We start from the raw sequence: 55,868 nt of genomic DNA on the forward strand, positions 1-55,868 counted from the left end.
CCGGCGCCACTCGTAGCCGCCGGAAGGGAGGGGCAAAGTAAATGGGACAGAAAATCAACCCCCATGGCTTCCGCCTCGGTATCACCACCGACTGGAAGTCGCGTTGGTACGCGGACAAGCAGTACGCGGAATACGTGAAGGAAGACGTTCAGATCCGCAAGCTCCTCGCCACCGGCATGGAGCGGGCAGGCATCTCGAAGGTCGAGATCGAGCGCACCCGTGATCGCGTCCGTGTGGATATCCACACCGCGCGTCCCGGCATCGTGATCGGTCGCCGTGGCGCGGAGGCCGACCGCATCCGCGCCGAGCTGGAGAAGCTCACCAAGAAGCAGGTTCAGCTGAACATCCTCGAGGTCAAGAACCCCGAGTCGGATGCGCAGCTGGTTGCTCAGGGTGTGGCCGAGCAGCTGTCCAACCGTGTGGCGTTCCGTCGCGCGATGCGTAAGGCCATCCAGTCGGCCATGCGTTCGCCGAACGTCAAGGGCATCCGCGTGCAGTGCTCGGGCCGCCTCGGTGGCGCCGAAATGTCGCGCTCGGAGTTCTACCGTGAGGGTCGCGTCCCGCTGCACACGCTGCGCGCGGACATCGACTACGGCCTCTACGAGGCCAAGACCACCTTCGGTCGCATCGGCGTGAAGGTCTGGATCTACAAGGGTGACATCGTCGGTGGTCGTCGTGAGCTGACCGCTGCCGCTGCTGCTCCGGAGCGCCCGCGTCGCGAGCGTCCGAGCCGCCCTCGTCGGTCCGGCGCCACCGGCACCACCGCGACCAGCACCGAGGTCGGGCGTGCCGCCACTGCAGTGGCGGAGGCTCCGGCAGAGAGTCAGGAGGGCTGACGCATGCTGATGCCCCGTAGGGTCAAGCACCGCAAGCAGCACCACCCGAGTCGCTCCGGCATGTCCAAGGGCGGCACCGCGGTGGCGTTCGGTGAGTACGGCATCCAGGCTCTCGAGCCCGCCTACGTCACCAACCGTCAGATCGAGTCGGCGCGTATCGCGATGACCCGCCACATCAAGCGTGGCGGCAAGATCTGGATCAACATCTACCCCGACCGCCCGCTCACCAAGAAGCCTGCCGAGACCCGCATGGGTTCCGGTAAGGGTTCGCCGGAGTGGTGGGTCGCGAACGTGAAGCCCGGTCGGGTCATGTTCGAGATGTCTTACCCGAATGAGGAGATCGCTCGCGAGGCCCTGCGCCGCGCGATGCACAAGCTCCCGATGAAGTGCAGGATCGTGACCAGGGAGGAGCAGTTCTGATGGCTACCGGAACACCGGCCGCAGAGCTCCGCGAGCTCAACGAAGAAGAGCTCGTGGCCAAACTGCGCGAGAGCAAGGAAGAGCTCTTCAACCTGCGCTTCCAGATGGCGACGGGTCAGCTCGACAACAACCGACGTCTGCGCGTCGTCCGCCACGAGATCGCGCGGATCTACACGGTCATGCGTGAGCGCGAGCTCGGCCTGGCCACGGCACCCGCTGGCAAGGGAGATGCGGCATGAGCGAGAACCAGGAAGAGCGCAACAGCCGCAAGGTACGCAGCGGCTACGTCGTCTCGGACAAGATGAACAAGACGATCGTCGTCGAGCTGGAAGACCGTCACCGGCACAAGCTCTACGGCAAGATCATTCGCACCACCTCCAAGGTGAAGGCGCATGACGAGAACGAGATCGCCGGCGTCGGCGACCGCGTTCAGCTGATGGAGACCCGTCCGCTGTCGGCCACCAAGCGCTGGCGTCTGGTCGAGGTCCTGGAGAAGGCCAAGTAAGGTCCCTCCTCGATCCATCGAGATCGTTGCACGAAGGCCCGTTTCCCACTGGGAAGCGGGCCTTCGTCGTTTCCCAGCGATCTCGAAGTGGTGTCACCTTTGATACCATCGAGTCATGGCATGGACGATGCGGCTGACCGACGAGGAAGAGGCGGCGCTGGCGGCGCAAGCTGATGGCGAAGGCCGGTCCAAGAACGAGATCATGCGCGATGCCCTGCGGGCCTATCTCCTGCGGAATCGGCAGTGGGAAACGCCGCTGCTCGGCGACGACGAGACCTTCGACCTCGGCGGGCCGATCGGCAAGGACGACATTCGTGACGCGATGAATCGATCCGCATGATCGTCGTCGCCGACACTTCGGGACTGCTCGCGATGTTCAACCGCTCGGACCCGGAGCACTTCGCGGTGCGGCGTGCCGCCGATTCGGCCAGCGCCCTGGTGGTCAGCCCGATGGCGTTGACCGAAGTTCATCATGTTGCGAGTGTCCGGGCAGGGCGAAAGGTGGCAGATCGGATCCTCGGTTTGCTGGCCGACCGCATCGCCTCCACGCGCGTGGTCCTCGCTCAGGTCGACGCCGCCCAGCTCGAGACGGCGATCTCGGTGCGTGCGACCTACGACGGTCTCGATCTCGACTTGGTCGACGCGGTCTGTGTCGCCCTGGCAGCCGAATTCGATACCGACGCGATTCTCACTCTCGATCGCCGAGACTTCCGCGTGCTTCGGCCGCTGAATGGATACCCGGCATTCCGGCTGTTCCCCGACGACTGTGAATGATGACGTGCGCTGACTGATCCGTGCTGAATCTGACCGTTACCAGGCTGCTGATGCGGTAGCGGCGTGCCGGGGAAATTCGGTGGCGGTTCAGGTCGGTGGGCTGTCACGCTTCGACGATGCGGGCCTATCGAGATGTGCTGGCGATCGGGGCGGTGCGCAATATCGTGTTGCTCGGGGCGTTGGTGCGGATTCCGCACTTCGCCGGGGCGGTGCTGCTCGCGGTTCATGTCGTGGAGACGTTGCACGGGTCGTTCCTGCAGGCGGGGACGCTCGCGATGGTGGTGACCGTCTGTGTCGCGGCGAGTGGGCCATGGCGCGGTCGGCTGGTGGATCGGTTCGGGTTGCGGGCGACCATCGCGCCCGCGATCGTGCTCGGGGCCGTGTGCTGGTCGGTGGCGCCGTTCGTCGGGTATCTGCCGCTGCTGGTGCTCGCGGGGATCTCGGGGCTGTACGACATCCCGGTGTTCAGTGTGGTGCGGCTGGCGATCATCGCCGCGACGACGGAGCAGCAGCGTCAGCCCGCGCTCGCGTTGGAGGCGGTCTCGGTCGAGGCGGCGTTCATGGTCGGGCCGGTGCTCGGGGTGGCGGCGGCGCTGCACTGGTCGACGACGGCGGCGCTGCTCGGCAATCAGATGTGCATGGTGCTCGCCGGGATCCTGCTGTGGGTGTGGAACCCCAAGCTGCGCTCCGAGGAATCCGCGGACGGCGCCGGACTGGTGGCCCGGCGCGCCTGGTTCCGTGTCGATTTCGTCGCCCTGTGTGGCATCGCGGCGGCGGCGGTCTGCGTGGTGTCGGCCTCCGAACTCACCTTCGTCTCGGCGGTGCGCGGTTTCGGCGCCGACCGCTGGCTCGGCGTGATCCTGGCGGTGTGGGGGCTGGGCTCGCTGCTCGGCGGTCTGCTCTACGGTGCGCTGCGGCGGCCGATTCCGGCCGATGTGTTGCTGATCGCGCTCGGCGTGGTGACGGTGCCGATGGCGATCGCCGTCGGGCCGCTGACGCTCGGCATCACCGGATTCGTCGCCGGATTGCTGTGCGCCCCTGCGCTCACCGCGGCGATCGATCAGCTGAGCCGGATCGTTCCCGAGGGCGGTCGCGGCGAGGCGATCGGCTGGCATGGCGCTGCGATGACTCTGGGCGGCGCCTTCGGCAGTGTGCTGGGCGGATCGATGATCGAGATCGGCGGTGCGCGAGCCGGTTTCGGGGTCGCCGGCATCTTCGGGATCGCGGCGGGCGTCGGGCTCGCCCTGCTGGTCGGCATGCGGTCCGCGCCGAAAGCGGTCGCCGGTCCGACGCTGGGGTGAAGCGTCCCCGGCCCCGATCGAGTCGGGGCCGGGGCGCGGTAGGTGGTCAGCCGGTGAAGGCGTACGGCTGGCGGATCTTGCGGGCGAATTCGACGATATTGGTGACGGTGCTCCCGGAGACGCCGACCTCGGCGCCGATGCTGCGGGCCGACCACGACTGATCGGTGAGCTCGAGGATTTCCTCGATCTGATCGAGCGTCAGACGCAGGGGACTGCGGTGGGCGATCTGGCGGGCCAGTGCGCGGACCTCGGTGTCGTCGTCGAAGTCGTAGGCGTCGTCGGCGAGGTCGTCTTCGTCGTCGAGGTCCGGTTCGATCGGTTCGGGGGACTCCACCGGCACCCGCTCGCTCGCGTGGCTCATGCCCTCGGCACTCGCCGCCCCGACCTCCGTGCGCTGCTTCTTCGGGGCAGCGGTCGGTCCGGGCTCGGTGAGCCGCTGTTCCGGGGCAGCCGCAGACTCGGGGTCTGTGAAGTGCTGTTTCGCGTCGGGCGTCGGCTCAGAACCCGGGACCTGCTGCTTCGCGGCGCGTGTCGGCTCGAGGTCCGGGCTGTGCCGTTTCGGAGCAGGTGCCGGAGTGGTGCGCAGCTGCTCGGGAGCGGGCTCGAGTTCGGCGGTGAGGGTGAGCTGTTCGGGCTCGTCGGCCGGGGGCTGTGGATCGTTGTGCACCACTACCGAACCGGTGGGTGCCGCGGTGTCGCCGTTGCGGTCACGGGCGACGGTGCCGGCGTGCGCCGTCGCCTCGGGAACCGGGTCGGTACCGGTGGCTTCGCCGGCAGTCGCCTGCGCGGCGGCGGTGACCGGTATTCGCCGCAGGGTCGGGGTGGCACCGTTGACGCGGGCGTGGTCGCTGCCGTTGCGACGATGATCGGCTGCGGCCTTGTGGATCAGCTCGAGAGTGCCGGGCGCGGCCGACTTGTCGGTGGACGGGCGGCGGACGCCGTGGGTCGGCTGGCTCCATCCGGTCGCAGTCTCCGGCTGGGAAGACGGCGAGCTGACCTGTGCTGCAAGGGGTTCCGGGGACGCGGTCTGCGACTCGGAGCTGTTTCCGACTGCTTCGGGAGCGGACGGTGCGGGCACGTGTGTCGGCATCGCGGTGGCGATGTGCTCAGCTGCCGGGCGGACGGGTGTCTTCGCTGCGAGATCAGCGGATCGAGCATCGAATTCACCTGCAGGCGCGGCCGTCGGAGCATCGAATTCATTTGCGGGCGAGCCGACTTCACGCGACGTAACCCGTTCGCTGCTTGCGGCGACCTCGGTGCGCGCATCGGTGAACTCGGTGCGCACATCGCCGATCTCCGACTGTCCCGTATGACGCGGCGCCGCGACGGGTACCGCTGCCCCGGTCTCCGCTGTTGCCGGGTCGGCCTGCGCCACAGGCTGTTCCTGGGCAGCTGCCTCCACAGGCCGTTCCGGGGTGGCGGCCTGCACAGCGATGGTCTGCATAGTTGGGGCTGTCGGCTGCATGCTCGACGACCCACCCAAGCCCGCAATGCTGTTCGTGCCGACAAGCCGACCAGCTTCGATCTCGGCTCCGGCAAGCCCCGTGACCGAAGCCCGCGCCTCCGACACGACCCGCTCGACAGGGGAGTAGCTCGCATCCCCGGGCAATTCCACCGAGGCACTCTCGATCAACAGCGCATACCGCGCCGACACCCACGCATGCAACCAGATCACCACCCCCACCATCACTGGCGCGATCGAGTATTCGGCTGCGCGGCCGAAGGACCCGGCGGCCAGGTGCGGACCGGCGTTCAATGCCACGGTGGTACCGAGCAAGGCCAGCTCGAACACCAGCACCTTGCCACGCTCGAGCTCGCGTCCCCACCGGGCGGCGGTGGTGGCGGCGACCATGATGGTGATGATCGGGATCGAGATCATCGCCTCGATGCCGAAGCTGAGCCAGTACAGCGGATCGCTCATGTCACCACTGGGCACGAGGTTGTGCTGCACATTGACCCCGGCCCACACCATCCCGAGGACGACGACACCGATCAGCGCCCGCGAGGACCACTCCGCCCGCCGGTACAGCTGGGCGAGCCGGGCATCGGCGCTCGACACCCGCCGCCGCGCGGCCAATGCCTTGCGATGCCAGCGCGCGTCGGCTTCGTCGGTCCGGCGGATCAGTCTGCCGGTACGCCGGTCACGCTGTTCGGCGGCGAGTTCGTCGGCGACGGCGCGGCGCCGCTGTTTGCGTCGTTGCGCGCGAATCCATTCGGCGAGCTCCCGTTCGGCCCGGATCTCGGAGTCGGAGAGTGCGTCGTAGAGCGCCGTGTCGTGCTGGAGCGGGAGCTTGCCGCGCGCGGTCGCGACCTGCTGTGCGAGTGCCGTGATCTCGGTGTTCGGCGAGCTGACGGCATCCTCCATCGACCGATCGTCGGACATCTGGCGCCTTCCGGTCACTCGAACATATGGACTATCGAACATATGTGTGATTGCCAGAGAGCGTAAACGCCGTCCGCGCCGCGGTCAACGACAAGCGGGCCTCGGCGGTGGAATCAGGACAGGGTGCGCTTCTCGTACTTGCCGCGCACGGAGGATCCGGCGACCGCGGCGACCTGGTCGGGTACGGCGCGGCGCAGCACGATATCGCGGAGCCGTTGCGGCAGTAGCCCGGCGAGATGAGTCAGCGGGCCGACATAGCCGGGAATGGACACCTCGAAACGCGGTCGTTCGACTACGGCGAGCACCGCCCGCGCGACATCGGCGGGTTGCAGGAGTTTCGCAGCGCCCGTTGCCGTTCCGGCGGCGAGCTCGGTATCGACAACGCCGGGCATGATCACCGAGAGGTCGACACCGGTGCCCCGAAGTTCTTCCCGCACGCCGGTCAGATAGCCGAGCACGCCGTGTTTTGTTGCGGCATAAGTGGATTCACCGGGAGGGGAGAGTCGCGACGCCGCGGACGCGATGGTGACGATATGCCCGCGCCCACGCGTGCGCATCCCCGGCGCGGTCAGCCGCACCCCGCGGATCACCCCGTGCAGATTCACCGCGATCATCCTGGCCGTCGCGGTATCGGGTTCGGTGTCGAACGCGCCGACCCACATCACGCCCGCATTGTTGACGAGCACATCGATAGGCCCGAGTAATGCCTCGGTCGCGGCGAGGAAATTGTGGAACGACCGCTCATCGGTGACATCGAGTTCGCAACCGTGCACGGTGCCGGGAAGCTCCATCGCCGTCGTGCGCGCCGACGTGCCGGACAGATCGCCGATGCAGACGCGAGCACCCGCGACGGCGAACTGCCGGGCGATCTCGCGCCCGATGCCCGCGGCGCCGCCGGTCACCGCGACGACCAGTCCGGCGTGGATGCGTTTCATCGGCGAAGCCCTTCGTTCCAGCGGGAATGTCGCTTCTGACATGGCATCATGTCAGAAATTGTGGCCTAGTATTCCACGCAGTCGCACAGAAGGACAGACTTCGATGACAGACCAGTCCGCCGATCGCCCGGCGGGTCGGCGGTACTCGGGACGTACCCCCGCGGAGCGAATCCGACACCGCCGTACCGCACTGCTGGACGCGGCGCTCGAACTGTTCGGCACCCAGGGCTACGCGGCAGGCTCGGTGAAACAGCTGTGCGGCATCGCCGGCCTCACCGAACGCTATTTCTACGAATCGTTCCGCGACCGCGAGGCCTGCCTGGCCGCCCTCTACGACGAGACGACCGCGGGCCTGCGCGACCGCACCCAGACCGCGCTGCGCACCGCAGGCCCCGACCTCGACGACGTGATCACCGCGGGCCTTGCCGCGTTCATCGGCTATCTCACCGAAGACCCGCGCCGAGCCAGGGTCGTGCTGATCGAGGTGGTCGGCGTCTCCGCACGCATGGAGCAGCGCCGACACGGCGAGCTTCGCGACTACGCCGAACTGGTGGCGGGCCTGTGGGCCACCGCCCGCGCCCAGCCGCTCCCCGAACGCAGCCGCCTGACCTGCGTCACCATCGTCGGCGGCGTCAACCACCTACTCGTCGACTGGCTGATGGACAACCGCAACACCCACCCCGACGACCTGGTCTCGGTCTGCGCGGGCGTCTTCGCCGCCGTCCGCGCCACCGACCCGGCCCTGGCGACCGACCGCTGACTCAGCGCAGCGCCGTGTGCCAGACGATGGCCGCGGCGAGTGCGCCCGCGCCGTTGAGCGACCAGTGCAGGGCGATCGGGGCGAGCAGGCTGCCGCTGCGTCTGCGCAGCCAGGTGAAGACGACGCCCGCGGCGGCGGTCGCGGCGACGGCGAGGGTGATGCCGATGATCTGGCCGACGAGTCCGCCGCCGACGATGCCGGTCAGGCCCTTGTTGCCGCTGGTCAGGCCGAGCGAGGACGCGATGTGCCAGAAACCGAACAGCAGCGATCCGGCCGCGAAGAGCCCGCGGACGCCGAGCACCCGGTCGAGGGTGCCGTGCAGGACGCCGCGGAAGGCGAGTTCTTCGGGGATCACGGTCTGCAGCGGGATGACGATCATCGACGCGATCAGCGCGCCGGAGATCGTGGCGTAGCGGTCGGCGAGGAAGAAGGGCCGGGTGATCGGCAGGATCGCGCCGATCGCGACGGCGGTGAGCACGATGCCGACAGCGCCGAGCGCGTAGACCGTTCCGCGTCGCCAGTGCCGTGGGGAGAGCCCGAGTTCGGCCCAGCCGAGACCGCGCTTGCGCATCAGCGCCAGCAGCGCGAACGCCGCGACCGGCACGATGACGATATTGGCCCACGCGGTGGTGAAATGCGCGATCAGATTGGTTCCGGCCAGCACGACCACGACCACGGCGATATCGACATAGGCGTGCAGCTTGGGCCGGGGATCGGCGACAGTGGTGGGTTCGGGCACCCGACCGAGTGTACGGAAGTATTACGGAATGGAAACGGTCCGGTGCGTGCAGGTCAGCGGCCGATTCAGGGGGAAACCCACGCCGACCGGCGCTGTGGAACACCGACCAAGATCACCGCGCTGTGAGCTACTCGACAGCCGATCCGGACCATCCGGACAGATCCGTCCATGCCTGCAGACTGCGCCGCGTCTCGAATCGCCGCGGCTGCCCGCTGATCGGGTCGGTGAATTCCAGCGAGGCGGCCAGCAGTTGCAGCGGCCGGGTGTAATCGTCGACGGATTTGTCGGTGATCGCCGGATAGAAATCGTCGCCAAGAATCGGCACGCCGAGGCTGTTCATATGCAGGCGCAGCTGATGGGTCCGGCCGGTGTGCGGCCGCAGCCGGTAGCGGCCGAGTCCGTCGCGGTGCTCGACGAGTTCCACCTCGGTCTCGGCATTGGGCTCGCCGTCCACCTCCTGCGCGGCGAGCACCTGCTTCTCCTTGATGATCCGGCTGCGCACGGTCCGCGGCAGCTCCAGCGCCGGATCGTAGGGCGCGACGGCCTCGTACTCCTTGCGCACGGTCCGGCGATGGAACATCGTCTGATACGCCCCACGCGCCGCCGGGTTCACCACGAACAGCACCAGCCCGGCGGTCACCCGATCCAGCCGATGCGCCGGGATCAGATCCGGCAGGTCGAGTTCACGGCGAAGGCGCACCAGGGCGGTCTGCAGAATGTGCCGGCCGCGCGGGATCGTCGCCAGGAAGTGCGGTTTGTCGACGACCAGGATGTCGTCGTCGCGATGGACGATCCCGATCTCGAACGGCACCTCCTTCTCGACCGGCAGGTCCCGGTGGAACCACACCGCCCCGCCCGGCACGAACGGCGCGTCCGGCGCCAGCGGCCCCACCAGATCGACGATCTCGCCCGCCCGCAACATCTCGTCGATGCGCGCCGGATCGACCCGCGGCAGCCGCTCGACGAGGTGGTCACGCACCGTCGTCCAGTGCCCGTCCTCCGGGAGCCGGAGCCGGGCTGGATCTAGGCCGTGCCGCTTGGGCAGCGGCGGCTGCTGCCTGCGTCGCATGGAAACAGTGTCTATCGGCGGGTGACGGCGCGAGTTCGCGGCCCCATCCGAGGTGCGAATCAGGCCGTGCGCTCGGCCAGCCCCGGGTAGTCGACGATCAGACCGGCCTCGTCGTAGCCCAGCCTGGCGCGGTAGTCGAAGGCGGGCGCGCTGTAGTCGTAGCGCTGACCCGCCTCGGCGGTGATCCGGCGATAGTGCTGTGGCAGCCGGGTCACCGCGAGGTCGGCGGCGCGCACGTACACGGCCGGTGCGTCCGCCGCGTCGCCGACCGCCAGGCCCAGCCGGTGTACCGGCAGCGCGTTGGTGAACGCCGACGCCTCCAGATCGACATCGAGACACCCGTCGAGTTCGGGGGAGTGCACCCCGTCGACCTGCCAGCGCCCGAGCCCGTCGGACTGCAGCGTGAGCGAGCGCCGGGAGTCGGGATAGCGACCGGTGATCCGCGCCGACCGCGTATGCCAGCTGCCGTCGACCCGGAGCCGATAGTCGATCGCCCAGGCGAGGCCGTCCTCGACCGCGGTCGCGCACCCTTCGACGAAAAGCCCGCGATCATCGTCGCGGAAATAGGTCACTTCGAATCCGATGCGCGCCTCGCGATGGAGCCAGGCGGCCGAGGATGGCAGCGGAGTGAACACGAGAAAACGTTAACCGGCCCGCTGATCGAGCACCATCAATTTCGCTTCGACAAGGGTATGCCGAGCCCGCCTGCGCACCCGGCACAGATCGACGCTGCATTCGAGATGAATCTGCATGGCCCGGTGCGCTTGATCGGGTGTCAGGTTTCCCGGATCGGCCTGGCAGTCCGCAATCGCCGAAATTATTGACGTGACAAACATTTTCGCTCTCCCGCCGCGCTCAAAGATTTAGAGGTAGGGAGGAAATTACGCCCGGAATGTCGAATTGCCGAGGGGGTTGACTGGCAGTTCACACAAGCTTCCCCGGTCGGCCACGACCGCTCAACTTAGGCTAACCTACCCTTGGCATGATTGCCGTGGACAGGTCGAGAGGGCGAGAAGTGATGACGGTGCAGGTAGCGCCGCCGCCGGGGGCGGAGTCGGGCAACCGGCCACCCAAGGCGGCCGCGAAAGCGCAGAAACAACAGGAAGCGCAGGCGCGCAAGGAGATTCTGGCACCGGTGTCGGGGATGCTGACGATGGCGAGCCTGCTCGTCGCCGTCGCCTCGGTCTGCACCGTCGTGCCGTTCCTGCTGATCGTGGCCGCCTGCAGGGAACTGCTGGAAACCCCGGTGGACACCGATCGGGTGTGGTGGCTGTTCGGCGCGGCGGTGGTGGTGCTGATCGTGCGCGCCCTGCTGCAGGCGGTGGCGCTGACCTGGTCGCACGCCGTCGACGCCGGCTACCAGCTGACCCTGCGCAGGCTGCTCGCGGACAAACTGACCCGGGTGCCGCTCGGCTGGTTCGGTGAACGCAGCTCCGGCGAGGTCAAGACGTATCTGCGCGACGACGTGGAGGCACTGCACTACCTCGTGGCCCATGCCCGGCTGGAGTTCGTCGGCGCGCTGGTGGTTCCGCTGGTCACCCTCGGCTACCTGTTCACCGTCGACTGGCGGCTCACCCTGGTGCTGCTGATCCCGCTGATCGCCTACTTCATCCTGTTCGGCAAGATCATGGATCGCGACGGCCGCGATCGCCTCGCCGTCTACACCCGCTGGGAACGGCGTACCTCCGAGGCCACCATCGAATTCGTCGACGGCATCCAGGTCGTGCGGGCGTTCGGTCAGGCGGGCAAGGCGCACACCGAGTTCCAGAACGCGGTCGACGGTCAGGTGCAGGCGGCGCATCGGATGAAGATGCCGATCATCCGCGTGCAGTCGGCCTCCGACATCGTGGTCATGCCGGTCTTCGTCATGCTGATCATGGTCGTCGGCGGGCTGGCTTTCGTCGGCCTCGACTGGCTGAACCCCCTGGATCTGCTGCCGTTCCTGCTGGTCGGCCTTGGTATCGGTAGTTCGCTGCTCGGCCTCGGCTACGGTTCGCAGGCGCTGCGGGCCGGTGGCGCCGCGGCGCTGCGCCTGCACGAACTGCAGCAGACCCCGGAGCTGGATACCGCGCCGACGACGAGCACCGGCCCGGCGAGCCAAGCCGGTGTCGTCCGCTTCGACGGCGTCGAATTCGCCTACCGCACCGGCCATGACGTACTGCGCGGGGTCGATCTCGAACTGCACCCCGGCACCATCACCGCACTGGTCGGCCCGAGCGGCTCCGGCAAGTCGACCCTGGCCAAACTGCTGCCCCGCTTCTACGACGTCGGCGCGGGCCGGATCACCATCGACGGCCGCGATATTCGCGAGTTCACCAGCGAGGATCTCTACCGCACCGTCGGATTCGTGTTCCAGGATGTGCGCCTGATCCGCGGCTCGATCCGGGAGAACCTGGTGCTCGCGCGCCCGGACGCCGACGACGCCGCCATCGAACGGGCGAGCAGGGCCGCCCAGATCCACGACCGGATCATGGCGCTGCCGCGCGGCTACGACTCCGAGATCGGCGTCGACGCCTCGCTGTCCGGCGGTGAGGCGCAGCGATTGTCGATCGCTCGCGCGCTGCTGGCCGATACCCCGGTGCTCGTCCTCGACGAGGCCACCGCCTTCGCCGACCCCGAATCCGAGGCGGCGGTCCAGGACGCGCTGGCCGCGCTCGTCGCGGGCCGCACCGTGCTGGTGATCGCGCACCGGCTGCACACCATCACCGGCGTCGACCGAATCCTGGTGCTGGAGAACGGAACGCTCGTCGAGCAGGGCACGCATGCCGAGTTGCATACCGCCGGTGGGCTGTATCAGCGGCTGTGGGAGATCAACGAGGCCGCGCTCGGCACGCTCGCCCTGGTGGAGGAAACACGATGATTCGCAAGGTTTTCCGCCTCGTTCCCGCGGAGTTCGCTCCGCTGATCCCGCGCTTGCTCGCCGCCATCGTGGTGCAGGCGCTGTGCCAGGCCATCGCGTATCTGCTGCTGGTTCCGGTGCTGGAAGCGCTGTTCGGTGACGACCTGAGCGGCGCCTGGCTGTGGGCGCTCGGCATGGCCGCGGCCGTGGCCGGTGTGGTCGTCTTCGGTTACCTGCAGGCCGTCATCGGCCTGCGGATCGGTCTCGGCATGCAGCGTGGTCTGCAGACCCGGCTCGGCGATCAGCTCAACGCGTTGCCGCTCGGCTGGTTCGAGGACCGCGACGCGGGCCCGCTCTCGCGGGTCATGGTCGAGCAGGTCCGCGAGATGCAGGGCCTGATCGCCTACCTGCTCACCAAGGTGCTCACCGGCATCATCGTGCCGCTGGTCGTCGCGATCGGGATGCTGTTCATCGACTGGCGGATCGGGCTGGCCATGCTGCTCGCCGCGCCGGTGCTCTACCTGGTCAACAATCTCGCCAACCGCGCCTACACCGGCGCCGACGCGCGCCTGCACACCGCCGCGGCCGAAGCCGATTCGCGGGTGGTGGAATTCGCGCAGGCACAGCCGGTGCTGCGCGCGTTCGGCGCGGTCGGCGCCGGCAACAAGGCACTCGACGCCGCGCTGGTCGGTCAGCGCTCGGCGGTGCGGAAGATGATGGTCGCGACCGTGCCAGGTCTGATCGTCTTCGCGCTGTTCGTGCAGGCGGTGTTCCTGGTGCTGGCCTACATCGCGGTGGTCCAGGTGACCGACGGCTCGATCTCCGCCGCCGCGGCGATCGCGCTGATCGCGGTGAGCTCGCGCTTCATCGAGCCGGTGAACCAGGCCGCTCAGCTGGGCGCCGCCCTGCGTTCGGCCGCCGCGGCCGCCGACCGGATCACCGATCTGCTGGCCGAGAAGCCGCTGCCGACGCCCACCGAACCGGTGACCCCCGGTGCGCCCGCCGTGGTCTTCGACGAGGTCAGCTTCGGCTATCGCGCCGGCGAACCCGTGCTGTCGGACCTGACCTTCACCGTCCCCGCGGGCACCACCACCGCCATCGTCGGACCCAGCGGCGCCGGCAAGACCACCCTGCTGCGGCTGGCCGCCCGCTTCTACGACGTGGACTCCGGCGCGGTCTCGGTCGGCGAACACGATGTGCGCGAACAGCCTTCGGACACCCTGCTCGACCAGCTCTCGCTGGTCTTCCAGAACGTCTACCTGTTCAACCGCTCGGTCGCCGACAACATCCGCATCGGCAAGCCCGACGCCACCGACGCCGAACTCGAGCGCGCTGCCGTCGCCGCCAGGGTCGACGAGATCGTCGACCGGCTGCCCGACGGTTTCGACACCGCGGTCGGTGAGGGCGGCGCGTCGCTGTCCGGCGGTGAACGCCAGCGCGTGTCGATCGCGCGTGCCCTGCTCAAGGACGCCCCGATCGTCCTGCTCGACGAGGCGACCAGCGCGCTGGACCCGCACAGCGAGGCCGTCGTTGTCCGTGGCATCCACGAACTGACCAGGGACAAGACGGTTCTCGTCGTGGCGCACCGGCTCTCGACCATCGCCCACGCCGACCAGATCCTGTTCCTGGACCAGGGCCGCATCGCTGAACGCGGCACCCATCAGGAACTGCTGGATCTGGACGGCCGCTACGCCGCGTTCTGGAACGAACGCGAGCGCGCGACCGGCTGGCGACTCGAGACCGTCTCCGCCTGACCCGCAACGAATGGTCCGGCTCGCCAGCACGGCGAGGCGGACCTTTCGTGTTTCAGAAGCCGCGCAGGCGATCCGGGGTGATGTGGATAGTGACCGAGTAGGTCTGGTAGAACTCGGCCTCCGACATCTTGATCTCGGCGAAGCCCTGGGTGTACTTGCGCGAATAGTCGGCGACCACGTCCTCGCTCACCGCCTCGCCGATCCGGGCGGTGCCGGTGAACACGACCACCTCGCCACCGGAGGCGGTGCTGTTGAAGTTCAGCGAGACCCGCGGGTTACGCGCGAGATGCCGCAGGCGCTTCGCCGTCGACTCGGTATAGATCAGGAAGGTTCCCTCCTGCCACAGGAACCACACGGGGTTCGGCTGCGGGGTATCGCCCGCGCCGATCGTGGTCAGCCAGATGACGTGCTCGTCGGCCAGCCGCTTGGCGACCGTGGCACCGAAGGGTGTGCTTTCATCGAGAACGGACACGGGCGTACTCCTCGCGAGTGGTGGTTTCCGTACTGCGTTCCGCCGTCCACCTTGACCGAAATCGCTCCCGTGCGCCACCCGCCTCGCTACCGGCGCACCGGGCCGCCCGTCACCCCGGCATGGCCGGTCGCGGCGGCGTCGACCTCGCCGTGTCTGCCCAGCAGGAACGGCGTCAGAATGTCGTTGGTGGCGCGTTGGGTATTCGCCGCGCCCCTGGACCCGCCGATCATCCTGGTGACCACGAAACGCACCGGGGCGGCGAGGAATTGGGGGACATCGGTGAAGCTGTAGTGGTCGGCCTCGCTGAACTCGTACCGGAAACCGTTCGCCTGCAACCGTTCCAGGAGACCGCGGTTACCGTCGAGGTAGCGCTGGGAGTGGCCGGTCTCGGCATGATCGCTCTCCAGCAACAGGACCGGCCGGTTCAGCGCGCGCTCGGGAAGGTCGCCGTAGAGGGTGCCGTCGAGATTCGCCGCGGCGGTGAACCGTTGGTCGGCCGACAGGGCAGCCAGTGCGGCGGCGCCGCCGAGGGAATGGCCGATCACCGTGAGATGCGCGGGGTCGACCCTGTTCTCGATGGGGCCGAGGATTTCCGGGCGAGCCAGCTGGTCGAGGACGAATCGCAGGTCGGCAGTGCGGGTTTCGACGCGTTCGGTCATGAATCGGATGGCGTCGGGGTCGTCGGCGGCGATGTTCTCGACGGTCGTGGCGATGGTGCCGTCGGCGAGCTCGGTCACGGCCGATTCGTAGGGATGGTCGACGGCGAGGACGATGAAACCGCGGCTGGCGAGGTCGGCGATCAGTCCGGAGTAGAAGGCGCGCGGCGCACCATAGCCGGGGGAGAACAGCACCACTGGCCAGCGGTCCCTGGCCGGTGACACCGGAACATCGGCCGTCGCGTTGGTGTCGATGCTGACATCCGACAGCAAGAACCCCGGAATCCCGGATACTCGCGACGGCAGCTGGTCGCGCCCGTCGAGATACACCCACTGCCGTCCGGACTCGATCTCGGTCGGATACCACGCCTGGACAACGACATTGCGCCGATCGTCGGCCGCGGTCGCCGGTTCGGGCCGCTGCTCGTCGACCCACCGGAAGATCTCCGACCCGACCGCGTAGGGGCCGGTGGGTTCAGGCAGTTCCGGGGAGGGCGGAACCGCCCACGGCAGGATCGACACCACGGCGAGCACGCCGATCCCGGCGCGGAACCACACCCGGCGGCGGGTCCCGGCCGCATCGGTCACCACGAACGCGAACATCGCCACGATCAGCAGGTACAGCGGCCACCAGTGCCGATAGCCTTCGAGTACCCACAGCAGCAGACTGCCGATGATCAGCACCGGCAGGGCGAACGGCGCCACCCGCCTGCCGATCCGGGGCGCCGCGACCAGCGCGATCGCGAGCGCCACGGTGGAAACCAGCAATACGGCATCGATGACAGACACGGGCGCTCGATTCGACCTGATCGGCTCGGGAGTTCCCGACTTGCCCGATCAGCTTGCCGCAGTATCGACTACGCCCGCATCAGCCGTGAGGACCGATCGCCGTCAGCCTGGGGGATGACTCCCGGCCTTACTTCCAGTAAGCCTGCGACTTGACCGCGGTCTTGGGCAGCGCGTGCTGGCCCTTGAGGGTCTTCACGATCGAGCGGGTGGTCTGCCCGCAGCAGGCGACCCACGCGAACGCGTCCGCGGCGCAGTTCATCTCCTGCGCGGCCTCGCGCATCAGGCGGCCGTCATCGACGCGCTGCAGCCAGGTGAGCTGGTGGTGCGGCTTGTTGCGCACCGGGATGGTCTGGTCGGACTCGTACTGCCATTCCAGCCACACCCGGGCCGGGGTATCGCCGATGGCGTCGAGCAGCGAGTTGATGGCGGGCAGCGAGGCGGTGTCGCCGAAGACGACGTACTCGCTGGGATTCTGTTCCGGCAGCTGGAAGTCCGAGCCGAGCACGGTGACGTCGAGGAGGTCGCCCGGCTCGGCGCGCAGCGCCCAGTCGGCGGCCGGGCCGTTGTGCAGCGCGAAGTCGATGCTGGCTGTGTCGGCCTCCGGGTTCGGGTCGACGAGGGTGTAGCCGCGGTGGTGCAGCTTGTCGCTCTCGGCGTCCGGAATCCACAGGCGGACCCACTGGGTGGGGTGCACCGGGTGGTCGGCGAGCAGACCACCCATGGTGAAGCCGATCCGCACGAACTTGTCGGTGATCTGCTCGTTGGATGTCACCGTCAGCTTGTAGTCGGCGCCGCCCCAGGCCTTGGTAATCAGGCCGTTCAATCCCTTACCCATGCCGTTAGGTTAGCCTAAGGTCACTTGTTTGTCTGCATGGACACCCCGGGCCTCACTGGCCAGCTAAGGTAAGCCTATGCAAATATGGGGATCGTGTTCGGGCAATCGCCCTGTGGACGATCCCGGCGCGATATGCGTGAGAGAGTGGAGAACGAACCGGTGGAAACCCTCCTGGTAGTCGGAGCGGGGCCGAAAGCCCTTGCGGTGGCAGCGAAATCGCACGTCCTGCGCACGCTCGGCCTGCCCGCGCCGCGCGTTGTCGTCGTCGAGTCGCACGCGGTCGGCGGCAACTGGCTGCCCAGCGGCGGCTGGACCGACGGCCAGCACCGGCTCGGTACCAGCCCCGAAAAGGACATCGGCTTCCCGTATCACTCCACCTGGGCGCGCGGGCGCAACCGCGACATCGACCAGGCGATGTCCGCGTTCAGCTGGACCTCGTTCCTGATCGAGCACGGCACCTACGCCGAGTGGATCGACCGCGGCAGGCCCAGCCCGCAGCATCACGTGTGGGCCAAGTACCTGCAGTGGGTCGCCAAGTCCATCGACCTCGAGCTCGTGCTCGGCCGGGTCGAGCAGATTCGCCACGGCGGCAACGCCGTCGGTGACCAGTGGCAGGTCGGCGTCGTCGACGCCGACGGCAACCGCACCGAGCTCACCGCCGACGGCCTGATGATCACCGGCCCCGGCCGCAGCAGCCGCGCGCTCGCCGAACACCCGCGCGTGCTCAGCATCGCCGAATTCTGGGACCTCGCGGGCAAGCGCAGCCTCCCGGCCGCCTCCCGCGCCGCGGTGATCGGCGGCGGCGAGACCGCGGGCTCGGCGCTGGACGAACTGGTCCGCCACGAGATGCTCACCATCTCGGTGATCTCGCCGATGGCGACGCTCTACACCCGCGGCGAGAGCTTCTTCGAGAACTCGCTGTTCAGCGACCCGGTGAAGTGGAACGCGTTGAGCATCCAGGAACGCCGCGACGTCATCCGGCGCACCGACCGCGGCGTGTTCTCGGTGCGCGTGCAGGAAAGCCTGCTCGGCGACAACCGGGTGCACCATCTACAGGGCCGGGTCACCAAGATCGCGCCGCATGGCGAGTCGTTGTCGCTGACCCTGACCAATGAGCTGCGCGCCGACCAGGTGCACAACTTCGACCTGGTCGTCGACGCCACCGGCGGTCAGCCGCTGTGGTTCCTCGACATGTTCGACCAGCAGACCGCCGACCTGCTCGAGCTCGCCGTGGGCGGCCCACTGACCCAGCAGCGCATCGAGTCCGCGATCGGCTACGACCTGGCCGTCACCGGACTGGCGGGCAAGCTGTTCCTGCCGAACATGGCCGCGATGGCCCAGGGCCCCGGGTTCCCCAATCTCAGCTGCCTCGGCGAACTCTCGGACCGCGTGCTGCGCACCGAGCCCGCCAGGGCGCGTGCCGGCGCGAGTCACTTCGCCGCGCGCTGAGGTACCGAACGAAGAACAGCCCCGCGCCGGAAGGCGCGGGGCTGTTGTCGTCGTCGGCTCAGACGCGGGCGACCGGCATGTCGTCGGGGGTGCGCGGCGCCGCGTAGAGCGCGATGCGGCGGTCGTGGCGCACGTCGAATTCGTCGACCCGGTGGAAGCCCGCCTTGGTGAGGCTGCGGCAGATGGCCTGGTTGCGGTGGTCGGGATCGCCCATGACGCGGCGGCATTCGGAGTTCGCGGCGAAGACCGCGGTGACCATCGTGGCGATCCAGCCGGTCATGATGCCCTTGCCGATCACGGCCGGGTCGGCGGTGGCGATGTGGAAGCCGATGTCACCGGGCGCCGAGTCGTAGAGGCGGCCGATCTCGTCCTTGGCGGCGCGGTAGAACTCGAGGTAGGCGATGTCGCGGGTGCCGAGTTCCGGCTGACCGAGCACCGCGAAATCGAGGCTGAGAATGCACGGGCGGGAATAGGTTCCGGCCAGCTGTGCCTGGAAATCGGCGCGGCGGCGATCGGCGTCCCAGTCCTGCTCCCACGACTCGAGCAGGTGCGGGCGGGCCATCCACTCGGCGAGCAGTTCGGGATCGGTGCCGTCCGGGTCGGCTACGCGCAGGGCGAAGGGCGCCGCGAAGACGGGCAACTCCGGTGCCGGTGCGGCGGCCACCTCGGCGGGCAGATCGGTCTGCTCGCGGGGTAGCGCGTAGGAAGTCCCGGCGGGGTTCATCTGCTAGGTGCTCCGTTCAATCGTAATCTTGGTCACCTCGATGGGTAAGGCTAGCCTATACTAATGCCTTGGTGTTACTGTTGCCCGACCGATCGCCCGGTGGTTGCCAGTCCATGGCCGAACCGGGTCGGTCTCGGGTGCAACAGGATTCGCCCCGGTCCCGGACGACTGTGTCGGGCCGGTCCGTGCCTCGGCACGGAGTTGGACAGTGTGAAACGGCGGCGCGACCCCTGCGCGGCCGGTTAGGGAGAGCGACATGGCAAGAGAACTCGGCTGGATCAGGCAATTCCAGGCCCCCCGGACCGATTCCCTACCGCCGCTGATCGTCTTCCCGCACGCGGGCGCCGGCGCATCGGCCTATCGGGTGTTCGCCAAGCGTATGGGCCAGGATTTCGACACCGTCATCATGCAGTACCCCGGCCGTCAGGACCGGGCGCGTGAGGCCGCCGCCGAGACCCTGCCCGAGCTGGCCGCAGGCGCTTTCGCGGCCTTCCGTGACTCCGCCCACGACACCGGCGCTCCGCTGACCGTCTTCGGCCACAGCATGGGTTCCGTCGCCGCCTTCGAATTCGTCCGGCTGGCCGAGGCCGCCGGGTTGTCCGTTCGTTTGCTGGTGGTCTCCGCGGCGGCCGCGCCGCACCGGATCGCCGAGCTCCCCGGACATCCCACCGAGGACGAGGAATTGCTCGACCACATGGCCGCCCTCAACGGCACCGGCGCCGACGTGATGGCCAGCCGCGAGGTCATGCGGATGGCTCTGCCGGTCCTCAAGGCCGACTACCGCGCCTTCGATGCCTACTCCTGCGGCACCGACGTCCAGGTCGCCGCGCCCCTGCTTGTCCTCGGCGGCGACGACGATCCGTTCGTCGGCCCGCGTGACCTCTACGCCTGGGAGACCAGCACCAGCGCCGAGATCGAGGTGAACCTGTTCGCGGGTGGCCACTTCTACATCGACGAGAACATCGACGGCATCGCCGAGGTACTCGCCGGTCAGGCGCTGGCCCGATGAGCGCCGTGACCGATCCCATCGTCATCGTCGGCATGGGCGTCGAGGCGCCCGGCGGCATCGACACCCTGCCCGGGTTCTGGTCGGCGCTGGCCACCGGCCGTGAGCTGATCGGCCCGTTCCCGCGCGATCGCGAATGGCCGCTCGACGAGCTGTTCGCCCTCGGCAGGCTCGACGGCTGGGCCCCGGTGCGCGACGCGGGCGGCTTCCTCGACGGCGCCACCGAGTTCGACGCCCAGTTCTTCGGCATCACCCCGCGCGAAGCGGTCGCCATGGACCCGCAGCAGCGGGTGGCCATGCGGGTGGCGTGGCGCGCGCTCGAGCACGCGGGCATCAATCCCGGTGCGCTCGACGGTGATTCGGCCGGTGTGTGGATGGGCGTCTCGACGGTCGAGTACGGACCCCGGGTCGGGGGCGTCAACGAGTACAGCGGCTACCGGGCCACCGGCACCGCGCTCGGCGCGGTCGCGGGCCGCATCTCGCACGGGCTCGGCCTGGTCGGGCCGTCGATCAGCGTGGACACCGCGTGCGCTTCGTCGCTGACCGCCGTGCACCAGGCCGCCTCGGCGATCCGTGCGGGCGAATGCGACTGGGCGCTGGCGGGCGGCGTGTGCGTGATGGGCTCGCCCGGCGCGTTCTACGAGTTCTCCAAGAACAACGCCCTGGCCACCGACGGCCACTGCCGTTCCTACGCCGCCGACCCGACCGGAACCCTGTGGGGCGAAGGCGCGGGTGTCATTGTGCTGGAACGGGAATCGCGGGCCAAGGCGCTCGGGCACCGCATCTACGGACAGCTGCTCGGTTCGCGGGTCAACCACAACGGCGCGGGCGCGCCGATCGCGGTCCCCAGCGCGACGGCCCAGCAGCGGCTCATCGAGGCCACCGTCGCCGCGGCCGGGATCAGCGCGAACGACATCGGCCTGATCGAAGGCCACGGCACCGGCACCGCCGTCGGTGATCCGCTCGAATTGACCGCGCTGGCAGCCACTTACGGCGCCCCGGAGCGCGGCGACGACGGACCGCTGCTCGGCTCGGTGAAGTCCAACGCGGGCCACGCCCAGGCCGCCTCGGGCATGCTCGGGCTGATCAAGGTGCTGCTGTGCGGCGCCAACGGCGTGATCGCGCCGAGCCTGTGGGCCGACGCCCCGACCACCGATATCGACTGGGACGCGACCAGTCTGCGGCTCGCCGCCGAACTCACCGACTGGGCGCCGCGCGCGGACGGCCTGCGCTATGCCGCGGTGTCCTCGTTCGGTGTCGCGGGAACCAATGCGCACGCCATCGTCGGCCTGCCGGTGCTGGAGGAGACCAACCATGGCTGAGTACCGTCTGCCCGACGGCTCCGTTCCCGTCCTGCTGTCGTCCGACAGCGTCGACGGGCTGCGGGCCGAAGCCGCCGCCCTGCGCGGCTACGTCGAGTCCCGTCCCGAGGTGACTCCGGAACGCCTGGCGGACACGCTGTTCCGCACCCGGGTGGCCCGTCGCCGTCGCGCCCTGGTGCTGGCACCGCCGTCGACGGCCGACGCCGCCGCGGCGCGCACCGACCTGCTGGCCGCGCTCGACGCGATCGCCACCGACACCGACCACCCGTCGGTGGTCCGGGGCGACACTCCCGCCAGCGCCCGCCGCATCGGCTTCGTCTTCCCCGGTCAGGGCAGTCAGCGCCCCGGCATGGGCGCGGTGTTCTACGAGCTGTCGGCCGCCTACCGCGCCGTCGTCGACGAGTGCGCCGCCATCCACGCCGAACGGTTCGGGCACTCCAAGCCGCTGCACTATCTGCTCGGCCACGAGGGGCAGTACGAGGACACGGTGTGGGAAGTGCAGCCCGCGTTGATGTTCCACATGACGGGCCTGGCCGCGGTGTGGCGGGCGGCGGGTGTGCAACCGCACGCGACCATCGGCCACAGCCAGGGCGAGCTCGCCGCGGGCGCGGTGTCCGGCGTGATGACACTGCGTGATTCGGTGCTCGCGGTGACGCATCGCGCCGTGCTCGCGGACCGGCTGTCCCCGCGCGGCTATTCGATGGCGGTCTTCGGGATGGACCGCGAGAGTGTGGAAGCGCTGATGGCGCGGAACTCGGGATGGGCCGAGCTCGCGGTCGTCAACTCGCCGCACATCATCGCCATCTCCGGTGAGCGCGGCGCCGTCGTCGAGCTGGTGGCCGCGGCCACCGAGCGCGGCCAGTTCGCCAGGGAGATCCGGGTCGCCTTCCCCGCGCACACCTCCATCGTCGCCGAGGTGCGGACCGATTTCGAAGGCTTCCTCGGTGACGAGATGAGCACCCCGAACTTCGCCGCGTCCGAGATCCCCTGCTATGGCGCGACACTGGGCGAAATGATCACGCCCGATCTCAAGCAGGAGGAGTACTGGTTCTGGAACCTGCGCAACCGCGTCCGGTTCGACCGCGCCGTGATCAGCGCGGGCAGTGACGGCGTCGACCTGATGATCGAGGTCGCCGAGCATCCGGTGCTGCAACTGGCCCTGCAGGAGAATTTGAGTCTGGTCCCGAACCGTCCCGGCCTGCCTCCGCGCGATTTCCGCGTGCTCGGCACCTCGCTGCGCACCGCGGACGGACTCTCGGAGTTCACCCGCAACCTGGCCCAGGTCGCCGTCCTCGACGCCGACTACCGCTGGGACGCATTGCGTGTCGACGACTCCGTCAGCCTCCCGCTGCGCGACTTCCCGCACACGATCACCGCACCCAAGCGGCTCTGGGCGCCGCTCGGCGCACACGAGACTCCGGCCGAACTCGTGGTCACCACGCCGAAACCGCAACGGCTGGTGGAACAGTGGACCCCGCTGCAGCGCCGGTCGCTCACCGCACCGCGCAGCCTGCTCCTCGTCGACCCGACGGGCGACTGCGCCGAGCTGGCCGCCGCGCTGGTCACCGCTGCCGACCGCCACGGCGCCGACGCGCGCGTTCTCGTGCCGGGTACGCAGGCGAATAGCGCGAGCGCGCCGGCTGCGCAGGCCAACGGCGCGAGTGCGCCGAGTGCTCTAGCGAACGGCCGGGCAGCGTTCGACGGCACACCCCCGGGTGGCCATTCGGCTACCGACGAGCCCGCTGCCGACACCGTGATCATCTTGCTCCCGCCGACCGCCGCCGACGACAGCGCCGGTGCGATCGACGCGCTCACGGAGTTCTTCGCCGAACGCGCCTGGGCCCCCGCGCTATCCGCGCTCCGCCCCGGCGGCGAGTGCTGGCTGCTGACCGTCGGCGGCGAGACCGTGCACGACGGCGATCCGATCCCCGGACTGTTCCAGTCGGGCGTCACCGCCGGATTCCGCAGCGTCGGAATCGAACACCCCGGCGTCCTGTTCCGGCATCTCGATCTCGCCGCGGACGAACCCGCGTCCGCGCAGGCCGCCAAGATCGTCGGCGCCGTGCACTCCACGGGCGAGGCCGAGCTGGCGCTGCGGTCGGGCAAGGTGTTCGTGAAGCGCCTGGTTCCGGATACCGTCGTCGAAACGGGTGCGCTGGGAACCGATCTCGATCATGTGGTCATCGTCGGCGGCACCGGCCAGCTGGGCCTGCGCTTCACCGACCACCTGGCGCGGACCGGCGCCGGTCGTGTCACCCTGCTCAGCCGCAGCGGCGAAACCGAGGCGCTGGCAGGCGAACTGACTCGCCTGCGTGGTCTCGGCAGCACCGAGATCGTGGTGCGGGCGTGCGACGTCAGCGATGCCGGTGCGGCCGCCGCCTTCGGCGCCGAGATCGCCGATCGCCCGGTCGACCTGGTGATCCACGCCGCCGTCAACTACGTCGACGCCGAACTCGACCAGATCACCGCCGCCGACGTCCACACCGCCGCCAGCGCCAAACTGCGCGGCCTGGACAACCTCGTCGACGCCGCACCGCTGGCAGGCGACGCGCGCGTCCTGCTGTGCTCGTCCATGGCGGCCACCCTGGGTGGCCGCGGCCAGATCCTGTACGCGGTGACCAACCGCATGCTCGACGTCGCCGCCCGCAGGCTGCGCGCCCGTGGCATCGCCGCGGCCAGCCTGCAGTGGGGCCTGTGGAGCGTGGCCGGTCCGCTCGACGACGCCGGTTTCGCCCGCGTGGAAGAGGCCGGGGTGTACCCGATGGTTCCGGCCGACGCGATCGAAGCCGGGCTCGCCGAGCCCGTCCGCGACGGCATGATCATCGCGGCCGACTGGGACTTCCTGCGCGAGGTGCTCGGCGCCTTCGGCCAGGACAGCGTGCTCACCGGCCTGGAGTCCAGTGCGCCTGTGCGGCAGGTGAGTTCGGCCGCCGAGGCCACCGGCGTCGCGCGTCCGCAGTCCACTGCCGACGCCGCGCCGACCGTGAGCGTGGCACCGGCGAGCGCGCCGGCCGACAGCACCCCGCTCGACCTGCGCATGCGCACCGAACTGCTCAAGGTGATCGGCGGCGACAGCGCCGAATCCATCGACGCCACCATGCCGTTGGTCGCCCTCGGCCTCGACTCGTTGCAGGCCTTGGACTTCCGCAAGCGGGTCAAGGCGGAACTGGATCGCGATCTGCCGGTCGCGGCGATTCTCGGCGGCGCGTCGCTCGACGATGTCGTGCTGCTGATGGCACAGAACACCAACCAGGGCTAGGGGCCGAAAGAATATGTCAGACACCGAAGCCACCCTGTCCGTCGCGGAGCGTCGCAAGCTGCTGCTGCAGCAGAAACTGCGCGCGAGCGGCATGGCCGCCGCCACCTCCGAACCTGTCGCCGTGCCGCGGATCGCGGCGGGCGAGCGGCGCCCGCTCACGCCCGGCCAGCGCCGCATGTGGTTCCTGCAGACCCGCGACGCCGAGGACACCGCCCTCACCATCTGCGTCGCCTACCGGCTCACCGGCTCGCTCGACGCCGACCGGCTGCACGCCGCCTTCGACGCGGTGGTGGCTCGCCACGACATCCTGCGCAGCACCTACGGCGCCGATGCCGACGGTGAGCCGTTCCAGGTGTTCACCGACGACGCGCGCGCCGAGTGGCAGACCCACGACCTGACCGATCTCGCCGAATCCGGTCGTGACCTGCGGGTGGAGGTGCTGGCCCGGCGCGAGTTCGGCCGCCCCTTCGCCCTTGGCACCGAACTGCCGCTGCGCGCCACTCTGATCCGCACCGGCGCCGACGAGCACGTGGTGCTGTTCGCCATCCACCACATCTGCTGGGACGACGACTCCTGGGCCGTGTTCTTCGCCGAGCTCAACGCCGCCTATCGCCGTGCGGGTGCCGTGCGGGGAGACGGCGAGTCCGGCACCGTGCAGTTCGCGGCGATCGCGCCCACCGCCGAACCCGCCGACGCCGACGTCGCCTACTGGCGCGATGCTCTGCGCCCGCTGCCCGAACCACTCGAGCTGCCCGGTTCCGCCGCCGCCAACCCCGGCCGCAACGCCCAGCGCCGCACCCACCGCCTCCCCGCCGACCTCGTCACCCGCACCGAGCAGTTCGCGCGCGAACAGGCCGCGACCCCGTTCATGGTGCTGCTGGCCGGTTTCGACGCCCTCGTGCACCGCTACACCGCCGCCGAGGACTTCCTCGTCTCCATCCCGGTCACCGACCGCCCCGCTGGCACCGAACAGCTCATCGGCTACTTCGGCAACACCCTGCTGCTGCGTGCTGCCCTCGGCGCGCGCGACGACTTCGCCCACCTCGTCGCCGCCGTGCGCGATACCTGCGCGGGCGCCTTCGCGCGACGCGGCGTCGGCATCGATCGTGTTGTGCGCGAAGCCAACCCGGACCGCGTCGCCGGTCGCGACGGCATGGACCAGCTGGTCCGGCTCGGCTTCAGCGTCCGCAAGAGCGCCGACGGCTTCGCCATCGACGGCGTCACCTCCGCCCAACTCGACCTCGGCGCCGCGAGCGCGCAGGTGCCGCTGGCCCTTGCCATCGTCCTCGAGGACGACGGCACCGCGGTGGTGGAAGCCGAATACCAGACCGATGTGCTCACCGAAGCCATCGTCGACCAGCTGCTGGTGCACTTCGGCCAGCTTCTCGACGCCGCGCTGCGCGACCCGCGGCGCAGGCTCGGCGACCTCGACATGCTCGGCGCCGCCGACCGCGCCGCGCTGCTGGAGCGCTCGCACGGCGTGCTCGTCGATCAGCCCGCGACCACCCTCGTCGCCCTGCTCGAGGCCGCCGCTGCCGCCACCCCCGACGCGATCGCGCTGGCCTCCGACGACATCGAGCTCAGCTACGGCGCCCTGCACGCGCGCGCGAACCGGTTGGCGCACTGGCTGATCGGCCAGGGCATCGGCGCCGAGGACATCGTCGGCCTGCGCCTCGGCACCTCGGTGGAGTTCATCGTCGCCGTGCTCGCGGTGCTGAAGGCGGGCGGCGCGTACCTGCCGATCGACCCGGCCTACCCCGAGGACCGGATCGAGTACCTGGTCGAGGACGCGAACCCCCGATTACTGCTCGGCGCAGTGGAATTGGCGGCCGCGGAGTCGACGGCGGCCGAGCTGCCCGCGACCGCGCCGACGGACGCGGACCGGCTGCGCCCCCTGCTGCCCGCGAACCTCGCCTACGTCATCTACACCTCCGGCTCCACCGGCAAGCCCAAGGGTGTTCCGGTGCCGCACTCGGCGATCGCCGAACACATCGTCTGCTTCACCGCCGACTGGAACATGACCGCCGAGGACCGGCTGATGCAGTCCTCGTCGGTGAGTTTCGACGCCTCGCTGGTCGACATCGCCATCACGCTCACGGTCGGCGCGCAGCTGATCGTGCCCAAGCCCAACGCTTTCCGCGATATCCGCTACGTCGCCGACCTCATCACCCGCCGCCAGGTGACGGTGCTGCACATGGTGCCGTCGATGCTCAGCACCTTCCTGCTGCTGCCCGAGGTGAGCGAATGGCGTTCGCTGCGTCAGGTTCCCGTCGGCGGCGAGGCGCTGCCCGGCGAGGTCGCCGACCGGTTCGCCAACACACTCGAGGCCGAACTGCGCAACCACTACGGCCCGACCGAGGCCGTGGTCTGCTCGACGCACATGCCGGTCGAGGGCCCGCAGGGCACCGGTGTGGTGCCGATCGGCATCCCCAACCGCAACGTCTACACCTATGTCCTGGACGAGGCGCTGCAGCTGGTGCCGGATGGTGTCGTCGGCGAGCTGTACCTGGGCGGCGATCAGCTGGCCCGCGGCTACCTGGACCGCCCTGCACTGAGCGCGCAGCGCTTCGTCGCCGACCCGTTCACCCCGGGCGCCCGCCTCTACCGCTCCGGTGACCTGGTGCGCCGCAACAGCTTCGGTGAGCTCGACTTCGTCGGCCGCGCCGACGAGCAGGTGAAGGTGCGCGGTTTCCGCATCGAGCTCGGCGAGGTCGAGGCCGCGATCGCCGCGCATCCCGCCGTCGCGCACTGCGTCGTCGTGGTGACCGAGGATCCCGCCATCGGCGCCATGCTGGCCGCCTACGTGGTGCCCGCCGAAGGCACCGTCGACCTCGAACAGGTGCACGCCTTCGCCGCCGGCGCGCTGCCGGAGTTCATGGTGCCCAGCGGGTTCGCGGTGATCCCCGAGATCCCGCTGACCGTCAACGGCAAGCTCGACAAGCGCGCGCTGCCCGCGGCGACCCCCGCGGTCGTGCGCACCCACCGCGCTCCGGCGACGGCTACCGAGCGCAAGGTGTGCGCCCTGTTCGGCGCCCTGTTCAACCTCGACGAGGTCGGTGCGGAGGACTCGTTCTTCGAACTCGGCGGGCACTCGCTGCTGGCCGCGCGTCTGGTCGCCCAGGTGCGGGCCGAGTTCGGCGTCGAGCTGGACGTTCGCGTCGTCTTCGACAGCCCGACCCCGGCGGCACTGGCCGCCAACCTGGTCGCCCGCTTCCTGGCCGAGTTCGACATCGACCTCGATGCTGTCGACTCCGATGTCGACGACGAACCCGCCGCGGACCCGAGCGTCGGCTCCGGTTCCGGCTCGGCGGGCGCTGACGGCGAGTCGGCGGACATCTCCGGTGTCGCCGCACCGTCGAGCCGCCCCGTGATCGGCGGACGCGCGCGCGGCGAGCGGATTCCGCTGTCGTACTCGCAGCTGGCCATGTGGTTCCAGTACCGCATGGAAGGCGCCGGCTCGGTCGGCAATCTGCCGCTGGCCCTGCGTTTCGACGGTGCGCTCGACATCGCCGCACTGCGTTCGGCACTCGATGATGTCGTCGCCCGGCACGAGTCCCTGCGCACCACGTTCCCCGAACACGACGGCGTTCCCTACCAGGTCGTGCACCCCGCCACCGCGGTACCGCTGCCTATCAGGGAGATCGCTCCCGGCGAGCTCACCGCGGAACTGGCGGCCATCGCCGACTACGCCTTCACCCTCGACGGCGAGCCGCTGATCCGCGCCGAACTGCTGGTGCTCGACGCGGACACCCATGTGCTGTCGCTGCTCGTGCACCACATCGTCGCCGACCACGCGTCCTTCGGCGTGCTGCTCGACGACCTCACCGTCGCCTACCGGGCGCGCAGCGAGCAGGGTGACGCGCCGGGCTGGAGTCCGCTGCCGATCCAGTTCGCCGACTACGCCCTGTGGCAGCGTGAGCTGTTCGACCAGGCCGAGCCGAGCGAGTTCGCGCAGACCCAGATCGAATTCTGGCGCTCGGCGCTGGCCGGTGTGCCCGAGGAGATCGCGGTCGCCCACGACCGTCCGCGTCCGCCGGTGCTCGGCAAGCGCGGCGAGGTGGTCACCTTCGCGCTCCCCGCCACCGTGCGGTCCGGTCTCGAATCGCTCGCGATGCGCAGCGGCGCCACCGAATTCATGGTCTGCCAGGCCGCGGTCGCCACGCTGCTGCACACCCTCGGCGGCGGCACCGACATCACCCTCGGCACCCCGGTGGCGGCCCGCACCGATTCGGCGACGACGAACCTGATCGGCCTGTTCGCCAACATGGTGGTCCTGCGCAACGACCTGTCGGGCGCACCGACCTTGCGCGACACCGTGATCGGTGCCCGCAATGTCGTGCTCGACGCCAACGCGCACCAGGAACTGCCGGTCGAACGCCTCGTCGAGGCGCTCAACCCGCGCCGCTCCCGCTCACGGAACCCTCTGTTCCAGAGCATGATCCACTTCCGCGGCGCCGACTGGGCACCCACAACACTGCCGTTCGCGACCTCGGGCGCGTCGACGGTCACGGTGCTGCCCGCCGACTTCGACGTCTCGTTCCTCGACCTGAACCTGAGCCTGAACGTGACCGCCGACGGCGGCATGGACGTGCGGGTCGTCGTCAACGCCGATCTCTACGATCCGGCCACCGCGGCACTCATCGCCGACGCGCTGGCAGCCACCCTGCGCGCCTTCGCCGAGACCCCGGACCTGCCGGTCGCCGACCTGCGGGTACTGCCCGCGGCGGACCTCGAGCGACTCCTCGCCGCCCCGGCGCCGGTCACCGCGACCGCCGTCGCCACCGATGCGGTGGCGGGCTCCGATACCGAGCGCACCCTGATCACGCTGATCGAGGAGCTGCTCGAGATCGACGACGTCACCGGTGAGGACAACTTCTTCGGCCTCGGCGGCGACAGCGTCATCTCCATCCAGTGGTCGGCCCGCGCCGTGGAACTCGGCCTGGCGCTGACCCCGCAGCTGGTGTTCGAGTGCGCCACGATCACCGAACTCGCCGCCGCGGTGGACGCCGCCGGTTCCTCGGAGCAGGCACAAGCCGAAGAGCCCGAACAGGTCTCGCATGCGCCGATGAGCGCCTCGGGTCTGGAAGCCGATGCGTTGTCCGCGTTGACGGCAGCCTGGTCCGCCCAGGGATGAGCAGTTCGGCGCGCACGCACCAATGCTCGATGCCATTCGACAACACGGCATCGAGCGTGGAGCGGCGCGCGGATTTCGGCACCAGCCGCGCCCGATGCGCGGCCGACCGGCGGCTGTGGCTTCCGCACAGCACGATCAATCAGCTAGGAGAGGACGCAGCATGAGTGCGCCGCAGATCGAAGACGTACTCGCGCTGAGCCCGCTGCAGGAGGGGCTGTTCTCCCTGTCGCGGCTGACCGGGACCGAGATCGACCTGTACACGATGCAATTCGTGGTCGACATCGACGGCCCGCTCGACACCGACCTGCTGCGGCGCAGCGCTCAGGCGATGCTCGACCGGCATCCGAATCTGCGCGCCGCGTTCTGGGACACCGATGTGCCCAAGCCCGTGCAGATCATCCCGTCCCGTGCCGAACTGCCCTGGGCCGAGCGTGACGCGCGGACAACGGAATTCGACGCGATCGCCGAATCCGAGCGCCGGGTGCCGTTCGTGCTCAGCCGCGGCCCCGCGCTGCGGGTGCTGCTGCTGAACGTCACCGACGCGCCCGCACCGCGCAAGCGGATGATCCTCACCGCCCACCACATCCTGATGGACGGCTGGGCGGTCGCGGTGTTCTTCACCGAACTCCTCGCCGTCTACCGCGCGGGCGGCAGCCTCGACGGCCTGCCGGCCCCGCGCCCCTACCGCGACTACATCGGCTGGCTCGGCGCCCAGGACCACGACGCCGCCGCCCGCCGCTGGGCCGACTACCTCCAGCAGGTCAGCGCGCCTTTGGTACTCGCCGACGGCACCGGCGATCGCGGTTCCGCGGTGCCGCAGACCACGCGACTTCGCCTGTCCGCCACCGAGACCGAGCAGTTGCAGCGATGGGCGCGCGCCAACGGCATGACGCTCAATACCGCCGTCCAGTTCGCCTGGACGCTGCTGCTCGGCCGGATCACCGACCGGCGCGACGTCGTCTACGGCACCACCATCTCCGGCCGCCCCGAGAAGCTCGCCGGCGTCGAGGGCATGGTCGGCCTGTTCATCAATACCGTGCCCGTCGTGCACCGGCTCGACCCCGCCGAGCCGGTCGTCGCGCAATGCGCACGCCTGCAGCGTGATTCGTCCGCGATGCGTGACATCGGCTACCTCAGCCTGTCCACCCTGCAGCGCGCGGCCGGGCACGGCGCCCTGTTCGACACCCTGTTCGTCTTCGAGAACGCCCCGATCGACGACGCCATCCAGACGGTCACCGCCCCCGACGGCGCGCGGTTCCGGCCGATCGAGATGGAAAGCCTCGCCCACTACCCGCTCACCGTGGTCTCGCACCTGAGCGAGGGCGACCTGCTCGTCCTCGTCGAGGCGATCCCGGCCCTGCTCGGCCACCTCGACCCCGCCGATCTCGGCGCCCGCCTGGTCACCGTGCTGCGCACCCTGCCGCGGCTCGACGCCGAGGCCACCCCCGACACGATAGACCTGCTCACCGCCGACGAACATGCCGAACTGCGCTCGGCGGCAACCAATATCGCGCCCGCGCCGATCGCGACCCCCTGGGAGCTGTTCGCGCTACAGGTCACCGCGACGCCGGATGCGGTTGCGCTCACGACCACCGCGGGCGAGGTGTTCACCTACCGCGAGCTGCACGACCAGGCCTGCCGAATGGCGGGGGAGTTCGCCGCCCACGGTGTCGGCCCGGAAGCCGTTGTTGCCCTGATGCTCCCGCGCGGCACGGCGTCGATCGTCGCCATCCTGGCGACCTTCGCCGCGGGTGCGGCCTATGTACCCGTCGATATCTCGCTGCCTGCCGGCCGCATCGAATCGATTCTGCGCCAGTCGAACCCGGCTCTCGCGGTCGTCCTGGAGAAGGACCGTGCTCTGCTCGACGGTGCCGCCGACCAGCAGGCACTGGTTGTCGACGATCCCACCGTGGTGGACCGGATCGCCACCCGCCCCGCCGAGGCTCCCGCCGTGCGCCGCGAGCTCGAGCACAGTGCCTACATCATCTTCACCTCCGGCTCGACCGGCGAGCCGAAGGGCGTCGTCGGCACCAACGCCGCGCTGGCCGGATACTTCGCCGACCACCTCGAACGCTTCTACCGCCCCGCGATGGCGAAACTCGGCCGCCCGCTACGGGTCGCGCACGCCTGGTCGCTCGGGTTCGACGCGTCCTGGCAGCCGATGGTCGGCTTCTTCGCAGGCCAGGCCCTGCACCTGTTCGACGCCGAGGAGATGCGTGACGCGCACCGAATCGTCTCCGGCATGGCCGAATTCGGCATCGACATGATCGACACCACCCCGTCGATGCTGGCGCAGCTCGCGGCGGCCGGCCTGCTCGACCGTGAGCTGCCGGTGCTCGCCCTCGGCGGCGAGGCCATCGACACCGCACTGTGGGCACGACTGCGCGCCCTGCCCGGTACCGCGGTCTACAACTGCTACGGCCCCACCGAGACCACCGTCGAAGCCGTGGTCGCGCCGGTCGCCACCTCGGAGATCCCGACCATCGGCACCGCCAACGGCGGCATGGCCGGGTATGTCCTCGACTCGCGCCTGCGCCCGGTGCCGCCCGGCATCGTCGGCGAGCTCTACCTGTCCGGTGTGCAGCTGGCCCGCGGCTACCTCGGCAAGCCCGCCATCACCGCCGACCGTTTCTGCGCCGATCCGCACCGTCCCGGCGAGCGCATGTACCGCACCGGCGACCTCGTCCGCAGGCTGCCCGGCGGCCGCTTTGGCTACCTGGGCCGGGCCGACGCGCAGGTCAAGGTGCGCGGCTACCGCATCGAGGTCGGCGAGATCGAGACCGCGCTGCGCCGCTCCGCCGATATCGACACCGCCGCGGTGACCGTGGTGCGCCGCGCCGGTGGTGCGTCGCTGGTCGGCTTCGTCGTCGGCAAGACGGGCCGCGCGGTGGTCGTCAGCCGGGTCCGCGCCGATCTCGCACAGCGCCTGCCCGCGTACATGATTCCCGCCCGGATCGTGGTCCTCGACCAGCTTCCCGTGAACGTCAACGGCAAGCTCGACGGCCACGCGCTGCACGAGCTCGCCACGGAAACCCTCTCGGCCGCCGACGGCAACGCCGCCGCCGAGACCCCCACCGAGATCGCGCTGAGCGAGGTCTTCGCCGAGCTGTTCGACGGCCGCGCCCCCGGCGTCGACGCCGACTTCTACGAACTCGGCGTCGACAGCATCGTCGCGATCTCCCTGGTCAACAAGGCCCGCCGCCGCGGCATCGCGCTCAACCCGCGCATGGTGCTGGCCTGCCCCACCATTCGCGAACTCGCCGCCGCCGCGGACGACGGCCCCGCTGTCGCCGCCCAGTCCGGCGCCGACGCCTACGGTGTGGTGCCGCCGCTGCCGGTGGTCTCCTGGATGTACGAGTACGGCAACTACCGCCGCTTCACCCAGAGCGCGCTGCTGCGCCTGCCCGCCGGAATCGACCGTGCCGGACTGGAATCCACGCTCCAGGCACTTCTCGACGCGCACGACACCTTGCGCGCTGTCCTCACCGACACTCCCGACGGGCCGCGCATGGTCACCCGGGCGCCGGGTGTGGTGAACGCCGCCGATGTCGTGATCGAAGCGCCGGCCGGGCTCACCGGTGCCGAACTCGATTCGGCCATCACGAAATTCGCGCGCCTCGCGAACGACGCCATCGATCCGCGTGCGGGGGAGATGGTTCGTGCGGTGTGGTTCGCCGGTGGGGGCTTCGGTCCTGCCTCGGCGGTGAACGGAGACAGCGCTGCGGGCGCCGCCGCGGGTACTGGTTCAGACGCGGGCACCGGCGTCACCGGTGCCGACGCGGAGGTTGTCGCCCGTGACGGCGATGTGCTGCTGCTGTCGATCCACCATCTAGCGGTCGACGTGGTCTCCTGGCACATCATGATCGACGGCCTTGCCGCCGCGTGGCAGCAGGTCCAGGCGGGCGTCGCCCCGAAGATGCTGCCCGAGTTCACCTCCTACCGGCAGTGGTCGGAAGCCATGTGGCAGCGCGCCAGCGACCCGGAAGTGCTCGCCCAGCGCGACTATTGGGCCGCCCAGGTCAGTACCCCCGACGCCGCACTCGGCGCCCGGGTGCCCGCCCCGGCCACCGACACCTGGTCCACCCTGCGCGTCAGCTCGGTTGCCACCCCGGTCGCGGTGACCGAACGCCTCCTCAGCCGCGTCGGCAAGGACGAGGGCGTCCGCGAATTCCTGCTCACCGCCCTCACCATGACCATGGCCTCGATCCACGCCGGCAACGGAAACGATCCAGCCGCAGGCGCATTGATCGCCCTGGAAGGCCACGGCCGCGCCGACGCCGAACTCGGCACCGACACCGCCAACACCCTCGGCTGGTTCACCAGCGTGTTCCCTGTCCGCCTCGGCGTCGGCGAGCATGCGGTGGATGTCGCTCGCGCCCAAGCGGATCCGACCGCGGCCCGCTCGCTCCTCGCCAGTGTCTCGACCCACCTGCGCGAGATCCCCAACCAGGGCCTCGACTACGGCCTCCTCCGCTACGTCGACCGCGTCCCCGAACTGCGCGCCGCCGCCGAACCCCAGGTCGAGTTCAACTACCTGGGCCGCATCGACCTCGCGGGCACCGAAGGCGACCCATGGTCCCTCCTGGTCGGCGCCCACGACGAAGCCCTCCCACTCGACCCCGAACCCGACCTCCCCCTCCGCTACGCGGTAGACGTCATCGCGGGCATCGGCACCACCCCCGCCGGCCCCGCCCTGACCACCAACTTGCGCTGGAGCACCGCCCTGTTCACCGAAGTCCAAGCCGCACGCTTCGCCGAACTCTGGGCCGAGGCCATCGATACCCTCGCCGACGCTCTCGACAACTGAACGAACCTCCCGACGAACGCAGGTGGCCCAGGCTGCCTGCGTTCGTCGTTCCCGATGGCTACCCTGGTCTCCGGAACATCAACGATCTCCGCCCGACACAGTCCCGCTGTCTTTCGGAAGGAACCCCAGATGAGTCCCACCATCGGCGCCGTCGTCATCCCGGTCTCCGACCTGGAATCCGCCAAGAAGATCTACACCGCCCTCTACGGCGAACCCCACACCGACCAGCCCTACTACGTCGGCTACAACGTCAACGGCTTCGAGATCAGCCTCAACCCCCACGGCGACGGTGCGGCAGGCCCGGTAGCGATGACCGACGTCGACGACCTCGACGCCACCCACGCCGCCCTCCTCGCCGCAGGCGCCATCGAACAATCCGCCCCCCGTACCGTGGCCCCTGACACCCGCATCTGCGTTCTCACCGACACCGACGGCAACTCCTTCGGCCTACGCGGGAAATAGCGGCTGGCCACCCTGGTCGTTCAAATCTTTACGACGCGGACTCCGGGCCCGCAGAGCACACGCAGGTCCTCGGGGTCGGAGGTCAGCAGCACGACAGGGCCCGAGGCTGACAATGCGGTTGCTGCCACGATTGCATCGAGCGCGTACTTGTGCCCGTGTAATCCATGTGCAGCGAGCAGTTTGCTCGCGTGGCGGGCGATCGCCTCAGTCGGTGGGAGGAGATTCACCCGCGAGACCGCAAAGTCGAACCGGGCCTGTGGGGTTTTCGGGTTGCGGGCTTCGACCAGGGTGACCGTGCTCGCGACTACCCGACTGTCTTCCGCTTCGGCAGCCGCCAACCATTCGGTCAGTGTCGACGTGCGCTGAACGAGCTGGGACAGTCCTTCGCAATCGAGAACCAGGCTGCCGCTCACGCAGCGCCGATTGCATCGTCGCGCAGCAGTGCGCGCTTGGCGTCGACCGCCGCACGGTCTACCGGACCGTGTTCGGCCTCAGCGTCCTCGATGAGCTCGCGAAGACGATCGCGTTCGAGCTGGCGTTGGATAAGGGCTTCGACGTATGCGGACATGCCGCGCTTACCGGTGCGAGCTTTCAGCGCCGCGATGGTGCCTTCGTGGAGCGAGACCGAGACGGGGCGTACAGGGCCTTCGCCGGGGAGCGGGGATGATGCCATGACCCATATTAACAAACTAATTGTTATCCGTGTCGGTTCGTTCAGCCCGAACCGTGCTGACCTATGACTGCTGCGAACCGAACCGGATCCACGCCCCGGAGGTCCGGTGGGCATGGATCGCCTTTCCGGCGACCCGCGCGGCGAGCCCGCCCACCGCACCGTCCGGCACGCTGACCGCGTAATCGGCGGTCCGGATCATGACCGCCTGGTCGAACCGATGATCCACACCGGCGTACTCGTAGACGGCCTCGTCCTCGGTCTCCGAACGCAGCCGGAAGACCAGGTAGATGGCCATCAAGTCGTCCGGGACAGCCGGTCGGTGAACATCGCGATGTGTTTGGCGAGCCGATGCGTCAGTTCGGCGGGTGGGCCGGGGATGACGGTGAAGTTGTCGGCGCCGTGGTGCTGGATCAGATAGCGGCCGTCGTCCGGGTAGTCCAGCCAGAGGAAGGCTTTGCCATCGGCGGTCGGCCGCGAATCCACCTGGTAGCCGGGGTAGACGGTGATCTCACCGGTGCTGATGCGGGGACGGCGGAAGAACCGCTGTGTCTGTTCGACGGGGGACAGGCGGGTGGGGTGCCTGGCGTATGTGGCGGCGTCGAGATCGCTGCGGCGTCCCTGGAAGCGCGGCGTCGTTCCGCCTTGGGCGGGCGGGAGTTTCGTGACGATCTCGGCGGCGAGGTCGGCCAGCGGCACGATGCTCACCGTGAGGTCGCCGCCTTGTTCGCGGGTGGGGCCGGGAGCCTGGACCGCCAATGCCGCATGGTCTTCGATGATCCCGGCGAACACGCGCACGACCTCGGTCTGACCGGGCCCGTGCAAGCCCTCGATCTCGACGCGCACCTGAGGTTCGAGCAGCGCACCGAACACCTTGTGCAGACCCTCGTCGTAGACCTGTTGCAGCCGTTGTCCGGCGGCCTGGCGACGCTCATTGTGGATCTCGATGGTTTCCGCGAACTCGGGCTGGAAGGTCAGCGGGTAGGGCAGCCGGTCCCGGCCGTGGGCTTCGAGTCCGATGGCGAACGCGTGCGGGTCGAGCACCCAGCGGCCGACGGGCACTTGCCTGGGCTGCATCGTTTCGCCATCCGATAGTGCTTGGTTCCAGTTCACGCGCCGATCACCCCGCCCGGCGGAAGTGTCGGCGGCAGCTGCCCGATGAGCTCGCTCTCCCGATCCTGGATGAGGTAATCGGGAGTGGTGTGCTCGTTCTCGTCGTCTTTGCCGTTGGCGCCACGTCCGCCGCCCATCATGCCGGGCATCCCGCTCATGCCACGCGCACCCGCGGCACCGCCCGCCGCCGCACGGGCACCCGCCGCCGCCGGGTTCGCGCCGACCGGTGAACCCGCCACGCTGCGACCCGCGCCGGGTGCTGTCGGTCCCCCGGCGATCCCGCCGCCGGGGGAGCCGGAACCAGGGGAACCACCACCGGTTCCGGCGGGCTTGTCACCCGTCGGCTGGCCGGTCCCGGTAGGCGTCGTGGCGGCCGGGTTGGTCGCCGTCGGGTCGGTGCTGCTGGGTTCGGTCGAGTCGTCGTCGGAGCTGTCGTCCTGATCGTCGCCGGAGTCGGTGGTCTGCGGCGTCGTGGCGCTCGGATCCTCCTGGGTGGCAGCGGGATTCGTCGTTCCGGGCGTCCCGCCGTTGCCGTTGGCGCCGTTGTTGGTGTTCCCACCGCCGCCGTTGTTGTTGCCGCCACCGTTGCCGTCGTCATTGGTGCCGCCGAGATTGTTCACGGGCTGTGGCAGGACCGGAGTCTGACTGTCGACGGTGATCGAACCGGGCTGGTACGTGCCGATCATGAAGAGCCGGGCGTCTTCCTGCGCCTCGGTGGCGCGATGCTTCGCAGCCTTGACCACGCCGTTGCCGGGAATGTGGCTGATGAACTCGTCGAAATCAGACACGTTCTCCGGTTTCGGAATCGCGATCTTCGCCTGTCCGAGGAGGCCTTCCATGTGATCGATGCCATTGGCGACCATCTGGAACGCTGTGGGCAGCTTGGTGGCGTCGGCGGTGTAGCTCTTGATCGCATCGATCGCCGCGTTCCCCGATGCGCCCGACCATTTCTCGGACAGCACCCGCTCGAAACTCGTCCGGTAGGTGTTGACCGCGGTTTCGGTTCCTGTCGTGAGCCGCCGCCAGCCGTCCGCACTGGCATTCACTTCCGTTGCGACGACACCGGACACACCGTCCGGGCCGTTGAGCGCTTCCCAGATCTTCTGGTGCGGCCAGGTGCTGAAGGGCTCAGGGGCGGTCACCGCCGGTTTGTCCATCGTCAGACCGGAATTGGCGCTCAACCGCGACCACTCATCACTGATGACGGTTCGATCGCCCTCCCACTTCTCTCTGCCGTCTTGATCAAGGCGGCTGAATTCGTCGGCTCGGTCGTAGTTGTCCATGACCTTGAAAACGCCGAGTGTGCCCACATGGCCCAGGAACTCACCGAAGTTGCCGGCCGCATCCCAGAATCCCATCAGATGCCAGCCCCCGTCGCACCGAGGTCACCCGCGGTCTGCTGGTCGACTCCTTGCAGTTTGCCGATGGCGGCGAGGAAGGTGTCGCGTTGGTCGCGGGCGACTGAAATATGCTGCTCCAAGCGCTTTACTGCCGAATCGTCGGCGATAGCTTTGGCCTCGATCTTCTTCTGAATCGCGACTGCGGAGGGCAAGCCACCCCAGCCGGTCAGTCGATCGAGCTTGCTTGCGACGAGCTTCTGCGCTTCGAGGTCCATCACGTACTGGTTCGCGACGTCGGCGATGGCTTGGCCGAGGCCCTCCTCGATCCTGAATTCCCCACTGACCGCCTGCTGCTTCATGGTGCGCCAGTAAGCGGCGTGATCTTGAGTCATCTGTAACCCTCCCCGTGTCTACTTCGGCCCGTGTCTACTTCGGCAGGTGTGGCTCGAGCGCTGTCGCGTACTTCTCCGCCATTTCACACAGGTCACCGGCTCGAGGTCCCTCGGTACTCAGCCATGCTGTGGTCACTTCGAACATGCCCTGTTCGGCTTCGAACGACACATAGCAGATATCGGGAGTGCTGTTCTCCTTTGAGACCAGCCCGGGGCGAGCGTTGACGAGGGTCTCCCGGATGACGGTGACGCCGTCCTTCTTCTTGGCCTCGTCAAGCGTATGGCTAGTCGAGCCGACGCCGATCATGCGACGGCCCGAGCCGTACCGATCGTCAGTGGGCGCCCAGTCACAGATTCGCCATGCGGATACTCCGGACGGTGGATCGGTCGTGATCAGCTTCGTTGCCGGGTCCAACCCAGCACTTCGCAGCATCTCATCCGACAGCGCCCCACGACATGGATTGAACACCTCGATGGTGCTCCGATCCTTGGATGCCGTCGGCGACCCCGCCCCTTCGGTCGATTCCCCGCACCCGACCAGCGCCACCACCGAAACCACACCGCAGGCCACAGCCCGCATCACCACAACGCTTCGCACAGCACTCCTACCTGGTCGACACGGCAGCCACCCGCCACTACCAAACTTAGACGCACCCCACCCCCGATCGGTTCCCCAGTCCTCGGCGGACTGGTCTCTCACCGCGCAGAGCAGTCATGATGAGTGAGTGAGTGAGTGAGGCGAGACGATCTGATCCAGCTGGTGCCGAAGAACGGTCTCAACCGATTGATCCGCGACGAGGTACTCGCCGACGCCGAGGTCATCTATGCCGCCGCGTAGGCGGATAACTGCCTGCCTGCACCCAACCCTCCCGGCCCGATAGCGGCATATCGCCCCGACGGTAATGCCCGGGTTGCTAACGGTCGAATGTTCCTTCCATCGGCCAGATCCCGGTCGTCCGGTGTCGCATCTCCGCCCAGGCTGCCACGTCGCTCGAGATGCTGTCTGTCGGGTTGTAGCTGAGCGGATTCTTGGTGATCTTGACCTGCTGGGTGGTCATTCGCTCACCAGGTTGGTCCAACCGGACAACCTCGACGCGGTAGCTGATGCTTCGTGAGTCTTCCGCCGCTCGTTGCAGGTGGATTCGCCGGAGCGGGGGGTAGACCTGATATCCGGCCACCCGTTCACCGGCCTCGATCGCCGCATCGAACTGTTCGCCGATCATCGTCGACGGCAGGCTCGCATGAGCCGTCACCGCACCGGTCCTCTTGTTGAGCACGTAGTGCCCGAGCCCCAGCCCGGCGCCCTGCGAGATTTCTTCATCCGTCAAGATCGCCTGGGCGACCCACCCATGTTTGCATTCCATCACCCGAAATTCCCGGCCACGCTCGAACACGTTCTCCAACAGCGCTTGTGCTTCTTCTCGCGACGTCACGGGCGCACGCTGCAGTCGGGGATCCGATGCTGCTGATATTGAATCGTTCACTTCTGCCAGCCACGGAGCAACCGGAGGCTGTTGCGGGTCCCGGCCCTCCAACACGCAGAGATAGTCCCCTTTGTGGCCGGTCGGATTCAGCCGAGTCACGCGACTCGGAGCGAGGTTTGCCGCCGATACGAGTTCGCGGACATGGGGCTCATCGCTCCCGTAGGTGCCGGTCACCATCACGTACACGGGCTGACGGTCCGGTGGTGCGAACAGTCCCAGCAAGGCGTCGGTTCGCAGACCGAGAAGCAGGTAGGTTCCGCCCTTGGGATGGTGGCTGAAAACCCTGGAAAGCCGTGATTGAAATTCATCCACTGTGATTTCTATCCGTGCGGCGGGCGATATACTCAGGAACCGGGGGAGTTCGCTATCAGGTACCGATGTGGCAGCAAGCTCTGGCCACGGTCTCACCGCATCCATTCGGCGCACGACTTTCGAAAGAAAATTTCGTAGTTCCTTGTCAGTGTGTCGCGTAGGGATGGGCGTCGGGAAGGGCTCGTTGAACAGTACTCCGCGGGCGATGGCGTCATACTCCTGTGGCGGAGTCAGGTTCCTGCACGGGTTGTGCACCAGCGCGCGAGTGATCCAATCGACAACCTCGTCGCTCAGTTCTCGCTCGAACTGTATTCGGTAGTAGATCGCGCCGACAACTTCATCCCAATTCTTGTTCACCGGTCGCTACGCCCGGTCCGACGGCGAGTGGTACTCGATCCGGAGGTCGTCGACGTGAACGCCCTGTCGAGCGAGGCTGTCGACCACCTGCTCGGTGAACCGTCGCGCCGGGCGGTAATGGCTGCTCTGGTCGCTGATCAGCCGAACCTGCCCCTCCCTGACATCGATCTCGCCTGCGCCGGCGGCCGGTTCGCCCGCCAGGAAACTCGAGTGATGGAATTCGCCGAGCACGTGGTGTGGCGAGCTATAGAGATCGCCGTTGCTGTCCATCACGAAAATTGCTCGCCCACCACCGGGTGACCACAAGGTGTGGGCATTGCTCGTATCGAGCAGTTGCCCTCGAGCGTCGTAGAGCAAGCCGTCGTGGATGGTGAGACGATACGATTCTCGTTCTTCAGGAGTCAGGTACGCGACTTGACTCCCACCCCACACGGGATTTCCGGGTGTGTGCTCGCCGCGAAAATTGTCTTGAATCGGAGTCGTCGCATACTCTTCGGTGAACTGTTCCAGGTCTTCCGGGGTAAGGCGGGTGACCGTTCCGGGATCGATTCGTGTGACGGACAACAACTCATCGATGACGACATCCGGTTCGGGGTCGTGTGTCGCATCGACGAGAACGATATCGTCGCTGTCGTCCCAGAACGGAGTGAACATGCCGATAACTCTGCCGGACCTCATCTTCAAGGGGATGAAGATTCCGTATTCGGTTCCCCAATAGAATCCACGGGATATCCGGGCCTGGATATCGTCGACAGGTGCCGAGATGCGTGCGATCGGCGTGGCATTCTTGAAACTCGAGATGCTGTCTTTGGGCAATCGAAGATAAGGCAACGTCGGCCATGGACGCATATCGTCCAAGCGCGCAACCACTCGACCCAAGAATTCCCGCAGTTCTGCCGGGTCCTGAGGCATCTGCACGAGTGTTGGAAGAGGCGCCCCCGCCGCGAGGCCGTCGGAGAGTGCCTGGTACTGCTCCTCCGGGGTCAGCGTGGCAAGCGGCTCTGTCACGAGCGAGTACGCGATCCTGCCGACGACATGGTCGTCGAGCTCCTTCTCGAACTGCGCGGAGTACAGGATCGCATTCACGACAGGCCGCCAGTAGCTCACATCGTTCCCCTTCATTCTGGTGGTGCCTCGAACCGGACTTGCCTGGGTGTAATCGGGATGCCCATGCTTCTGAGCTGTCGTCCTCTGGCCAATCATCGGCGCCGAGAATGTATTTCGCGACCCACTGCAGCTCGTCGGGGATCTCGATACCCATTTACTGTGCGCTCGCCGCCGCGTTGATGTCTCCGGCGCCGGTGGTGTCCTGGGTCTGTAGCGCGTTGGCGATGGTGACCATGTTCTCGCCGGTCTGGGTCATCACCGTGGCCAAGCCGGTGACGGCCTTCTGGCCCGATTCGACGCCGGGCGTGTAGTTCTTGGCGAAGGCCTCGCCGATCTCGTCGTTGCCCCAGCATTCGCCCTCTGCCGCGATCACCGCGGCCAGCGCCTGGGCGCCGGTGGTGATCGTGGCCGCGACGGAGTCGAACGACGGCTTGGTCCCGCGCAGTGCCTCGGGGTCGACGTTCAGGGAGCTCATCGCAGGTAGCCGCGATTGCGGAAGTACTCGCCCTCTTCGTCGTCGGTGTCCTCGACGAGGCGGCGCGGTTCGGCGACCGGTTCCGGCTCGGGAGGCGGAGGTGGGGTGAGCTGGGCGATCAGATCTTTCATGCTGGGAGCGCCGGGAATCAGGTCGGGCAGGTCGGGCATTCCCGAGGTCAGCGGTGCCAGTGCCTGTTGCTGCACGCGCGCGGCCTCGGCCGCCATGTTCGCGATGGCCTCGGTGACCGATCGGCCCAGCGACTCCGGGGTGGCGCGTTTGAAGGCATCCGGCGCGATGTGCACCTCCGAGACCCCTGCCACCGTGCCGGAAACACGCACCAGATTGTCCGCCGACCACACGCTCACCGGCTCGGTGGCCCGCGACTGCGCGTCGAGCAGTGCCGACTTCTCGGCCGTGAACGAGTCGAGCATCGAATCGATCTGCGCGCGCAAGGCGTCGTTGGCAGCCCGCGTCGGCGCCGACCAGTCGTTCATTAACCCTCGATCCGATAGGAAGCACGTCAGGTTATTGGACGCGCCAACCCCGTCGCGGGTTGCACGGTGTGATGCAGATCATCGCCACCTCGAAACCTCCCATGCTGAAACAGCTCCGGCCACAGCGACCGCCCGGCAACTCCTCCGCGGGGTGGGCGTGTCTTGCTCGCCATGGCGGATGGCGCTCCGAATACCCCGCACGACAAATACTTTCGTGAGGTCATGTCAGACCGCGCGAACGCGGTCAGCGAGCTGCGCACTGTCGTGCCCGCAGCGCTGGTCGACGAATTGGACTGGGGCACCCTGCGAGTCCAATCGGGCAGTCTGGTCTCGGCGGAGCTGCAGTCCCGCTTCACCGACGTCCTGTATCGGGTCGACCTGGCCGGTAGCTCCGCCTACGTGTTCGTGTTGATCGAGCACCAGAGCCGCAGCGACCCGCTGATGGCGTTCCGCCTGCTGGAGTATGTGGTGCTGATCTGGGGCCGTCACCTCAAAGACAACCCGAAGCACACGCGGTTGCCCGCGGTGATCCCGCTGGTCGTGCACGCTGGGACCAATCATCGTCGGTGGAGTGCCCCACTGGACCTGGCCGACCTGATCGATGTCGACACCTCCACACGCGGTCACCTCGGTTCGCTGCTGCCGCGGTTCCGGTATCTGCTCGACGATCTGCATGCGGTCGATGTGGAGGCATTGTTGGCACGTCCGCTGGTGCCGGAGGTGATGATCATGTTGGTGTTGTTGAAAGCGGCACCGACCCATAAGAAGCTCGACACGGTCATGTCGCAGCTGGAACCGCAGTTGAAAGCGGTGGTGGACCAGCCGGGCGGTGCGGGGGTGTTGTACCTGGTCATGGCGTATGCGTTGGCCGTGGGGGATACTTGCGTTGCGGATCTGCAACCATTGGCTGAGCGTTTGGGGCCGCGAGGGAAGGAGGCTTTGATGACGGGTGCTGATCGACTGCGTGCCGAAGGTCGGGTCGAAGGGCGCGTCGAAGGTGAGGCGAAGGTGTTGATTCGTCAGCTCACCAGGAAGTTCGGCATCCCTTCCGCGGAGGTGGCCGATACTGTCCGGTCGGCGAGTATTGCGCAGCTGGAGTTGTGGACTGATCGGATCCTGACGGCTACGACCCTCGACGAGGTCTTCGCACCCTAGCTTTCGAGCTCAGCGGGCGGGGGAGCCCACGATGATGCTGCCGACGTTGCATTCCTCGAGTTCGTCGATGCCGGTGGCGGTGGCGAATGCGGTGGTGTCGCTGAAGCCCTGGGCGACTACGCCGAGGCGCATGGCGGTGGCGGTCAGGTAGACGGTCTGCATGAAGACGCCGACGTGCTTGAGGATGTTGGCGTAGGCGACCTGTTCGTAGCTCCACATGACGCGGCCCGCGCGGGCCGAGACCAGCAGCAGGACTTGGGGTTCCGCGCCACCGGCCAGGGTGGCCGAGGTGGATTTGAGCAGCTTCTGGACGGCGGGGGCGTCGGCCGCGGCGACCAGGCGCAGGGCGTGGTCGGTGGAGTCGTAGTGGTACATGCCGTTGTCGAGGCCCGCGACATTGCGGATGACCGGGTAGACCTCGAGTTCGTAGGCGCCGCCGCCCGAGGGGTAGGGGCGGGAGCCGTCCTCGCGGGTGCGGGCGCTGCGGAACAGCAGCTCGCCCAGCTGGGCGGCGGTGATCGGTGCCGCGTCGTCGAACGCGCGGGTCGAGACGCGGTCCTCCAGCGCGGCGGTGAGGGTGGGGTCGGCGTCGCGCAGACCGGCGAGGTCGGGGCGGGCCAGGGCGATCGGCTCGGCCGCGAACGGCGTACGGCGGGCGGGCAATTCGGGGAAGCGGCCGTCGGCCCAGCGGGTCGGGCCGAAGTCGTCCCAGGTCACCGTGCGGGCGCCGAGGGTGCTGCGGCGGTGGAACCAGAGGTCGGGGGCGTTCCAGGAGCGGGTGGCGAACTCGTGCTCCTCCTCGTCGCCGTCGACGAGGAATCCGCACCACTGCAGATCCGCCATGAACTGCGATTTCACCGCGGCGGGCACCGGCGAATCGGCGGCCATCGGGCCGTCGAGCAGGGCGAGCAGGCGCGGGTCGTGGATGCGCAGATCGCACCACGCCCGCGGATGCTCGAGCACGAAACCCTGCGCGTCGCGGTGCAGTACGGCGAACTTCGACAGCGTCGCCGACCAGGTCGGCAGGGCCACCTCGGGACGCGGCGCCGGCTCGGCGAAGGGGCGGATGCTGTAGAGATCGCGGCCGCCGTCGCGCACCGTCACCGCCAGCCAGCCGCCGTCGGTGAGCTTGCGCATCAGCCCGGTGATGTCGTCACCGGCGGCGGCGGTCGACATCTCGGCCGCCGTCGCCGGGCCCTGGTTGAGCGTCTTGAGCGCCTGCAGCGCACCGGCGCCGAGGCCCGTCAGCTTCACATTGCGCGGCGGGTTCAGCAGCACCGCCCCCGCGGGGGTGGTGAGGCAGGTGACGCCGGCGCGCAGGGCGAATCGGGTCTGGGCGGGGTACGGGGAGGCGAGCACAGCGGTTCCTTGCCGGGGTCGAACGTCGGTGATGCGGGGGCTATTTCGCCGCTGCGGCGAAGGCGGGCTCCAGCTTGTCCAGGATGTAGGGCACCGACAGGGCGGTGGGCTGGTTGATGGCGCTGATCTCCTGGGTGGTCAGGAACACGACGGAACCCTTGCGCACCGACGGCAGCTCGCTGTAGCCGGGCAGCTGGCGGTACTTCTCGTCCAGACCGGGGGAGTAGCCGGCCAGCAGCAGGTCGGCGGACAGCTCGTCGACGCGCTCCGGCGACAGCGCGAGCCGGCCCTGGTTGGCGGGCTGCGCGGTGAGGTTGGCCGGAATGCCCATGCCGAGCTGGGTGAAGACCTTGGCCGAACCGTCGTTGGGGTCGGTCAGCACCATCAGCTGCGCGGGGCTGGCCAGCCAGGTGCTGGCGAAGGTCTTGCCCTTCAGGCCGGGGTTGGCGGCGACAATCGCCGCGACCTTGTCGTCGACCTTCTTGATCACCGCGGTCGCGTCGGATTCCTTGTGCAGCACCTTGCCCAGCGCGGTGACCTGGTCCTGCCACGGGGTGACGGCGTCCTTGGTCAGCGCGGGCAGTGTCGGCGCGATCTTGGACAGCTCGTCGTAGGTCTTCTGGTCGGCGATGAACGGGTCGGCCAGGATCAGATCCGGTTCCAGCGCGGCGACCTGCTCGGCGATATTGCCGGTGGTGTTGAGCGCCTTGCCCGACTTCAGGCTCTCCGGCTCCCACGGCGGGGTGCTCTTGGACACCGCGGACACGTTGTCGATGTAGCCGACGGGGACGACGCCCAGCGCGAGCGAGGTATCGAGCCACTGGTTGCCCAGGGTGACGATCTTCGTCGGCGTCCCGGTCACCGTGGTCTCGCCGCGCGCGTGGGTGATGGACACCGGCTCGCCCGAGCCCGCGGCATCGTCGCTGGAACCGCAGGCGGCGACGCCGAAGGCGAGCGCGCCGGCGAGCGCGGCCACCGCCACGCGCCGCCAGCCGCGCGAAGTCCGAACAGACGTCATCGTTGCATCCTCCTGCACCAGTTCAGCGTAAGTCAGCCTAGGCTAACCTACATCGGTTTCGGAGGGAGAATCATCCCTAAAGAGTGACCCGCTGATCCTGCGGCATGAACAGCTTGTCGGTGTCCTTCACGTCGAAGGTCGAGTAGAACTCGGCGATATTGCGGACGACCTGATTGCAGCGGAACTCGTTGGGGGAGTGCGTGTCCTGCAAACCCTGCAGGGTCGCCTCCTCGGTCTGCTTGTCGCGCCACTGCCGCGCCCAGGAGAAGAACATGGAGCGGAAGTCGGGCTGCACGCCGGTGCGCTGCGCGACCTTCAGATACGCCGCCAGCGCGATCTGCAAGCCGCGCAGGTCGGCCAGGTTCTCGCCGACGGTGAGCGCGCCGTTCACATGCTGACCCTCGGGTGCGCCCTCGGGGACCAGTACGTCGTACTGGTCGATGATCTGCTGGGTCTTGGCGTCGAAGGCGGCTCGATCCTCGGGGGTCCACCAGTCGCGGCGGTTGCCGTCACCGTCGTACTTGGAGCCCTGGTCGTCGAAACCGTGCCCGATCTCGTGGCCGATGGTCGAACCGACCGCGCCGTAGTTGACCGCGTCCTGGGCGTCCTTGTCGAAGAACGGCGGCTGCAGGTAGGCGGCGGGGAAGACGATCTGGTTGGTCGTCGCGCTGTAGTAGGCGTTCACCGTCTGCGGGGACATGCCCCACTCGGTCTTGTCCACCTCGGTGCCGAGGCGGGCGAACGCGCGCTTGGACTCGAAGGTGTTGATGGTGAGCAGGGATTCGATCAACCGTCCGCGGGTGACCTGCACCGAGGAGTAGTCGACCCACTTGTCGGGGTAGCCGATCTGGGCGACGATCTTGTCCAGCTTGGCGATCGAGGCCTCGCGGGTCGGCTGCGACATCCAGGTGGAATTGGTGAAGTTGTCGCGGTAGGCGGCGCGCAGGTCGTCGACCATCTCGAGCGCGCGTTCCTTGGCCGCGGGCGGGAAGTGCTTGTCCACGTACAGCTTTCCCAGCGGTTCGCCGAGATTGTCGTCGACCACGCCCACCGCGGAGCGCCACATCTCCGGCTTCTCCTCCAGGCCGCTGAGCACCCGGCCGACGAAGTCGAAGCGCGCGTCGGCGATCGCCTTGGGCAGGAAGCGCGCGTAGGTGTTGGCGATGTGCAGCTTGAGGTAGTCGCGCCACTGGGCGATGTCGACCTCGCTCCACAGCTGCGCGGCCGCGGTGATGAACGACGGCTGACCGACCACCATCTTGTCGAACAGCGACTTGGGCCGGTCGGTCATGCCGGCCAGCCACGGATCCCAGTCGAACTGCGGGCCGAGCGCGGTCAGCTCCTGCCAGCTCATCAGGTTGTAGGTGGCGTCGGTATTGCGCAGGCGCACGCTGTCCCAGTGCGCGGCGGCGATCCGCTTCTCCAGGTCGAGGGTCCGCTGCGCGACCCCGGCGGGGTCGGGGAGCTCGATTCCCTTGGACAGTTGTTCGAGGTAGGTCTGGTAGCCGGCGAGCTGCGCCGCGAACTCGGGCTTGCGGTAGTACTGCTCGCCCAGGGTGAGCCCGGCCTGGCTGACGCTGGGGATATAGGCCGTGGAGTTCTTGCGGTCGATGCCGATGCCCATGCCGATCAGCCCGGCGATGGGCGCCTCGGCCATGACCTTCGCCAGTTCCGGCTTGCCCGCGGCCTTGTCGATCGCGGTGAACAGGCCGGTCAGCGGGGTGATGCCGAGGCGTTCGATCTCGTCGAGGTCCATCCTGGCGTCGTAGAGATCCTTGATCTGCTGGGCCTCCGACCCCTGCTTCGGGTTCTCGATGCCCTCGATGATCGCGCGCAGCTGCGCGAGCGTGCGGTCGTTGGCGTCGGTGATCGCGCCGACCGAGGCCTTGTCCGGCGGCAGCTGGTAGTCGCGCAGCCAGGCGCCGTTGACGTGGCGGTACAGGTCGTCCTGCGGACGGATCGCAGGGTCGCCGCCGCCCAGGTCGACGCCGGTGAGCTGCACTTCGGGGGTGTCGGACGTGCACGAGGCCAGCGCGGCCGCCACGGGCACCAGGCCCATGGCGATCAGGAATGCGCGGCGATCCACGACCGACGGACGACGACCGGACGATGTCACAGGTTTTCCTTCCCCGATGCGGCAGCCGCACCCTGTTCGTTGCGAACCAGCTCGCACAGGCTACCGGCGCGACGCGGAGTCGGTGGGCTACCGGCCGATCGGGGCTGGTCAGTCGGCGGAGATTCCGGAGCTGCCGGTCGCCAGGTCGCAGGCGAGTCCGCTGCCCGCGTTCACGATCTTCATGACGGTCGGGACCCGCTTGGTGACCAGCGGGGCTCCGGTGGCGTGCAGGAGCAGCGAGAGCTGCACCTCGACCTCGACCTCGGTCTCGACGTGGTAGTAGGCGGTAGCCTTGGCCACCGTGACGCCGCCGACGTTCACCTCCAGGTCGACGGTGTCGCTGGCGAAGAACTTGCCGTTGGCGAGGAAGTCCACCTGCGCGCCGACGTAGTCGTCGAGGCCGACGACGTCGATCTTGGAGGTGCAGCCGACGGTGAGGGTGTCGGTGAGCATGTCGATGATCGGGCCCGCGGTGGCGTGCGGCGCGGCGATCGTCAGCACGGCGGCGAAGGCGCTCGCGGTGGTCGCGAGGCGGCGGGTCGGCAGGGAGAGCTTCATGCGCGGGACCGTAGCAACGGCGTGACCGCGCCCACAGAGGTTTGAAACATATCCGCTTCAGATTTGTGTGAGCGACCCCGATTTGGGTCGACCTGGGGATTCGCCTACACTAGACCGGTTGCCTGCGGGAGCTCTGCGCCCGCAATCCGGCAGTGAACCCCCAGTGGTAGGTATTTCCGCTGGCAGGCGCGCGTCCGGTGGGTGACTGACCATGTGCGTCGGGTCGGCAATCCGGCGTACGTATACATCCAGGTCCAGGAGGTGCTGAAGTGATTCAGCAGGAGTCGCGACTGCGCGTCGCCGACAACACCGGGGCGAAGGAAATCCTTTGCATCCGCGTGCTCGGTGGCTCGTCGCGTCGCTATGCCGGTATCGGTGACATCATCGTCGCCACCGTGAAGGACGCCATCCCCGGCGCGAACGTCAAGAAGGGCGACGTCGTCAAGGCTGTCGTCGTGCGCACAGTCAAGGAGCGCCGCCGTCCGGACGGTTCCTACATCAAGTTCGACGAGAACGCTGCCGTGCTGATCAAGCCGGACAACGATCCTCGCGGCACCCGCATCTTCGGCCCGGTCGGCCGTGAGCTGCGTGACAAGCGCTTCATGAAGATCGTTTCGCTGGCCCCGGAGGTGCTCTGACCATGAAGGTGCACAAGGGTGACACCGTCCTCGTCATCTCGGGCAAGGACAAGGGCGCCAAGGGCAAGGTCATCCAGGCCTACCCGGCGACCGGCAAGGTTCTCGTCGAAGGCGTGAACCGGATCAAGAAGCACGTCGCGGATTCCGCGAACCAGCGTGGCGCCTCCTCGGGTGGCATCGTGACCCAGGAAGCCCCCATCCAGGTTTCCAACGTGATGGTCGTCGACTCCGACGGTAACCCGACCCGCGTCGGCTACCGCACCGACGAAGAGACCGGCAAGCGGGTTCGGATCTCCCGTAAGAACGGGAAGGACATCTGACATGACCACCTCTGAGCAGACTCAGCCCCGGCTGAAGGCGCGCTACCGCGCCGAGATCAAGGACGCGCTGAACAGCGAGTTCGAGTACGCCAACGTGATGCAGATCCCGGGCGTCGTCAAGGTCGTCGTGAACATGGGTGTCGGTGACGCCGCCCGTGACGCGAAGCTGATCAACGGTGCCATCAAGGACCTCGAGCTGATCACCGGTCAGAAGCCGGAGGTCCGCAAGGCCACCAAGTCGATCGCGCAGTTCAAGCTCCGTGAGGGCATGCCGATCGGCGCCAAGGTCACCCTCCGTGGCGACCGCATGTGGGAGTTCCTCGACCGCCTGGTCTCCATCGCGCTGCCGCGTATCCGCGACTTCCGCGGTCTGTCGCCGAAGCAGTTCGACGGCAACGGCAACTACACGTTCGGCCTGAGCGAGCAGTCGATGTTCCACGAGATCGACGTGGATTCCATCGACCGCCCGCGCGGTATGGACATCACCGTGGTGACCACTGCGACCAACAACGAAGAAGGCCGTGCGCTGCTCAAGCACCTCGGCTTCCCGTTCAAGGAGAACTGAGCACATGGCCAAGAAAGCACTGGTCAACAAGGCCAACGCCAAGCCGAAGTTCGCGGTCCGCGCCTACACCCGCTGCCAGCGTTGCGGCCGCCCCCACGCGGTGTACCGCAAGTTCGGCCTGTGCCGCGTGTGCCTGCGTGAGATGGCCCACCGTGGCGAGCTCCCGGGCGTGCACAAGAGCTCCTGGTGAGCCCTCGCTCCTCGTGAGCGCTGCCGCCTAGGCGAATAACGAACGAAGGCACGGACTTCCGCGAGGGAGTCCGTGCCTTCGCGCGTTTCGGGAGGGACAATCTCGTGGGTGAAATATTTGGATTTCACTCTTGTCGATGGCCTCTGTCGTGTTCCCTTGGCGCATGAAGAAGATCGTTACTGTCGCCGTTCTGTCGTGTGCGCTGCTGTCGGCGCCCGCCGTCGCCGCCGCCGCTCCTGTCGCGCCCGCACCGGTCGCCGAATCCGGCTCCGCGCAAGGCGGCACCGGTTCGTCGAAGGGTGGGTCGGGGTCGTCGGAGACGGCGTTGATCTGTTCGCCGGTCGCGCAGTTGTTGTTCGCCACGGGCAGCGTCGAGAAGCCGCCGCTGTATGACCTGCTCTGCCTGCTGAGCTGAGGTCGGTGACGGAGCCTGAGGTTTGGTGCCACAGCAACTTGGGGCGTGCTCGGCGCGCAGGCGGTCGGGCACAGTAAAGCCATGAAGAAGCTCGCTGTGTCCTCCGCCCTCGCTCTGTTCCTCCTCGCCCCCGCCGTCAGCGCCACCACCGCGCAGGCCCAGGAGCCGATCGCGGGCAGTGGGTCGTCGAGCCTGGACGTTCTGTGCAGCCCGATCGGTGGTCTGCTCGTCGTTGCGGGCAGTGCCGAGAATCCTTACGGCCCGCTGCTCACCGGGGTGTGCGTCAGCCGCTGACGGTCAGCCGAAAGGGGATCGGTCGATGTCACAGCGCAGGTCCTGCGGTGGCAGCCGGCCGGTGAACAGGTAGTCGCGCTTGACGCGTTCGGCGCAGGTGCTGGCCACGTACATGCTGCTGTGGCCTGCACCTTCGATCACCACGACCTGGGCGCGGGACAGCTGAGCCGCGCCCGCGTAGGCGCCACGCAACGGCGTCGCGGGGTCATATCTGCTGTTCAGGACCAGGATCGGGGCAGCCGTCTCACGATTCCACGGGCCGGTGTAGCGGTCGGCGTCATGGGCGGGCCAGAAGGCGCAGGGGGTGGCGTTGAAGACGGCGGTGCGGCCGAAATAGGGGACGCGCAGGTCTTCGACGGCGCCGACCCGGCTGTAGACGGCGGGGTCGGTCGGGACGGTGCTGTCGGTGCACTGGATCGAATAGAACGCCTCGATCCGGTTGCCGGGGTGCTCTTTGGCGAAGACCGCGTCGTGCGTCACGGCCGGGAGCAGCGCGGTCCCGGCTTCGAAGAGTTGCTGGAGCAGGATCGCCAGGTCGGCGTAGGTATCCGGGCGCGCGAGGCTGCCCGCCGCGGCCACGATCTGCTCGTAGGTCCACGGCGTGCCGTCGACCACGATGGGGGCGAGCCGCGCGCGTTCGGCGAGCGCGATCCACTTGAGTTTCGGGTCTCCCGCCGAGAACGCGCAGTCCGGACCAGCGGCCGAACAGTCACGCAGGAAGGCGTCGAAGGTCTCGGCCATGGCATCGGCCACGCCCTGCCTGGTATCGAGCGGCAGGTCGGCGCCGTGCCCGTCCACATTGCCCTGGAAATCCAGTGACCCGTCCAGCGCCATCGCCCGCACCCGGCCGGGGAACATGTTGGCGTAGACGGCGCCGACCTGCGTGCCGTAGGAGATGCCGTGATAGGTCAGCGCCGCATCACCCACCGCGCGGCGCAGCAACTCCAGGTCACGGGCGGTATTCGTGGTCGAGGCGTGCGCCAGGATCGGGCCCGCGGACGCGCCGCAGCGGGCGGCGATGTCGGCGGAACGGGCGAAGAACTCCGGTTCGTCGCCGGGACCCGCCGGGATGCCGGGGAAGGTCGCGAAGTAGGCCTCTTGCTCGTCGGACGAGGGAAAACAGCTGGTCGGAGCGCTGCGTGAGACCGAACGCGGATCCCACGACACCACATCGAATCGTGCCCGCAGTTCTTCGGAGAACAACCACGGCCACCGCGCCCGCTCGCGCAGCCGATCGACGCCCGACGGTCCAGGCCCGCCGAAGTTCACGAACAGGGTGCCGATCCGGCGACCGGGATCGGTCGCGGGCAGCTTGATCACCGCCAGCTCGATCTGTTCGCCCTGCGGGCTGTGATAGTCCAGCGGTACTCGCGCCCACGTGCAGGAGAAGCCGTCCTCGCAGTCCGACCACTGCAACGCCGGCGTGCTCGCGGCTTCGGCGAGCTGGTCGACATACGGATCGGCCGCGCCGGCGGGGGACGGGACGGTGAGAGCGCCGATGCCGAGCAGAACAGCGAGAGCGCGAGTCCAGCTGCGGCGAGTTCCACGGCGCCAAGAGCGCGAATACAACTGCCGAGCCTCCTGTGCAGATCGGACGGACCTCGCGAAGCTATCACATGCTTACTCCGGGAAACTAGTTGGTGCCGAACGGAATTCGCCGTGTCCGCCCAGCTCGCCCGCCGCCGCGACCCTGTTCCGTGCCGTCCGCTCCTGAATTTATTTCGAATTGTTCGGTTAACGCGAAGTTAAGTACTTCGGCGGATTCTGTGTTTCTCCCGATAATTTCCGCGCCGAGGTGGTCGATACGCCACTCCGTCGCTACTGTCGGTGTTGTTGCGCGGAAATGTGGCGCAACCGGGTGTCGACGATGATCCCTAATTCCAGGACAAACGGAGGAAGTGGGATTGTGACGACAGCCACAGAGAAAACCGGGCGTGACCTGGCCCACCGCCCCGCGTACCGGGGGATGCCGACCGGCGCGATGCCGATGGTCGCTTTTCTTTCGGTATTGGCCGGATTTATCGGCGCCGCCGCCTATACGCATTCCGCCGGATATTTCGTGACATTCATGACCGGAAATACCGAGCGAGCCGTTCTCGGCTGGTTCGACAACGACGCGGTCTTGGCGACCGGCGCCATCACATTGCTCTTCTCGTTCGGTCTCGGCGTGTTCGTGGCCTCGCTGCTGCGGCGACGCGTGTGGCGCGACAGCCGCCACGGCGCGGCCGTTGTGACCACCGCCGCCCTGGCCGTTGCCGCCGTCGTCGACTGGGTCCTTGACCGAACCGGCGGTCAGGAGGTCGGGTTCATTCCCATCGCCTTCGTCGCGTTCGCGGTCGGCGCGCTCAACACGGCCTTCGTCAAGAACGGCGAGACCAGTGTTCCGCTGAGCTACGCCACCGGGACGGTGGTGAAGCTGAGTCAGGGCATCGAAAGCCATGTCAGCGGCGGCAGTTCCCGTGATTGGCTCGGCTATGCGCTGCAGTACGGATCCTTCGCCGCAGGCGCGTTCCTCGGCGGCGTGCTGAGCATGCTGGTCGGCGGCGAGATGATGCTGATCGTGGCCACCGTCGTCTCGGCCGTGGCGATCCTGCTCACCGCCAAGGCCGCGACCGAGCCCCAGATTTTGTCCTGACCACGGCATTGCCTACACTAGAGCGGTTGCCTGGGCACCACTGTGTCCGCTGGCGCCTCGCTGACTGTAGGTGAAGCGGGCGGACGGTCCAGGCACCGAGAGCTCGTAACGAGAACTCATCCGGTCGGTAAGTGCCGTCCGGACCAGCCGAATTGTTGTAGGCCCACGGTCACCCCGGGAAAACGGGGAGATGCTGCATGGGAACCGCAGCGAGAAAGGTGTCGAGGTCTAACCATGACCATGACTGATCCGATCGCAGACTTCTTGACACGTCTGCGCAACGCCAACTCGGCGTACCACGATCAGGTGAAGGCGCCCCATTCCAAGCTCAAGGCGAACATCGCCGAGATCTTGAAGCGTGAGGGCTACATCGCCGATTACCGCACCGAGGACGCGACCGTGGGCAAGTCCCTCGTCGTCGATCTGAAGTACGGCCCCAGCCGTGAGCGCAGCCTGCAGGGCCTGCGTCGCGTCTCGAAGCCGGGTCTGCGTGTGTACGCGAAGTCCACCAACCTGCCCAAGGTCCTCGGCGGCCTCGGCGTGGCGATCATTTCCACGTCGACCGGTCTGCTCACCGACCGTCAGGCGGCCAAGCAGGGCGTGGGCGGCGAAGTCCTCGCCTACGTCTGGTAAGGGAGGACTACTAATGTCGCGTATTGGTAAGAAGCCCATCGAGATTCCGGCCGGCGTCGACGTCACCATCGACGGCCAGGTCGTCACGGTGAAGGGTCCCAAGGGCACCCTGTCGCACTCCGTGGCCGAGCCGATCACCGTCGCCAAGGGCGAGGGCAACGAGCTCGAGGTCCAGCGTCCGAACGACGAGCGCGCAAACCGCTCGCTGCACGGCCTGAGCCGCACCCTGATCGCCAACATGATCGAGGGTGTCACCAAGGGCTACGAGAAGAAGATGGAAATCTTCGGTGTCGGTTACCGTGTGGCCGCCAAGGGTTCGAACCTCGAGTTCGCCCTGGGCTACAGCCACCCGGTGCCGATCGAGGCCCCGGAGGGCATCACCTTCGCGGTGGAATCGCCCACCAAGTTCTCCGTGTCCGGTATCGACAAGCAGAAGGTCGGCCAGATCTCCGCTGTCATCCACGGACTGCGTAAGCCCGACCCGTACAAGGGCAAGGGCATCCGCTACGCCGGCGAGGTCGTTCGCCGCAAGGTCGGAAAGACGGGTAAGTGATCATGGCGCAAACCGAAAACCAGAAGGCCAAGCGGATTCCGCTGGGCAAGGACGCTTCCACGAAGCGTCGTCTGTCGAAGACCCGCCGTCACTTCCGTCTGCGCAAGAAGGTCGTCGGCACCACCGAGCGTCCGCGCCTGGTGGTCAACCGCTCCTCGCGGCACCTGCACGCCCAGCTCGTCGACGATTCGGTGGGCAAGACCATCGCCGCCGCGTCCTCGATCGAGGCCGACGTGCGTGCGCTGGAGGGCGACAAGTCCGCCAAGGGCGCCAAGGTCGGTCAGCTGATCGCCGAGCGTGCCAAGGCTGCCGGTATCGAGGCGGTCGTGTTCGACCGTGGTGGTCACGACTACCACGGCCGTATCGCGGCGCTGGCCGATGCCGCTCGTGAAGGCGGGTTGAAGTTCTGATGACTGTTATTTCGAATGGAAGGAACGTCTGA

At 68.1% G+C, this 55,868-nt stretch carries 55 protein-coding genes (2 of these 55 cut by a window edge); 30 read left to right on the top strand and 25 right to left on the bottom strand.

Annotated features, from left to right (window positions below; translation table 11 throughout):
* From rplV to ACWF9G_RS00440, 8 genes are all read left to right on the top strand, one after another.
* Positions 1-41 carry the final stretch of a 50S ribosomal protein L22 gene (gene rplV / locus ACWF9G_RS00405; protein ID WP_189030373.1) on the top strand. It extends 370 nt beyond the left edge of the window, so the window shows 41 of its 411 coding nt (coding positions 371-411); the start codon falls outside the window, past its left edge; its stop codon occupies positions 39-41.
* Entirely contained in the window at positions 42-836 is a 795-nt protein-coding gene (gene rpsC, locus ACWF9G_RS00410) for a 30S ribosomal protein S3 (protein ID WP_067982377.1), read from the top strand.
* A 3-nt stretch (positions 837-839) separates the two neighbouring features.
* The gene (gene rplP, locus ACWF9G_RS00415) at positions 840-1,256 is read left to right on the top strand and encodes a 50S ribosomal protein L16 (protein ID WP_019045023.1); all 417 of its coding nucleotides are present in this window, start codon (positions 840-842) and stop codon (positions 1,254-1,256) included.
* Positions 1,256-1,495, top strand: a complete 240-nt coding sequence (gene rpmC / locus ACWF9G_RS00420) for a 50S ribosomal protein L29 (protein WP_019045024.1) — start codon at positions 1,256-1,258, stop codon at positions 1,493-1,495. The genes rplP and rpmC overlap by 1 nt, the downstream gene beginning before the upstream one ends.
* Positions 1,492-1,761: a 30S ribosomal protein S17 gene (gene rpsQ, locus ACWF9G_RS00425; RefSeq protein ID WP_189030375.1), complete on the top strand. Its 270-nt coding sequence runs from the start codon at positions 1,492-1,494 to the stop codon at positions 1,759-1,761. The genes rpmC and rpsQ overlap by 4 nt, the downstream gene beginning before the upstream one ends.
* Positions 1,762-1,876: 115 nt before the next feature.
* Entirely contained in the window at positions 1,877-2,101 is a 225-nt protein-coding gene (locus tag ACWF9G_RS00430; protein ID WP_452512533.1) for a ribbon-helix-helix protein, CopG family, read from the top strand.
* Positions 2,098-2,535 (top strand): type II toxin-antitoxin system VapC family toxin, encoded by a 438-nt coding sequence (locus ACWF9G_RS00435; RefSeq protein ID WP_452512535.1) that lies wholly within the window; start codon positions 2,098-2,100, stop codon positions 2,533-2,535. Before ACWF9G_RS00430 ends, ACWF9G_RS00435 begins: the two co-directional genes overlap by 4 nt.
* Before the next feature lie 116 nt (positions 2,536-2,651).
* A complete protein-coding gene (locus ACWF9G_RS00440; protein WP_452512537.1) occupies positions 2,652-3,836 on the top strand; it encodes an MFS transporter in 1,185 nt (394 codons plus the stop codon).
* 46 nt (positions 3,837-3,882) lie between these two features.
* On the opposite strand, the gene ACWF9G_RS00445 is transcribed toward ACWF9G_RS00440, so the two are convergent.
* Positions 3,883-6,219: a hypothetical protein gene (locus ACWF9G_RS00445; protein ID WP_452512539.1), complete on the bottom strand. Its 2,337-nt coding sequence runs from the start codon at positions 6,217-6,219 to the stop codon at positions 3,883-3,885.
* 113 nt (positions 6,220-6,332) lie between these two features.
* Complete coding sequence (locus tag ACWF9G_RS00450; protein ID WP_452512541.1) at positions 6,333-7,154, bottom strand: SDR family oxidoreductase; 822 nt, start codon at positions 7,152-7,154, stop codon at positions 6,333-6,335.
* A gap of 103 nt (positions 7,155-7,257) precedes the next feature.
* Between ACWF9G_RS00450 and ACWF9G_RS00455 the strand changes: the two genes are divergently transcribed.
* Positions 7,258-7,914, top strand: coding sequence for a TetR/AcrR family transcriptional regulator (locus ACWF9G_RS00455; RefSeq protein ID WP_452512543.1), 657 nt, complete (start codon positions 7,258-7,260; stop codon positions 7,912-7,914).
* A gap of 1 nt (position 7,915) precedes the next feature.
* Here the strand turns inward: ACWF9G_RS00455 and ACWF9G_RS00460 are convergent, their stop codons facing one another.
* The 3 genes from ACWF9G_RS00460 to ACWF9G_RS00470 all read right to left on the bottom strand — a co-directional run bounded on the left by ACWF9G_RS00460 (position 7,916) and on the right by ACWF9G_RS00470 (position 10,357).
* Positions 7,916-8,653, bottom strand: coding sequence for a CPBP family glutamic-type intramembrane protease (locus tag ACWF9G_RS00460; protein WP_452512545.1), 738 nt, complete (start codon positions 8,651-8,653; stop codon positions 7,916-7,918).
* 127 nt (positions 8,654-8,780) lie between these two features.
* A complete protein-coding gene (locus ACWF9G_RS00465; RefSeq protein ID WP_452512547.1) occupies positions 8,781-9,722 on the bottom strand; it encodes an RluA family pseudouridine synthase in 942 nt (313 codons plus the stop codon).
* A gap of 59 nt (positions 9,723-9,781) precedes the next feature.
* A complete protein-coding gene (locus ACWF9G_RS00470; protein ID WP_452512549.1) occupies positions 9,782-10,357 on the bottom strand; it encodes a putative glycolipid-binding domain-containing protein in 576 nt (191 codons plus the stop codon).
* Positions 10,358-10,740: 383 nt separating this feature from the next.
* On the opposite strand from ACWF9G_RS00470, the gene ACWF9G_RS00475 reads away from it, so the two are divergent.
* Both ACWF9G_RS00475 and ACWF9G_RS00480 read left to right on the top strand, forming a co-directional pair.
* Positions 10,741-12,582, top strand: a complete 1,842-nt coding sequence (locus ACWF9G_RS00475) for an ABC transporter ATP-binding protein (RefSeq protein ID WP_452512551.1) — start codon at positions 10,741-10,743, stop codon at positions 12,580-12,582.
* The gene (locus tag ACWF9G_RS00480) at positions 12,579-14,315 is read left to right on the top strand and encodes an ABC transporter ATP-binding protein (protein ID WP_379308154.1); all 1,737 of its coding nucleotides are present in this window, start codon (positions 12,579-12,581) and stop codon (positions 14,313-14,315) included. Before ACWF9G_RS00475 ends, ACWF9G_RS00480 begins: the two co-directional genes overlap by 4 nt.
* 52 nt (positions 14,316-14,367) lie before the next feature.
* Here ACWF9G_RS00480 and ACWF9G_RS00485 read toward each other — a convergent pair whose 3' ends face one another.
* From ACWF9G_RS00485 to ACWF9G_RS00495, 3 genes are all read right to left on the bottom strand, one after another.
* On the bottom strand, positions 14,368-14,787 hold the full coding sequence (locus tag ACWF9G_RS00485; protein ID WP_379308155.1) for a TIGR03667 family PPOX class F420-dependent oxidoreductase: 420 nt from the start codon (positions 14,785-14,787) through the stop codon (positions 14,368-14,370).
* Positions 14,788-14,873: 86 nt separating this feature from the next.
* On the bottom strand, positions 14,874-16,232 hold the full coding sequence (locus ACWF9G_RS00490; protein WP_452512554.1) for an alpha/beta hydrolase family protein: 1,359 nt from the start codon (positions 16,230-16,232) through the stop codon (positions 14,874-14,876).
* A 127-nt stretch (positions 16,233-16,359) separates the two neighbouring features.
* The gene (locus tag ACWF9G_RS00495; protein WP_379308157.1) at positions 16,360-17,067 is read right to left on the bottom strand and encodes a siderophore-interacting protein; all 708 of its coding nucleotides are present in this window, start codon (positions 17,065-17,067) and stop codon (positions 16,360-16,362) included.
* Between the two features lie 132 nt (positions 17,068-17,199).
* Here ACWF9G_RS00495 and ACWF9G_RS00500 point away from each other — a divergent pair, with 132 nt between their 5' ends.
* On the top strand, positions 17,200-18,516 hold the full coding sequence (locus ACWF9G_RS00500) for a SidA/IucD/PvdA family monooxygenase (protein ID WP_452512556.1): 1,317 nt from the start codon (positions 17,200-17,202) through the stop codon (positions 18,514-18,516).
* 58 nt (positions 18,517-18,574) lie between these two features.
* Here the strand turns inward: ACWF9G_RS00500 and ACWF9G_RS00505 are convergent, their stop codons facing one another.
* Positions 18,575-19,240: a GNAT family N-acetyltransferase gene (locus ACWF9G_RS00505; RefSeq protein WP_452512557.1), complete on the bottom strand. Its 666-nt coding sequence runs from the start codon at positions 19,238-19,240 to the stop codon at positions 18,575-18,577.
* Positions 19,241-19,496: 256 nt separating this feature from the next.
* On the opposite strand from ACWF9G_RS00505, the gene ACWF9G_RS00510 reads away from it, so the two are divergent.
* The 6 genes from ACWF9G_RS00510 (at position 19,497) to ACWF9G_RS00535 (ending at position 35,230) form a co-directional block, all read left to right on the top strand.
* Positions 19,497-20,249, top strand: coding sequence for a thioesterase II family protein (locus ACWF9G_RS00510; RefSeq protein WP_452512559.1), 753 nt, complete (start codon positions 19,497-19,499; stop codon positions 20,247-20,249).
* The gene (locus ACWF9G_RS00515) at positions 20,246-21,568 is read left to right on the top strand and encodes a beta-ketoacyl [acyl carrier protein] synthase domain-containing protein (RefSeq protein ID WP_452512561.1); all 1,323 of its coding nucleotides are present in this window, start codon (positions 20,246-20,248) and stop codon (positions 21,566-21,568) included. Before ACWF9G_RS00510 ends, ACWF9G_RS00515 begins: the two co-directional genes overlap by 4 nt.
* Positions 21,561-24,827, top strand: a complete 3,267-nt coding sequence (nbtC, locus tag ACWF9G_RS00520; RefSeq protein ID WP_452512563.1) for a nocobactin polyketide synthase NbtC — start codon at positions 21,561-21,563, stop codon at positions 24,825-24,827. The genes ACWF9G_RS00515 and nbtC overlap by 8 nt, the downstream gene beginning before the upstream one ends.
* A 13-nt stretch (positions 24,828-24,840) precedes the next feature.
* A complete protein-coding gene (locus tag ACWF9G_RS00525; protein ID WP_452512564.1) occupies positions 24,841-29,961 on the top strand; it encodes an amino acid adenylation domain-containing protein in 5,121 nt (1,706 codons plus the stop codon).
* Positions 29,962-30,121: 160 nt separating this feature from the next.
* Complete coding sequence (locus ACWF9G_RS00530) at positions 30,122-34,768, top strand: amino acid adenylation domain-containing protein (RefSeq protein WP_452512566.1); 4,647 nt, start codon at positions 30,122-30,124, stop codon at positions 34,766-34,768.
* 129 nt (positions 34,769-34,897) lie between these two features.
* Positions 34,898-35,230 (top strand): VOC family protein, encoded by a 333-nt coding sequence (locus ACWF9G_RS00535; RefSeq protein ID WP_452512568.1) that lies wholly within the window; start codon positions 34,898-34,900, stop codon positions 35,228-35,230.
* Positions 35,231-35,250: 20 nt separating this feature from the next.
* On the opposite strand, the gene ACWF9G_RS00540 is transcribed toward ACWF9G_RS00535, so the two are convergent.
* From ACWF9G_RS00540 to ACWF9G_RS00590, 11 genes are all read right to left on the bottom strand, one after another.
* Complete coding sequence (locus ACWF9G_RS00540) at positions 35,251-35,643, bottom strand: type II toxin-antitoxin system VapC family toxin (protein ID WP_452512570.1); 393 nt, start codon at positions 35,641-35,643, stop codon at positions 35,251-35,253.
* Positions 35,640-35,903, bottom strand: a complete 264-nt coding sequence (locus ACWF9G_RS00545; RefSeq protein ID WP_379036365.1) for a hypothetical protein — start codon at positions 35,901-35,903, stop codon at positions 35,640-35,642. The genes ACWF9G_RS00540 and ACWF9G_RS00545 overlap by 4 nt, the downstream gene beginning before the upstream one ends.
* A 61-nt stretch (positions 35,904-35,964) precedes the next feature.
* Positions 35,965-36,198, bottom strand: coding sequence for a hypothetical protein (locus ACWF9G_RS00550; protein ID WP_379308167.1), 234 nt, complete (start codon positions 36,196-36,198; stop codon positions 35,965-35,967).
* On the bottom strand, positions 36,198-36,977 hold the full coding sequence (locus ACWF9G_RS00555) for an ESX secretion-associated protein EspG (RefSeq protein WP_452512572.1): 780 nt from the start codon (positions 36,975-36,977) through the stop codon (positions 36,198-36,200). The genes ACWF9G_RS00550 and ACWF9G_RS00555 overlap by 1 nt, the downstream gene beginning before the upstream one ends.
* A 32-nt stretch (positions 36,978-37,009) precedes the next feature.
* A complete protein-coding gene (locus tag ACWF9G_RS00560; protein ID WP_452512574.1) occupies positions 37,010-38,371 on the bottom strand; it encodes a hypothetical protein in 1,362 nt (453 codons plus the stop codon).
* The gene (locus ACWF9G_RS00565; RefSeq protein ID WP_452512576.1) at positions 38,371-38,745 is read right to left on the bottom strand and encodes a hypothetical protein; all 375 of its coding nucleotides are present in this window, start codon (positions 38,743-38,745) and stop codon (positions 38,371-38,373) included. Before ACWF9G_RS00565 ends, ACWF9G_RS00560 begins: the two co-directional genes overlap by 1 nt.
* 34 nt (positions 38,746-38,779) lie before the next feature.
* Positions 38,780-39,343, bottom strand: a complete 564-nt coding sequence (locus ACWF9G_RS00570; RefSeq protein WP_452512577.1) for a DUF3558 domain-containing protein — start codon at positions 39,341-39,343, stop codon at positions 38,780-38,782.
* Between the two features lie 316 nt (positions 39,344-39,659).
* The gene (locus tag ACWF9G_RS00575) at positions 39,660-40,898 is read right to left on the bottom strand and encodes a hypothetical protein (RefSeq protein WP_452512579.1); all 1,239 of its coding nucleotides are present in this window, start codon (positions 40,896-40,898) and stop codon (positions 39,660-39,662) included.
* Between the two features lie 6 nt (positions 40,899-40,904).
* Positions 40,905-42,005, bottom strand: a complete 1,101-nt coding sequence (locus tag ACWF9G_RS00580) for a hypothetical protein (RefSeq protein WP_452512581.1) — start codon at positions 42,003-42,005, stop codon at positions 40,905-40,907.
* A gap of 154 nt (positions 42,006-42,159) precedes the next feature.
* Entirely contained in the window at positions 42,160-42,480 is a 321-nt protein-coding gene (locus tag ACWF9G_RS00585) for a hypothetical protein (RefSeq protein WP_452512583.1), read from the bottom strand.
* Positions 42,477-42,977 carry a YbaB/EbfC family nucleoid-associated protein gene (locus ACWF9G_RS00590; protein WP_452512585.1) on the bottom strand — a complete coding sequence of 167 codons (501 nt, stop codon included), beginning with the start codon at positions 42,975-42,977 and terminating at the stop codon, positions 42,477-42,479. The genes ACWF9G_RS00585 and ACWF9G_RS00590 overlap by 4 nt, the downstream gene beginning before the upstream one ends.
* A 171-nt stretch (positions 42,978-43,148) precedes the next feature.
* On the opposite strand from ACWF9G_RS00590, the gene ACWF9G_RS00595 reads away from it, so the two are divergent.
* Positions 43,149-44,132 (top strand): Rpn family recombination-promoting nuclease/putative transposase, encoded by a 984-nt coding sequence (locus tag ACWF9G_RS00595; protein ID WP_452512932.1) that lies wholly within the window; start codon positions 43,149-43,151, stop codon positions 44,130-44,132.
* A gap of 9 nt (positions 44,133-44,141) precedes the next feature.
* Here ACWF9G_RS00595 and ACWF9G_RS00600 read toward each other — a convergent pair whose 3' ends face one another.
* The 4 genes from ACWF9G_RS00600 to ACWF9G_RS00615 all read right to left on the bottom strand — a co-directional run bounded on the left by ACWF9G_RS00600 (position 44,142) and on the right by ACWF9G_RS00615 (position 49,183).
* Positions 44,142-45,491 (bottom strand): SagB family peptide dehydrogenase, encoded by a 1,350-nt coding sequence (locus tag ACWF9G_RS00600; protein WP_452512587.1) that lies wholly within the window; start codon positions 45,489-45,491, stop codon positions 44,142-44,144.
* A gap of 40 nt (positions 45,492-45,531) precedes the next feature.
* Positions 45,532-46,509 carry an ABC transporter substrate-binding protein gene (locus tag ACWF9G_RS00605; protein ID WP_379308182.1) on the bottom strand — a complete coding sequence of 326 codons (978 nt, stop codon included), beginning with the start codon at positions 46,507-46,509 and terminating at the stop codon, positions 45,532-45,534.
* Between the two features lie 76 nt (positions 46,510-46,585).
* The gene (locus tag ACWF9G_RS00610; RefSeq protein ID WP_452512589.1) at positions 46,586-48,625 is read right to left on the bottom strand and encodes a M13 family metallopeptidase; all 2,040 of its coding nucleotides are present in this window, start codon (positions 48,623-48,625) and stop codon (positions 46,586-46,588) included.
* A 108-nt stretch (positions 48,626-48,733) separates the two neighbouring features.
* On the bottom strand, positions 48,734-49,183 hold the full coding sequence (locus ACWF9G_RS00615) for a hypothetical protein (RefSeq protein ID WP_452512591.1): 450 nt from the start codon (positions 49,181-49,183) through the stop codon (positions 48,734-48,736).
* 269 nt (positions 49,184-49,452) lie between these two features.
* On the opposite strand from ACWF9G_RS00615, the gene rplN reads away from it, so the two are divergent.
* From rplN to ACWF9G_RS00645, 6 genes are all read left to right on the top strand, one after another.
* Entirely contained in the window at positions 49,453-49,821 is a 369-nt protein-coding gene (gene rplN, locus ACWF9G_RS00620; protein WP_043647623.1) for a 50S ribosomal protein L14, read from the top strand.
* Positions 49,822-49,823: 2 nt separating this feature from the next.
* The gene (gene rplX, locus ACWF9G_RS00625) at positions 49,824-50,141 is read left to right on the top strand and encodes a 50S ribosomal protein L24 (RefSeq protein WP_019045061.1); all 318 of its coding nucleotides are present in this window, start codon (positions 49,824-49,826) and stop codon (positions 50,139-50,141) included.
* 1 nt (position 50,142) lies between these two features.
* Positions 50,143-50,706 carry a 50S ribosomal protein L5 gene (gene rplE / locus ACWF9G_RS00630; RefSeq protein ID WP_019045062.1) on the top strand — a complete coding sequence of 188 codons (564 nt, stop codon included), beginning with the start codon at positions 50,143-50,145 and terminating at the stop codon, positions 50,704-50,706.
* 4 nt (positions 50,707-50,710) lie between these two features.
* Complete coding sequence (locus tag ACWF9G_RS00635) at positions 50,711-50,896, top strand: type Z 30S ribosomal protein S14 (protein WP_014981705.1); 186 nt, start codon at positions 50,711-50,713, stop codon at positions 50,894-50,896.
* A gap of 163 nt (positions 50,897-51,059) precedes the next feature.
* A complete protein-coding gene (locus tag ACWF9G_RS00640) occupies positions 51,060-51,311 on the top strand; it encodes a hypothetical protein (RefSeq protein ID WP_452512593.1) in 252 nt (83 codons plus the stop codon).
* Positions 51,312-51,392: 81 nt separating this feature from the next.
* Positions 51,393-51,605 (top strand): hypothetical protein, encoded by a 213-nt coding sequence (locus ACWF9G_RS00645; protein WP_379308438.1) that lies wholly within the window; start codon positions 51,393-51,395, stop codon positions 51,603-51,605.
* Between the two features lie 3 nt (positions 51,606-51,608).
* Here the strand turns inward: ACWF9G_RS00645 and ACWF9G_RS00650 are convergent, their stop codons facing one another.
* The gene (locus ACWF9G_RS00650; RefSeq protein WP_452512594.1) at positions 51,609-53,174 is read right to left on the bottom strand and encodes an alpha/beta hydrolase; all 1,566 of its coding nucleotides are present in this window, start codon (positions 53,172-53,174) and stop codon (positions 51,609-51,611) included.
* A 397-nt stretch (positions 53,175-53,571) separates the two neighbouring features.
* Between ACWF9G_RS00650 and ACWF9G_RS00655 the strand changes: the two genes are divergently transcribed.
* From ACWF9G_RS00655 to rpsE, 5 genes are all read left to right on the top strand, one after another.
* Complete coding sequence (locus ACWF9G_RS00655; RefSeq protein WP_379308459.1) at positions 53,572-54,240, top strand: YoaK family protein; 669 nt, start codon at positions 53,572-53,574, stop codon at positions 54,238-54,240.
* Positions 54,241-54,474: 234 nt separating this feature from the next.
* Entirely contained in the window at positions 54,475-54,873 is a 399-nt protein-coding gene (rpsH, locus tag ACWF9G_RS00660) for a 30S ribosomal protein S8 (protein WP_014981717.1), read from the top strand.
* 13 nt (positions 54,874-54,886) lie between these two features.
* The gene (gene rplF / locus ACWF9G_RS00665; RefSeq protein WP_378853427.1) at positions 54,887-55,426 is read left to right on the top strand and encodes a 50S ribosomal protein L6; all 540 of its coding nucleotides are present in this window, start codon (positions 54,887-54,889) and stop codon (positions 55,424-55,426) included.
* 2 nt (positions 55,427-55,428) lie between these two features.
* On the top strand, positions 55,429-55,836 hold the full coding sequence (rplR, locus tag ACWF9G_RS00670; protein WP_110037187.1) for a 50S ribosomal protein L18: 408 nt from the start codon (positions 55,429-55,431) through the stop codon (positions 55,834-55,836).
* 31 nt (positions 55,837-55,867) lie between these two features.
* A protein-coding gene (rpsE, locus tag ACWF9G_RS00675) for a 30S ribosomal protein S5 (RefSeq protein ID WP_378853423.1) crosses the window boundary here: on the top strand, position 55,868 shows a 1-nt sliver of it. It continues 647 nt past the right edge of the window; only 1 of the gene's 648 nt is visible here; the start codon is cut by the window's right edge — 1 of its three bases falls inside, at position 55,868; its stop codon lies off the right edge, out of view.

Source organism: Nocardia sp. NPDC055029, assembly GCF_053608525.1.

What these genes read in the sequence shown, in the direction of transcription:
- ACWF9G_RS00605 (WP_379308182.1), bottom strand. Translation starts at nt 46,509, where the DNA reads ATGACGTCTGTTCGGACTTCGCGCGGCTGGCGGCGCGTGGCGGTGGCC.
- ACWF9G_RS00480 (WP_379308154.1), top strand. Translation starts at nt 12,579, where the DNA reads ATGATTCGCAAGGTTTTCCGCCTCGTTCCCGCGGAGTTCGCTCCGCTG.
- rpmC (WP_019045024.1), top strand. Translation starts at nt 1,256, where the DNA reads ATGGCTACCGGAACACCGGCCGCAGAGCTCCGCGAGCTCAACGAAGAA.
- ACWF9G_RS00430 (WP_452512533.1), top strand. Translation starts at nt 1,877, where the DNA reads ATGGCATGGACGATGCGGCTGACCGACGAGGAAGAGGCGGCGCTGGCG.
- ACWF9G_RS00565 (WP_452512576.1), bottom strand. Translation starts at nt 38,745, where the DNA reads ATGACTCAAGATCACGCCGCTTACTGGCGCACCATGAAGCAGCAGGCG.
- ACWF9G_RS00615 (WP_452512591.1), bottom strand. Translation starts at nt 49,183, where the DNA reads ATGAAGCTCTCCCTGCCGACCCGCCGCCTCGCGACCACCGCGAGCGCC.
- rplE (WP_019045062.1), top strand. Translation starts at nt 50,143, where the DNA reads ATGACCACCTCTGAGCAGACTCAGCCCCGGCTGAAGGCGCGCTACCGC.
- ACWF9G_RS00500 (WP_452512556.1), top strand. Translation starts at nt 17,200, where the DNA reads ATGCGTGAGAGAGTGGAGAACGAACCGGTGGAAACCCTCCTGGTAGTC.
- ACWF9G_RS00475 (WP_452512551.1), top strand. Translation starts at nt 10,741, where the DNA reads ATGACGGTGCAGGTAGCGCCGCCGCCGGGGGCGGAGTCGGGCAACCGG.
- ACWF9G_RS00505 (WP_452512557.1), bottom strand. Translation starts at nt 19,240, where the DNA reads ATGAACCCCGCCGGGACTTCCTACGCGCTACCCCGCGAGCAGACCGAT.
- ACWF9G_RS00435 (WP_452512535.1), top strand. Translation starts at nt 2,098, where the DNA reads ATGATCGTCGTCGCCGACACTTCGGGACTGCTCGCGATGTTCAACCGC.
- rplX (WP_019045061.1), top strand. Translation starts at nt 49,824, where the DNA reads ATGAAGGTGCACAAGGGTGACACCGTCCTCGTCATCTCGGGCAAGGAC.
- ACWF9G_RS00525 (WP_452512564.1), top strand. Translation starts at nt 24,841, where the DNA reads ATGTCAGACACCGAAGCCACCCTGTCCGTCGCGGAGCGTCGCAAGCTG.
- rpsC (WP_067982377.1), top strand. Translation starts at nt 42, where the DNA reads ATGGGACAGAAAATCAACCCCCATGGCTTCCGCCTCGGTATCACCACC.
- ACWF9G_RS00635 (WP_014981705.1), top strand. Translation starts at nt 50,711, where the DNA reads ATGGCCAAGAAAGCACTGGTCAACAAGGCCAACGCCAAGCCGAAGTTC.
- ACWF9G_RS00510 (WP_452512559.1), top strand. Translation starts at nt 19,497, where the DNA reads ATGGCAAGAGAACTCGGCTGGATCAGGCAATTCCAGGCCCCCCGGACC.
- rpsQ (WP_189030375.1), top strand. Translation starts at nt 1,492, where the DNA reads ATGAGCGAGAACCAGGAAGAGCGCAACAGCCGCAAGGTACGCAGCGGC.
- ACWF9G_RS00440 (WP_452512537.1), top strand. Translation starts at nt 2,652, where the DNA reads ATGCGGGCCTATCGAGATGTGCTGGCGATCGGGGCGGTGCGCAATATC.
- ACWF9G_RS00595 (WP_452512932.1), top strand. Translation starts at nt 43,149, where the DNA reads ATGGCGGATGGCGCTCCGAATACCCCGCACGACAAATACTTTCGTGAG.
- ACWF9G_RS00455 (WP_452512543.1), top strand. Translation starts at nt 7,258, where the DNA reads ATGACAGACCAGTCCGCCGATCGCCCGGCGGGTCGGCGGTACTCGGGA.
- ACWF9G_RS00450 (WP_452512541.1), bottom strand. Translation starts at nt 7,154, where the DNA reads ATGAAACGCATCCACGCCGGACTGGTCGTCGCGGTGACCGGCGGCGCC.
- ACWF9G_RS00585 (WP_452512583.1), bottom strand. Translation starts at nt 42,480, where the DNA reads ATGAGCTCCCTGAACGTCGACCCCGAGGCACTGCGCGGGACCAAGCCG.
- ACWF9G_RS00590 (WP_452512585.1), bottom strand. Translation starts at nt 42,977, where the DNA reads ATGAACGACTGGTCGGCGCCGACGCGGGCTGCCAACGACGCCTTGCGC.
- ACWF9G_RS00550 (WP_379308167.1), bottom strand. Translation starts at nt 36,198, where the DNA reads ATGGCCATCTACCTGGTCTTCCGGCTGCGTTCGGAGACCGAGGACGAG.
- rplF (WP_378853427.1), top strand. Translation starts at nt 54,887, where the DNA reads ATGTCGCGTATTGGTAAGAAGCCCATCGAGATTCCGGCCGGCGTCGAC.
- ACWF9G_RS00465 (WP_452512547.1), bottom strand. Translation starts at nt 9,722, where the DNA reads ATGCGACGCAGGCAGCAGCCGCCGCTGCCCAAGCGGCACGGCCTAGAT.
- ACWF9G_RS00545 (WP_379036365.1), bottom strand. Translation starts at nt 35,903, where the DNA reads ATGGCATCATCCCCGCTCCCCGGCGAAGGCCCTGTACGCCCCGTCTCG.
- ACWF9G_RS00515 (WP_452512561.1), top strand. Translation starts at nt 20,246, where the DNA reads ATGAGCGCCGTGACCGATCCCATCGTCATCGTCGGCATGGGCGTCGAG.
- ACWF9G_RS00640 (WP_452512593.1), top strand. Translation starts at nt 51,060, where the DNA reads ATGAAGAAGATCGTTACTGTCGCCGTTCTGTCGTGTGCGCTGCTGTCG.
- ACWF9G_RS00445 (WP_452512539.1), bottom strand. Translation starts at nt 6,219, where the DNA reads ATGTCCGACGATCGGTCGATGGAGGATGCCGTCAGCTCGCCGAACACC.
- ACWF9G_RS00655 (WP_379308459.1), top strand. Translation starts at nt 53,572, where the DNA reads ATGCCGACCGGCGCGATGCCGATGGTCGCTTTTCTTTCGGTATTGGCC.
- ACWF9G_RS00530 (WP_452512566.1), top strand. Translation starts at nt 30,122, where the DNA reads ATGAGTGCGCCGCAGATCGAAGACGTACTCGCGCTGAGCCCGCTGCAG.
- ACWF9G_RS00645 (WP_379308438.1), top strand. Translation starts at nt 51,393, where the DNA reads ATGAAGAAGCTCGCTGTGTCCTCCGCCCTCGCTCTGTTCCTCCTCGCC.
- ACWF9G_RS00560 (WP_452512574.1), bottom strand. Translation starts at nt 38,371, where the DNA reads ATGGGATTCTGGGATGCGGCCGGCAACTTCGGTGAGTTCCTGGGCCAT.
- nbtC (WP_452512563.1), top strand. Translation starts at nt 21,561, where the DNA reads ATGGCTGAGTACCGTCTGCCCGACGGCTCCGTTCCCGTCCTGCTGTCG.
- rplP (WP_019045023.1), top strand. Translation starts at nt 840, where the DNA reads ATGCTGATGCCCCGTAGGGTCAAGCACCGCAAGCAGCACCACCCGAGT.
- ACWF9G_RS00495 (WP_379308157.1), bottom strand. Translation starts at nt 17,067, where the DNA reads ATGGGTAAGGGATTGAACGGCCTGATTACCAAGGCCTGGGGCGGCGCC.
- rpsH (WP_014981717.1), top strand. Translation starts at nt 54,475, where the DNA reads ATGACCATGACTGATCCGATCGCAGACTTCTTGACACGTCTGCGCAAC.
- ACWF9G_RS00555 (WP_452512572.1), bottom strand. Translation starts at nt 36,977, where the DNA reads ATGCAGCCCAGGCAAGTGCCCGTCGGCCGCTGGGTGCTCGACCCGCAC.
- ACWF9G_RS00535 (WP_452512568.1), top strand. Translation starts at nt 34,898, where the DNA reads ATGAGTCCCACCATCGGCGCCGTCGTCATCCCGGTCTCCGACCTGGAA.
- rplR (WP_110037187.1), top strand. Translation starts at nt 55,429, where the DNA reads ATGGCGCAAACCGAAAACCAGAAGGCCAAGCGGATTCCGCTGGGCAAG.